Below are 56774 nucleotides of genomic sequence, written 5' to 3' on the forward strand. Positions count from 1 at the left end.
GTCGCGGGCGCGCGCCCAGTCCGCGACGGCCTCGATCAGCGCCCGCGCGACCCCCTTGCCGCGGGCTTCCGGCGCGGTGAACAGATCTTGCAGGTAACAGACGTCGGTGAGCGCGGATGTACTGGGATGCATGAGGAAATGCGTGATCCCGACGAGCTCGCCGCCCAGGTGGGCGCCGAGCGCGTGCATCCGCTCCCCCGCCTGGAATTCGCGCCAGGCTCGGTCGTAGACCTCCTGGGGCGCGACACGTTCGTAGAAGGCGATGTACGCGCGAAACAAGTGTTCCCAGGCTTCGCGGTCTTCGGGCTTCAACGGCTCGATGGTGATCATGTGGCCCTCCCAGTGATCAACCGAGCCTAGGGTTTAGCCGCTGTCTCGCGAGTGGCCAATCACGCGCTAAAGCAGGCTGCCACTCGTCAGCTGACGGCTTGCTTCACCAGGGTGGCGATGCGCCGTTCCACCTCCGGGGTGACGCCGGTCAGCGCGAAGGCCGTCGCCCACATCGCGCCGTCGTCCAGCCGGGCGGCCTCGTTGAAGCCGAGCGTCGCGTACCGCGTCTTGAACTTGGCCGCCGCCTGGAAGAAGCAGACGATCTTGCCGTCCAGCGCGTAGGCGGGCTGGCCATACCAGAGTTTCGGCGCGAGCATCGGGGCGTTCGCCTTCACGACGGTGTGGACCAGCTCGGCCAGCGCCCGGTCCTCTTCGGGCATCTCGGCGATCTTCGCGACCACGTCCTGCTCGGCCGCCGCCGCTTTGTCGGCGGCGGAACCGCGGCGGGCCGCCTTCTTCATGTCCTGGGCGTGTTCCTTCATCGCGGCCTTCTCTTCGGCCGTGAATCCTTCGTACGTGGTGCTCATGGCGGCTTCTCCTTGGTAAGCGGCGAGCGGGGGCATCCGGAAGTGGCACATCAGGACTGGGCGGCGAGAGCCGAGGTCTCCCAGGCGAACCCGTCGAGGTCGGTGAACGGGGCGACGCCGCAGATCGCGATGCGGTGCGAACCGGTGCCCTCCGGGGACACGCCGGCGTCCTTGGCCAGGGCCTTGCGCTTGTACAGCGCCAGCTTCACGGGGCTCGAGCCGGATTCGAACTCGACGTACACGCGGCCGAAGCTCTTGCCCACGGTGAGGCCGTGCTCGACGTAGAACTTCTTGCTCGCGGCCACGTCGGCGACGCCCAGCAGCAACACGATGGCGTCGAATTCACGGGCGGCCGGCGCGGTGTTCTTCTTCGCCGAGGTGGCGATCTTCCAGATCGCGCCGTCCGGAGCCTGGACGGTTCCGCCGTAACCCCACATCGACTTCGCGGCGGGCTTGATCACGGTCGCCCCGGCGGCGACGGCGGCGTCGATGAGCGCGTCGGCGTTGGCGGGCTGGGAAACCGTGAGGGAGAGGGTGTAGCCGCGGAAGCCGGTGGACGGCTCCTGCGAAGCCCGGAAGCGCAGTTCCGAGCCGAGCCCGAAGGCGGTGGTGTAGAAGCGTTCGGCGGCCTCGGTGTCGGCCACTTCGAGGGTGATGGCGTCGATGAAGTTCATGCCGGTAACGCTATTTCCGGGCGGGCTTCCGGCGCTTCTCGATTCCTGATCGGTCACATCGGCGCTGGTCGGAGGCTTGCTCCGGCGCCCCGCAGGCGTCGAACACGGCGGTGGCGTGATCGAAGGGACGACACGCGTGATCAGAGGGACGACACGTGTGATCCAACGGCCGACACGTGTGTCCAGACGGACGTCTCTCGGCGGAACTCGGCCGCGAGCGTGCCGGCCGTCCGATCACACGTGCCGGCCGTTGGATCACGTGTGCCGGCCTGTCTGAACGCGAAACACCGGCCCGCGGGCACGTGTGCCCGCGGGCCGGTGAGCGGCTCGGGTGATGGAGCTCAGTCGAGGGTGGCGTCGTCCAGCATCGCCGACTCGGCGCCGAACTCGCGGAGTTCGTCGCGGATCACGGTGTAGGCCAGCCCCTGGGGATAGCCCTTGCGGGCGAGGAAGCCCAGCAGGCGGCGGATCGCCGTCTGCTCGTCGACGTTGCCCAAGGAGCGCATGCGCTTCCGTACCAGCTCTCGGGCGCGCTGCTCCTCTGCCTCTCGGTCCACCTCTTCGGCGGCCTGGACGGCGATATCCCCATCGATTCCTTTGCGTTTGAGTTCGGCTACGAGGGCGTTCCGTGCCAGGCCCATGTTGGCATGGCGGGAACGCACCCACATCTCGGCGAACTCGGCGTCGTTGATGAGCCCTGCCTTGTCCAGCTTACCGAGCAGGGTCTCCGTCGTCTCCTCGTCGAAGCCCTTGCGCTTGAGGGCCTGACGCAGTTCCTCCGTGGAACGCGGGCGCGCGGCCAGGAGATCGAAGCAGATCTCCTTGGCCTTCTTCCTCCGCTCGTCCGGCGGCAGCTCCGCCGGATCCACTTTGGGCGCACGCATTCAGCTATCACTCCAGTCGAAACGATCGATCGGTGACTTCACCCCTGGCGGGGGTCTGGGGGTTCGCCCCCCAGAAGGCACGGCGAAGGGATCCGGCGAGTGCTCTCCGCGAGCACACTTCACCCGATCCCGCGGCCGCGGAACTCAGAAGTCGACCGGCGCGGGGGCGGCTTCGGCGTCGACGGCGGCACCGATGCCCAGCTTCTCCTTGATGCGCTTCTCGATCTCGTTGGCGATGTCCGGGTTGTCCAGCAGGAACTTGCGGGCGTTCTCCTTGCCCTGGCCCAACTGGTCGCCCTCGTAGGTGTACCAGGCGCCGGACTTGCGCAGGATGCCCTGGTCGACACCCATGTCGATCAACGAACCCTCGCGGGAGACACCCTTGCCGTAAAGGATGTCGAACTCGGCCTGCTTGAAGGGCGGGGCGACCTTGTTCTTCACGACCTTGACGCGGGTGCGGTTGCCGACGGGCTCGCCACCGTCCTTCAGCGTCTCGATGCGGCGGACGTCCAGGCGGACCGAGGCGTAGAACTTCAGCGCCTTACCACCGGTCGTGGTCTCCGGGGAGCCGAACATGACGCCGATCTTCTCGCGCAGCTGGTTGATGAAGATCGCGGTGGTGCCGGAGTTGTTCATCGCACCGGTCATCTTCCGCAGGGCCTGGCTCATCAGCCGGGCCTGGAGGCCGACGTGGTTGTCGCCCATCTCGCCCTCGATCTCGGCGCGCGGCACGAGCGCGGCGACCGAGTCGATGACCAGGATGTCGAGCGCGCCGGAGCGGATCAGCATGTCCGCGATCTCGAGCGCCTGCTCACCGGTGTCCGGCTGGGAGACCAGCAGCGCGTCGGTGTCGACGCCGAGCTTCTTGGCGTACTCCGGGTCCAGCGCGTGCTCCGCGTCGATGAACGCGGCGATGCCGCCGTTCTTCTGCGCGTTGGCGACCGCGTGGAGCGCGACGGTGGTCTTACCGGAGGACTCCGGACCGTAGATCTCGATGACCCGGCCGCGGGGAAGGCCACCGATCCCGAGCGCGACGTCGAGTGCGATGGCGCCGGTGGGGATGACCTCGATCGGCGCGCGGCCCTCTTCGCCGAGGCGCATGACCGAGCCCTTGCCGTACTGCTTGTCGATCTGGGCGAGGGCCAGTTCGAGCGCCTTGTCCTTGTCGGGTGCTGCTGGTGCCATGGAGTCCACCTCGTTGGTTGAGCCGGGTAGGGCTTGTTCAGTTCTGAGCTGTCGGGTCCGACGCTACGGGCGACCACCGACAATTCCAGGCCTCGCGCCCAAGCTGTGGATCGCTGACCCCGTTGTGGACAACACCCTAGACGAACGTGTGTTCGAGGCCGCGACCGACACGCCGTCGCGCTAGGGTTCTTGCCTTTTCGCCGAGGTCAGCGCCGCTCGGGCGGGATCTCGAAGGCTTCGCAGACCGCCCGCCAGACGTCCTTGGCCGAGGTTCCCGCGTCGAGGGCCTGTTCGACGGTCCGGCCCCCGAGTTCGCCGAAGACGTGATCCCTGGAGAGGGTTTCCGCACGTCCGGGACCGAATTCGTCGGCCATCAGCCGCCGGAAGACCGTGATACGCATCGGGAGAAGTCTAGCCCCGCCTCGAGCACGAAACGCGTGAAGGCCCCCTTCCCTCGGCTGAGCCGAGGGAAGGGGGCCTTCACGCGCGAACAGGGGACTATTCGCCCGGCTGGACGCTCTTTTCGAAGTAGTCGGCCAGTTCGCCCGGCGTCGGGTTCTGGCCTTCGGTCGGGACCTGGTAGATGAAGCCGACCAGCGGCCGGTCGGTCACGGTGAACACCAGCACGGCGGCGTTCCGCCCGGCGGCCGAGGAGTACTGGCCCTCCAGGGCGTTGCCTGCCCACTTGGCCTCGGTGCGGTCTCCCCCGGCCGATTTGAGCAGTCCGTCGGTGTAGGCCTTGAGCTTGTCCGCGGAGTCGCTCTGCAGATAGGTCACCTGGGTCCCGGCGCGGCCAGGGGCGGAGCAGGTCGACGTCACGCCGAGATCCTCCGCCGGTTTCGCCGGCCCGTTGCCCATACCGGGTTTGCAGTCGCCGGTGTCGGCGATCTTCCCGGCGAGCTGGCGCAGGCAACCGGTGAGGCCCTTGTCGTCGGCCGCACCGGGCGCCTTGCACTCTTCGGCCGTGTAGGTCGCCACCGAAGAGGACGTCAGGAAGTAGGTGAGCCCGGCGGCGAGCAGCACGACGACGGCCACGATGGCACCGATGACCAGCGGTTTCTTCTTGCTCGCGGGCGCCTTGTCACCGGTGGTCTGCCCGGCCAGCGAGTACGTCGGGAAATTCGTCGGCGCGGGCTGCTGCTGAACCTGCTGCGGACCACTGTTCGGGTAACCCGACTGGGGGAAACCGCCGGACTGACCGGGGCCGTTCCCCTGGTATCCGGGAATCGACGCGACCTGCTGCGGCGGCGGCGCGTACGGGCCCGAAACGCCGGGGTGCGCACCGGTTCCCGCGGCGACCTGCCCTTCGACGCCCTGCGTGCGCGAGCTGATGCCGTCGGAGGCGACGTGCTGGGCGCCGAGCGCGACCGCGGTCTCGGGCTGGTCCAAGCTGCCGGGGACGACGCCGAGCTTCTCCGCGATCAGGCTGCCGACCAGCGGGAGACGGCTCGAACCGCCGACGAGGTAGATGCCGGCGAGCCGGTCCGGGGTCATCCCGGCCGAGCGGACCACTCGCGACATCAGCTCGACACTGCGCAGCATCGAGGGCCGCACCAGCGCTTCGAGTTCCCCTCGCGTGACGAGGACGTCCTCGAACGGCTCCGGCATCGGGACCTCGGTCTGAGGGTGCCGCGAGAGGGCCTCCTTCGCCGCCTTCACGTCCTCCTGCAGCGCGCGCCGCGTACGACGGTCCGGAGTGGACTCCGGCCGCAGGACCCGCTGCCAGCGCTGGGGATCCTTGTGCGAGACCTCGCGGCCGACGTGCACCAGGAGCGCCTGGTCGACGTCGAGACCGCCGAGGTCGGGGAGGCCGTCTTCGGCGACGACGGTGAAGCCGCCGTTCGGGGTCGCGCCGACGATCGCGACGTCGAAGGTGCCGGCGCCGAGGTCGTACACGGCGAGCGCCTGACCGGGCGCGAGCGTCTTGCCGGGGAACGACGCGAAGTGCGCGGCCGCGGCGACCGGCTCGGGCACGAGCACCAGGTTGCCGCCCATCCCGGCGAGCCGGGCGGCGGACAGCAGCACGTTGCGGCGGGTCGGGCCCCACTGCGCGGGGTGGGTGAGCCGGACCTCGTCGGGCAGGTCCCCGCCGAGCTGGCGGGTGGTCTCGTCGAGGACGCGGCGCAGGATCGCGGCCAGCACCTCGCTGACCGGGATGACGTCGGTGCCCAGCAGGAGCGTCTGCTCGTCGATGCGGCGTTTGGGGTTGGGCTCGAAGCGGGTCGGGTCGAGACGGGCGCGGCGTTCGGCGTCGCGGCCGACCATGATCGTGCCGTCCTCGGTGGCGAACACCGCGGACGGCATGTTGGCCGAACCGTCGACTTCGACCACGCGCGGAGGCCTCCCGTGCGCCGAAAGGACGGCCACGGTGTTGGACGTCCCGAGGTCCACCGACAGGATCCGCACAGCTCATACCCCTTCACAGACGAACGGCGACCGCCCCAGCACTGATCCGGTCGCGCTGGCGGTGATGCTCCCATGAGCGAGGTCACCGCACGTGCGGAACCCGCCGAACTCGTCCCCGAGCGGGTGCCTCGTCACAGCCTCGGAGCGAAACTGTCGGTGGTCCGGCGCAGTATGGAGGGCGTGGCACACGTACTCGACCTCTTCTCCCCCGCGACCAGGGACTGGTTCACCGGGGCCTTCGCCGCGCCCACCCGCGCGCAGGAGGGCGCGTGGCGTGCCGCGCACGCGAAGGAACACGCGCTGGTCGTGGCCCCCACGGGCTCCGGTAAGACGCTCTCGGCGTTCCTCTGGGCGCTGGACAGGCTGTCGGTCGAGCCGCCGCCGTCCGAGCCCAGGAAACGCTGCCGTGTCCTCTACGTCTCCCCGCTGAAGGCGCTGGCGGTCGACGTCCAGCGCAACCTGCGGGCACCGCTGGCGGGTATCTCGCAGGCGTCTCGGCGGCTCGGGTTGCCGGTGCCGGACATCGGCGTCGGCATGCGCACGGGCGACACCACCGCGGCCGAGCGGCGCTCGTTCGGCAAGACCCCGCCGGACGTGCTGGTCACCACGCCGGAGTCGCTGTTCCTGATCCTCACCTCCTCCGCCCGCGATTCGCTGCGCGGCGTGGAGACGGTGATCATCGACGAGGTGCACGCGGTCGCGGGCGGCAAACGCGGCGCGCATCTGGCCCTGTCGCTGGAGCGGCTCGACGCGCTTCTCGAAAAGCCCGCCCAGCGGATCGGGCTGTCGGCGACGGTCCGGCCGATCGACGAGGTGGCCTCCTTCCTGGCGGGCGGCAGGCCGGTCACCATCGTCCAGCCGAAGCTCGCGAAGACGATCGAGGTCCGCGTCGAGGTCCCGGTCGAGGACATGTCCGACCTTGACGGTCCGCAGGGGCCGAAGCAGAACGAAGACCTCGACGCGGGCCTCGCACGGCTCCCCGGGTCGCTGGAGGACATCGACGGCGCGCCCCGGCGGCCGTCGATCTGGCCCGCGGTGGAGGAGCGTGTCCTCGAACTGATCCAGGCGCACCGGTCGACGATCGTGTTCGCCAACTCGCGGCGGCTCACCGAGCGGATGACCGCGCGGCTCAACGAACTCGTCGCGGAGCAGGCCGAACTGGAGCCGGATCAGCGGTTTCCGGCCGAGGCGATCGGCCAGTCCGGGCTGACCACCGGGGCGGCGCCGGTGATCGCGCGGGCGCACCACGGCTCGATGTCGCGCGAGCAGCGCACCCATGTGGAGGAGGAGCTCAAGTCCGGGCGGCTGGCGTGTGTCGTGGCGACGTCCTCCTTGGAGCTGGGCATCGACATGGGCGCCGTCGACCTCGTCGTGCAGATCGAGGCGCCGCCGACGGTCGCATCGGGACTGCAGCGGGTCGGCCGGGCCGGACACCAGGTCGGCGCGGTGTCGAGCGGGGTGATGTTCCCGAAGTTCCGGGGTGACCTCGTCTCCTGCGCGGTGGTCGCGGAGCGGATGGCGTCCGGGGCGATCGAGGCGGTGCGGTACCCGCGCAACCCGCTGGACGTGCTGGCGCAGCAGGTCGTGGCGATGGTGGCGCTCGAGTCCTGGACGGTCGACGAGCTGGCCGCCCTCGCCCGCCGGGCGGCGCCATTCGCGTCCCTTCCGGACGACGCGTTGCTCGCCGTGCTCGACATGCTCGCCGGCCGGTACCCCAGCGAGGAGTTCGGCGAGCTGCGCGCCCGGATCACCTGGGACAGGGTCACCGGCGAGCTGCACGGCCGTCCGGGGTCGCAGCGGCTGGCGGTGACCTCCGGCGGCACGATCCCCGACCGCGGCCTGTTCACCGTGATGACGCCGGGTTCCGACGGCAAACCCGGGTCTCGCGTGGGCGAGCTCGACGAGGAGATGGTCTACGAGTCCCGCGTCGGGGACACGATCCTGCTCGGCACCTCCTCCTGGCGGGTCACCGACATCACCCACGACCGCGTGATCGTGGTCCCCGCGCCGGGTGAGCCCGCCCGGATGCCGTTCTGGAAGGGCGACGCCCCCGGCCGCCCGCTGGAACTGGGGCGGGCGCTGGGCGCGTTCGTCCGTGAACTGTCCACTTCGGAGCCGTCGGTGGCCAGGGAACGCGCCGCCGTCGCCGGGCTGGACGAGTACGCCTGCGACAACCTGCTGGCGTACCTGGCGGAGCAGAAGTCGGCCACGCGGCATGTGCCGAACGACAAAACCGTGCTGCTGGAACGGTTTCGCGACGAGCTGGGCGACTGGCGGGTCATCCTGCACTCGCCGTTCGGCGCGCAGGTCAACGCGCCGTGGGCGCTCGCGATCGCCGCGCGGCTGCGGGAGAACCGCGGGGTCGACGCCCAGGTCGCGCATTCCGACGACGGCATCGTGCTGCGGCTGCCCGAGGCGCTCGACATGGACGGCGCCGAGGTCACCATCGGCGTCGAGGACGTGCTGCTCGACCCGGAAGAGGTCGAGCAGCTGATCGTCGCCGAGGTCGGCGGTTCGGCGCTGTTCGCGGCGCGGTTCCGGGAATGCGCGGCGCGGTCGCTGCTGCTCCCCCGCCGGGATCCGCGCCGCCGCACCCCGCTGTGGCAGCAGCGGCAGCGCGCGTCCCAGCTGCTTTCGGTCGCGGCCAAGTACGAGCGGTTCCCCGTGGTGCTGGAAGCGATGCGGGAAGTCCTGCAGGACGTGTACGACGTCGGCGGGCTGCGCGAACTGATGTCCGACGTCCGGTCCCGCAAGGTCAAGCTGGTCGAGGTCGAAACGCCGTCGGCGTCCCCGTTCGCGCGCAGTCTGCTCTTCGGTTACGTCGGGATGTTCCTGTACGAGACGGACGCCCCGCTCGCGGAACGGCGTGCCGCGGCGCTGGCACTGGATTCGACGCTGCTGGCCGAACTGCTCGGCACCGAGGCGATCCGGGAGCTGCTGGACGCCGAAGTCGTCGCCGAAGTCGAGCGCTCCCTTCAACGCCTCGACCCGGACAGGCACGCCCGCAACGCCGAGGACGCCGCGGATCTGTTGCGGTTCCTCGGCGATCTCTCGATCGAGGAGGCCGCGGCGCGCGGCATCCAACGGGAATGGCTGGAGGAACTGGAAGCCGCGCGGCGGGTGATCCGGGTGCGCATCGGCGGTGGAGAACGCTTCATCGCCATCGAGGACGCCGGCCGCGTGCGGGACGCGCTGGGCACCGCGCTGCCGGTCGGTGTGCCGGAGGCGTTCACCGAGCCGGTCGAGGATCCCGTCGGTGACCTGCTGTCGCGCTATTCGCGCAGCCGCGGCCCGTTCAGCGCCCGGCAGGCGGCCGAGCGGTTCGGGCTCGGGACGGCCGTGGTCACCGGCGTCCTGGACAGGCTGACCGCGCAGGGCAGGCTGGTCCGGGGCGAGCTGAGCCCCGTCGGGCATCCGGAGACCCACGGCGTCGGGATGGAGTTCTGCGACGCTTCAGTGCTGCGTAGGCTTCGGCGGGCGTCGCTGGCCCGGCTGCGGGCCGAGGTCGAGCCGGTCGAACCGGCCGCGCTGGGGCGATTCCTGCCGTCGTGGCACGGCATCGGGGCGCGAGTGCGGTCGGCGCCGACGGCGGACGACGTGCTGTCCGTGGTCGAGCAACTGGCCGGTGCCCCGCTCCCGGCGAGCGCGGTCGAGTCGCTGATCCTGCCGAGCAGGCTGCCCGGCTACACCCCGTCGCTGCTGGACGAACTCACCACGGCGGGCGAGGTCACCTGGTGCGGCTGCGGCTCCCTGTCCGGTGGGGACGGCTGGCTGGCGCTCGCGCCCACGGACGTCGCCGATCTGCTGTTGCCGGATCTCGACGACGATCTGCCCTCCGGCCCGCTCCATGAGGCCATTCTGTCCACTTTGGAGGGTGGAGCGCAGTTCTTCCGCCAGCTCGTGGACCGGGCGTCGCCGTTGGTCGAAACCCCGCCCAACGACGGTGAAGTCGTGGCGGCGCTGTGGGATCTCGTATGGGCGGGCCTGGTCACCGGGGACACGCTGGGCCCGCTGCGGGCGCAGGTCTCCGGTTCCGGCGCGGCGCACAAGCCACGCCGTCAGGCTCCTCGCGGCCGGTACGCGCGGCTTCGGGCCGGGCGCCCGGCGATGCCTTCGCGCACCGGGCCGCCGACGGTGGCCGGCCGCTGGGCACTCACCCCGGGGCGGGAAGCGGATCCGACCAGGCGCGCGCTGGCGCGGACGGAGGCCTTCCTGGAACGGCACGGCGTCCTCACCCGTGGCGCCCTCGACACCGAGCGTGTGACCGGTGGCTTTTCGGGGATCTACAAGGTTTTGCGTGGCATGGAGGATTCGGGACAGGTCGTCCGGGGGTACGTGGTCGAGGGGCTCGGCGCGGCGCAGTTCGCGGCGAAGGGCGCCGTCGACAGGCTGCGCGCCCAGTCCGGGAACCAGCGCACCACCACGGAAGGCGCCGTCGTCCTCGCCGCCGCCGACCCGGCCCAGCCCTACGGCGCCGCGTTGCCTTGGCCCGCCGCGACGGGCGACACGAAACACCGTCCGGCAAGGAAAGCGGGTGCGCTGGCGGTGCTCGTGGACGGCGTCCCGGCGATGTACGTCGAACGAGGCGGCCGGTCGCTGCTGAGCTTCACCGAGGATCAGGACAGGTTGCGCGCGGCCGCGCGGGCGCTGTCCACGGCGGTGCGGGAAGGCTGGCTGGGGCAGCTCGCGGTGCAGAAGGCCGACGGCGAGGTGGCGCTCACCTCCGAGCTTTCGGCCGTCCTCCAGGAGGCGGGTTTCCGGGCGACTCCCAAGGGGCTGCGCCTGCGGGCCTAGAATCACCGCTCAGACCTGCGGAGAAGGACGTTCGAACATGGTGATGCGCGACCTGCGCTATTTCGGGGATCCCGTGCTCAAGACCGTATGCGACCCGGTCACGACATTCGACAAGAAGATCGAGTCGCTGGTGACCGATCTGATGGACGGGGTGAAACCGGCCGGGCGCGCGGGTCTCGCGGCGCCGCAGATCGGGGTCGGGCTGCGGGTGTTCAGCTACGACGTCGGCGGCCTGAGCGGGTACGTGATCAACCCCGAGATCGTCGAGCTGTCCGATGAGACACACGAGATCGGCGAGGGCTGCCTCTCGGTGCCCGAGCTGTGGTTCCCGGTCGTACGCGCGAAGCACGCCGTGGTGCGCGGTGTCGACCTGCGCAACGAGCCGGTCGAGGTCGAGGGCGTCGACGTGCTCGCCCAGTGCCTGCAGCATGAGACCGACCACCTCGACGGCAAGCTGTACCTGGAGCGCCTCACCCCCGAACGCAAGAAGCGCGCGCTGGGCGAGGCTCGCGGCAAAGACTGGTTCTGGAACCGCTGACCTCTCCCGCCTTTCGTCCTCTGGATGCGGTGGTCGGTAACCCGAACTACCGCATTCAGAGGACTAAACGCGAGGGCCGGGGAGCCGGAAGCGCAGGGTGCCCGGGTCGCCGGGGGCGCGTTCGGGGCGGAGCCCCACGCGGGTGGCGGTGCGATGGAGGGAGTCGTCGCCGGGCAGGCAGACGGCGGTGAGTTCGCGCTCCCCCTTGGCCAGGGCAAGGGTGGCGAGCCGGGTCAGCAGCGCGGTGCCGATGCCTTGGCGCTGCCAGGAATCCTCGACCAGCAGCGAGACTTCGGCCGCGCCGCCGTCGGCGGACGGGATCAGCTGGCCGAGACCGATCACGTCCCGGCCGCAGACCGCGAGCAGGCTGCTCCCGCGCGGCGGCATCAGGAGCCGGTGCAGCCAGCGACGCGGCACGGCGCGCATTCCGGTGTGGTAGCGGTGGAAGAGCGTCGTCATCGAGCATCTCTGGTGCAGCGCGGACACCGCTTCCGCGTCACCGGGGACGCCCTTGCGCAGGACGATCGCGGCGCCGTCGGCCCGGTCGAGCACGATCGGACCGGTCACGTTGTCGCGGACGGCGGCGATCAGGCCGGTCAGCGCGACGGCGCGGCTCAGTTCCAGCTCGACGAACGGCGACCACCGGCGGCGCGCGACGAACGCGGCGCCGTCCCCCACCGGGAACACCGCGCGGTGCCCGCCTTCCGTGCGGGCCGGGTTCGCTTCGATCGACGGGACCTTGGTGACGACGTCGGCCGCGAGGACGCCGCGGAGCACTTCCGCGAGGCCGCCGGGCTCCTCGACCGCCCGCTTGGCCGCGGTGAGCGCTGCGGTGGCCGGGTCGACCAGTTCGGCCAGATCCGCGTCGATGACGGCGGAGCATTCGCATCCTTCGTCGCGGATCGCGTCGACGAGCAGCTGGCGAGGCAGGCCGGTGGCCGGCCGCAGGACGATCTCGTCGAGCACGCCGCCGGGGACCGGGAGCACCGACAGCCCGAGGATGTTGCATTCGAGGTCGGCGAGCCGGATCGCGATCCTGGCCAGCGTGCCGGGGCGGTCGTCCACGCGGATCCGGACGCGCCAGGCCGACGCGGCGGCGGTCTCTTCGCGGGGATGGACCAGGGTGGGCCGGACTCGATAGGTCTCCATGACTCCACGGTCCCGGCCGGTTGTTGCCTGCCAACGGCGCGGGTGTTTCGCTCACGTCAGCGTTCGACGCCACCGCGCAACCCCGGCGAAACACTCAGCGGGGCGGAAGCACGCTGAACTCGTTGCCCTCCGGATCCACCATGGCTTCGCCACGCTCCCCTGAGGCGCCCAGCTCCCGCAGGCGCCGGATCTCGGCCGCCCGGCTCTTGCCCCGCCGTGGCGCGATTTCGAACCGCAGCCTGTTCCTGTGCCGCTTCTCTTCTCGCGTGGCGAGGAACTCGATCCACGGGCCGCGGCCGTCCGGCGGCCGCAGGCCGACGATCGTCTTCTCCCGGACGCCGACCTCCCAGCCCAGGGCGGCCGCCCAGAACCGCGCGAGCCGCTCTGGATCGAGCGCGTCGGTGACGACCGAGGCGATCGCGCCGGTGCCCTCGTACTGCTCGCGTGGCTCGAGGACGCAGAACTCGTTGCCCTCCGGGTCCGCGAGCACCACCCACGGCACCCGTTTCTCCTCCGGCGGGCCCTGGCCGATGTCGACGTGCCGTGCGCCGAGGGACAGCGCACGGTCCACCAGCTCGGCCTGGTGCCCGGGCGAACGGCTCGCCAGATCCAGGTGCAACCGGTTCTTACCCTGTTTGGGGCCCGGCTCGGAGCGGAACGCCGGTTCGAACGGGGCGTCCCAGCTGAACAGCCCTTCCCAGAAACCCGCCAGATCTCTGGGAAGGGCCGAGTCGAAGACCAGGTTCACCAGCTGTGCCACCACACCGGTGAATCTAGACGGCACCACCGACACTTCTGGGCGTTCCGGGCACATCTTCAAGCTCCGCCGACTGGCGCTGACCGGTTTGGCTTCCCCACCGACCGGTCATCGGGTCGCGAGCCGCAGAAGGGCCCAGAGTTGTCCCGCCATGTCCTGGTCTCCGCTGACCGTCACCGCCGTCGGACCCGCCCGGCCCCAGAGCCAGCGGTAGATCTTGTCCGGCTTGCCGGTGACCAGGTCGTCCGCGCGCTGGGCCTCCTCGGCCGAGCACCGCCAGGCGACCGTTTCCGTGGGCCCCGCCCTGGCGATCCAGGTGTGGCCCGCGGTGCGTACGCCGACCGAACCGGTCTTGGTCCCGGACAGCCCCAGCAACGGCAGCCGCTGGCCGAACCAGAGCACCAGCGCCTCGTCGATCCCGTCGAGTGCCACGTCTTCGGGGATCTCCGACACGTCCCGGCCGGCCGCGCCCTCCGCGTCGATCCGGTGGATCGTCGTCTCGTGCGCCATCCGCCGCCGCCAGAACCCGTAGCTGCGGTCCGCGGGCCACCAGGTCGGCGCCAGTTCGTCCGGGTCGTGCGCGGACAGTTCGGCGACGAGTTCGTCCCGGCCCTCGCGGAAGTACTCCGCCAGGCTCTGTCCCGGCCCCGGTTTGCGCTGCCAGTGCTCGGGACGCCGCCCGTCGGTGATCCAGCGGCGGGTGACCCGGTACACGCTGCCCACGTGCCTGAGCACCTCCCCGAGCGTCCAGCCCGGGCAGGTCGGGACCGGCGCGTCGGCGGACGCGGTATGCGCCACCCGGGCCATCAACTCGGTTTCGGCGCCGATCACCTCCAGGAACCTGCCCTGGTCGATCATGGCCTGCCCGGCCATCGGGCACCCCCTCTCCGTGGCGCGCTCTGTCTCTCGGTGAACCCGCGTCCGCGATCGGCGTCGGCAGGGCGCAACCTGGTCTTTCAAGTCACGAAGGTGGCGAAGGCGCCCTGCCACCGCGGTAGCGGGGCCTTCGGCCAGGCGGATTCACGGGTACCGCCGACCGGCCGCTAAGCCACAGACGCCGAATCACCCATCGGCAGCCCGTGCACCACCCGTCGCACCAGTTCCAGGAACACCGTGGCGGCCCGGGTCAGCTCGTCCGCCAGCTCGACGGTGACCTTGCCGGTGATCCCCGCCTGAGCGGCGGCCCGCGTCGCCGAATTGGCCGCGAAGAACGCCGCCCATTCCTTGAGCTCGGGCGCGACGGAATCGAGCAGCACCCAGCCGCTCGCCGGCCGCGCACGGCCCCGGTGCGGACGGCCCCGGGCCTCCAGCACCGCCGCCGCTCCGCGCAGCGCGGCGAGATACGCCCCGATGAACCGCTCCGCGGGATCGCTTTCCCGCTCTGCTTCGGCGAGCCCCCGCCTCGCCTGTGCGTACAAGGAGACCGCCGCGGGTGGTGCCGGCGGGCGCAACGACATGGGCAGGGCGGGCTGTGCGGCGCCCCCCGGCCTCTCGGCTTCGTCGGGGGACACGACCGAAACGGACATGACGACCCTCCTCCTGTACGTGAGCGCCTGCCGGTGCCCGGCGCCGAGGCGCTTCCCCCGCCCCCGCGCCGGGCACCTACCGGTGCGCGCTCACCGAATGTCGAACGTCTGTTCGAACAAGTCCAATGTAACCCCGAAGTGCCCCATTCCTCAACCCCGTACCGGGGTGATCGCCGCATGTGGTGCGGGACACGGCATCGGCCACGTGATCTCATAGGCGTATGAGCACCATCGACCATCCCTCGGTGGCCAAGGTCGCGGCCGCGCTCGCCGAGGCGGGCCAGCAGGCCGCGGCGGACGGGATCCGGATCCTCCCCGCCGAAGTCCGCACGGCCGCGCAGGCCGCCGAAGCGCTGGGTGTCGAGGTCGGCGCGATCGCGAACAGCCTCGTCTTCCGCAGCCGCTCCGGCGACATGGAAACGGCCCTGCTCGCCCTGACCTCCGGCGCGCACCGCGCCGACACCGGCCTCCTCGCTTCGCTGACCGACGCCGACGAGATCGGCAAGGCGGACGCGGATTTCGTCCGCGCGCACACCGGGCAGCCGATCGGCGGTGTCGCCCCGGTCGGTCACCCGAAGGCGTTGACCACCCTCGTCGACACCGCGTTACGCGCGCACGAGGTGGTCTGGGCCGCCGCCGGGCATCCGAAGTCGGTGTACCCCACGACGTTCGACGACCTCGTCGCGTTGACCGGGGGCACTCCCGCGGACGTCGCGGGCGGCGGGCAGGATGGGCGCCCGTGACCGCGATGTCCTCGGAATGCACCCGTTACGTCCAGCTGTCCGCGGACGAGTTCCGCGCCCGGCTCCCCGAGGCGCTGACCATCTACGTCAACGCCATGCGCTACCCCGAAGGCACGGCGGAGCAACGCGCGCCGATGTGGCTCACGCACGCGCTGCGCGAAGGCTGGCGCTGCATGGCCGCGCTCGACGCGGACGGCGTCCTGCTCGGGCTCGCCTACGGCTACAAGGGCCGCGGCGGCCAGTGGTGGCACGAACAGGTCCGCCACGGCCTGACCCGGCGTGAGGGCCAGGCCGCCGCCGAGCACTGGATGTCCGACTACTTCGAGCTCACCGAGATCCACGTCAGCCCCGAAAGCCAGGGGAAGCGGATCGGCGAGGACCTCCTGCGACGGCTGCTCGACGGCGTGCCCAGCGCCCACGTCCTCCTCTCCACGCCGGAAGGCACCAGCCGGGCCTGGAACCTGTACCGGCGGGTCGGGTTCGTCGACGTGCTGCGGGACTACCACTTCGCCGGGGATCCGCGGCCGTTCGCGATCCTCGGCCGGACGCTGCCGCTCTAGGGCCTCGAATACGCCACGGTGAGCGCGGCGATGAGCACCACCGCGCCGCACCAGCCCACGGCGCCGAGCCGTTCCCCGAGCACGGCCATGGACAGCAGCGCGGCGGTCAACGGTTCGAGCAGGGCGGACAGCGCGGCCAGGACGGGATGCGCGCTTTCGAGGCCGCGGAAGTACGCGGCGTACGCCAGCGCCGTCGGCACGACGCCGAAGTAGACGACGAGCGCGAGCACGTCGGCCTGGAACGGCACCGCCATCCCGAACCACAGCGCCGCGGGGGCGAGCGCGGCACCGCCGATCAGGCAGCCGAAAGCCGTGGTGGGCAAGGGATCGAGGCCTTCGACACGGGTCGCGGTCACCAGTGTCAGCGCGGCGAACCCGGCCGCGGCGAGCAGCGCGAACAGCACTCCGGCGACGTCGACCTCCTGGCCGGGCGTCCACTGCAGCAGCGCGAGCCCGACGAGGGACCCGGCCACCGACACCGCCGTCCACGCTCCGGGAAGGCGGCGGGTCTTGACGGCCGTCGCGACGGCGAGCAGGACGGGCGCGCTGCCGATGGTGGTCATCGTCGCGACGCTCACCGAACTCAGCGAGACCGAGGCGAAGTAGCTGGTCTGGAAGAGGGCGAACAGGCCACCGACGGTCAGGAGACGGCGGCGGACCTGAGCGGTGCGGGGGAAGCCGCGGAGGCCTCCGGTGAGCCAGAGATAGCCGGTGGCGATCACGCCGCCGATGAGCAGCCGGTACGCGGCGACGCTCAGCGGATGCAGCCCCGCGCGGGACGCGAGCAGGGAGCCGGCGAGGCCGCCGGTCCCCCAGAGGACTCCGGCGAGGACGAGCGCGGCCGACGATCGGGCGCGCGTGGGTACGGCAACGGACATGGGGAAACGCTCCTGCGTCTGTGTCGGTCGGAAAGGACGTCGACGACGCGGGGTGCTTCAGTGCAGCACGGATCGGCCGGGCGGCTGGAACGCCGCGCGGCCGGAGACACCCCGCTCAGGAGGCGGGGGGTGGGGTGACGAGAAAGATCCGGTGCACGAGGGGAACGTATCAAGGCGGGCAAGTGAATAAAGCTGAAGGGCGCTTTCCCCGCGTGGCTGCGAGGAAAGCGCCCTTCGGCTCAGTCGAGCGCGGCCAGCATCTCCCGCAGGGTGTCCAGCCCCATCCCGCCGAGCGCCAGCGCCCGCGTGTGGAACTGCTTGATGTCGAACGCGTCGCCCTGCCGCGCGCGGGCCTCCTCGCGGGCGGCCAGCCAGAGCCGTTCGCCGAGCTTGTACGACGGCGCCTGCCCGGGCCAGCCCAGGTAGCGGTCGATCTCGTCGTGCACGTGGGCCGGGTCGGTGACGGTCCGGGTGAGCATGAACTCCAGGCCCAGTTCGGGCGTCCACCGCTCGCCCTCGTGGAAGCCGGTGCCCGCCGGGATCTCCAGTTCCAGGTGCATGCCGATGTCGACGATCACGCGCGCGGCGCGGAACAGCTGCTCGGACAGCATGCCGAGCAGCTCGCCGTCGTCGGCGAGGAAGCCGAGGTCCTCCATCAGCCGCTCGGAGTACAGCGCCCAGCCCTCGGCGTGCCCGGAGGTGAACGCCAGCAGCCGCTGGTACTTGTTGAGCGACTCCGACTGGTCGACCGCGGTCGCGATCTGCAGGTGGTGGCCCGGCGCGCCCTCGTGGTAGACGGTGCTGACCTCGCGCCAGGTGGTGAACTCGTCCCGGCCCTGCGGCAGCGACCACCACATGCGGCCGGGGCGGGAGAAGTCCTCGCTCGGGCCGGTGTAGTACGCGCCGACGGTGCCGCCGGGCGGGGCGATCTTGCACTCCAGCGCCATCACCCGGTCGGAGATGTCGAAGTGCTTGCCGCGCAACGACTTCAGCGCGTTGTCGGACAGATTCTGCATCCAGGCCTGGAATTCTGCCCGGCCGCGGACGGTGTACTTGGGATCGGCGTCGAGGACGGCGGCCGCCTCGGCGAGGGTGGCGCCGGGCTTGATCCGGCCGGCGACCTCGCGCATCTCGGTTTCGAGGCGGGTGAATTCGGCCCAGCCCCAGGCGTAGGCCTCGTCCAGATCCAAGGTGGCGCCGGTGAACACCCGGGACCACAGCTTGTACACCTCGGCGCCGACGGCGTCCTTGACCGGCGCCAGCGGGGCGAGTTCCGCGCGCAGGAAACCGGCGAACTCCGCGTACGCCTCCTGGGCGGCGTGAGCGGCCTGGCCGAGTTCGGCGCGGAGCTTCTCGTCGACGTTCTTCGCGTCCGCGACGAGCGCCTCGAAGAATCCGGTTTCGTCCTTCAGCCCCGCCCAGGTTTCGGCCTGCGTGGCGACCTTGCCGACCTGACGCAACGCCGACACCCGGCCCGCGTCCGCGGCCGTGAGCAGCGAGGTGCGGAGACCGTCGAGCGCTTCGGGCACCCTCGCCATCCGGGCGGCGATCGTCGCCCAGTCCTCCGCGGTCTCGGTCGGCATGTAGTCGAAGACCATGCGCACTTCCTGCACGGGGCTTTCGATCACGTTCAGCACCGCGAGGTCGAGACCCGCCTCGTGGATCTCCAGCTGCAACCCGATCCGCTCGGTGAACACCGCCTTGGCCGCGCGCTCGCCGTCGTCGACGGGTTCGGCCGCTTCGATGTCGGCCAGCGCGCGGGCGGCGATGGCGGCCCGCGCCGCGTGCCCGGCGGGCGAGTAGTCGGTCAGCTGGTCGTCGTATCCGGTGATGCCGAACGTCGTCGCGGCGACGGGGTCGGCCGCGGCGTACTCGTCTACGTACCGGTCACAGATCTGGTGCACACTTCGCGCGGTTGAAGCCATGACCGGCACGCTACCGGGACGGCGGGCGACTTCGGTACGGAGTTACGCGCGGGCCGGGACCAGCCCGAGCCTGCTGACCACCTCGCGCGTGGCCTTGGACCGGTTGAACGTATAGAAGTGCAGGTCGGGGACGCCTTCGGCGATGAGCCGCTCGCCCAGTTCGGTCACCGCGTCGATCCCCGCGGCACGGAAGGCCTTCGGGTCGCCGGCCAGCGGTTCGAGCCGGTCCAGCAGCCGCCGCGGCGCGGGCGCGCCGGACAGCTTGATCGACGTGTGCAGGGTCCGCGGCGTGGTCAGCGGCATGATCCCGGGGATCACCAGCGCCTCGCAGCCCGTGGCCGCCACCCGGTCGCGCAGGCGGAGGAAGTCCTCCGGCTCGAAGAACAGCTGCGCGATCGCGAAATCCGCGCCGGCGCGGAGCTTGCGCACGAGGTACTCGGTGTCGGCTTCGAGGTTCGCCGAGCGCGGGTGGCCGTACGGGAAGGCCGAGACGCCGACGCAGAAGTCGCCGAGCGAACGCACCAGCTCGACGAGTTCCTCGGCGTAGTTGAGCCCCTGCGGATGCGGGACCCAGTCGCCGTAGACGTCGCCCGGCGGGTCCCCCCGCAGCGCGAGGATGTTCCGCACGCCGACGGCGGCGTACCAGCCGATGACGTTGCGCAGTTCCGCGACCGAGTGGTTCACGGCGGTGAGGTGCGCCATCGGCACCAGCGTGGTTTCGGTGGCGACGCGGGCGATGCTGCGGATCGTGCCGTCGCGGCTGGAGCCGCCGGCGCCGTAGGTGATCGACATGTACGCCGGGTCCAGCGGCTCGAGTTCCCGGATCGACTTCCACAGGACGGCCTCGTCGGCCGCGTCGCGGGGAGGGAAGAACTCGATGGAGAACACGGGTCCATCACCCTGCAACCGCTCGACCACCGAAGTCATTCCGTCATTTTAAGGGGGAATGTCCGCTGGCTGGGAGCCCCTCTCAGGCATTGGGCGTGCGACTTCAGCCACGTACGAGCGGTTGCCGAGTAGCGCGGGCCTGGGGAGACTCGATGGCGAGCACAGGGAGCCGCCATGAGCGCCGAAACCGACACCAGCTGGGACGAGGACGTCCGCGTCGCGGTCTACCGCGCGTTCGCCGAGCACGGGAGGCCGCCGACGGCCCCCGAACTGGCCGACGCCGCCCACGGATCACTCGCGGTGGCGAAACAGGCGCTGCACCGGCTCGCGGAGCGGCGGCATCTCGTGCTCGACGAATGCGAGCACGTCGTGCTGGCGCATCCGTTCGCGGCGATCCCGCTGGGGTTCTCCGTGATGGGCGCGCACACGCTGTGGTGGGGCGGCTGCGCGTGGGACGCCTTCGCGATCCCCCATCTGGTCAAGGCCGAACCCGAGGTGCTGGTGTCCACGCGCTGTCGCGGCTGCGGGGAGCCGCACGCCCTGCTGGTGAACGACCGCACCCCGCCGAAGGGTGAACTGGTCGCGCACTTCCTGGTGCCGGTGGCGCGGATGTGGGACGACGTCGTCCACACCTGCGCCAACCAGCGCCTGTTCTGCGGCGAGTCCTGTGTGGACGGATGGCTGACGGAAACGGGGCACGACAAGGGTTACGTCATGGATCTGGCGACGCTGTGGCGGCTCGCGGCAGGCTGGTACGAAGGCAGGCTCGGGCACGGGTACACCCGCCGGGATCCGGCCGCCGCGGCCGCGTACTTCGCGCGGGCCGGGCTGAGCGGGCCGTTCTGGAGCTAGACCAGGAACCGCAGTACCGCCGTGACGACCACCCCGCAGAGGATCGCGGCGAGCGCGGGCACGCGCAGCGCGTAGGTCACCGCGATCGCGGCCAGTCCGGCACAGAGCGTCCAGTCGAGCCCGGACCAGTCCGGACCGATCACGTCCGTGAGCACGAGACCGGCCAGCAACGCGGGCGCGAGCAGCGCGATCACGGCCGCGACCCGCGGCGGCAGCGTCCGGTCGCCGAGCAGGACCGGCCCCGCCGCCTTGAACCCGATGCTGACCAGCGCCACGAGGACGATGGCGAGCCAGAGTGTCATCGCCGCACCCCCAGGCCGACCAGCGCGGCGGCCGCGGCGCCGATCAGGGCGAGCCCGACCGGGACGAACAGCACCAGAATCCCGGCCAGGCAGGCGGCGAGCGCCGCGGTGAGGACCGCCTGGCGCGAACGGCGGAGTTCGTCGATGAGCAGGATCAGGAAGAAGCCGGGGAACACGACGTCGAGCCCGAACCGCGAGACGACGTCCGGTGGTGGCGCGGCCAGGACGCCGAGCACCGTCCCCAGCACCCACGCGGGCAGCTGGACGAGCGTGCAGCCGATGAGCTTTTCGCGATCGAAGCGCCCTTCGCCGAGGTGGGCGGCCACCCACGAACCGTCGACGACGGCCTGGCCTTCCCACGCGCGGCGCAGGCGCCCACCGCGCAGATCCGAGGCGACGGCGGCGCCCATCGGCAGGAACCGGGCGTTGATCAGGGCCGCCGCGCCGACCGCGACGGCGAGGTTCCCGCCGCCCGCGAGCGCGGTGGCCATCGCGAACTGGGCCGAACCGGAGAACACGAGGATCGACGCGACGATCGGGGCCGCGATCCCCCAGCCCAGCGTCTGGCTGTACGCGCCGAAGGTGACACCGAGAACGAAGGTCGCGACACCCAGCCCGAGCCCGACACGGGCGCCGGCCAGATAGTTCCGCCGGAGCGTGGTCATGGGTTCGACCCTAACAAGCTAAACTGAGTTTGACCATTAGGAGAAGTCATGGACGGCCACTGGGACGGGTACGACAGCATCGGCGGGAGCGTGCCGTTGGACCTGGTCAACACCGTTTCCTGGCGGCGCGACCCGGCCCGGCGGGAGGACCGGCTTTCCACCCCGGAACGGCTGTCCGAATGGGTCGTCCTGGTCGGCGCGGGCAGCGAACGGCTGGAGATCTCCGTAGCCGTCCTGGAGGCGGTGAAGGACTTCCGCGAGACGCTGTACCGCGTGCTCGTGTCGGAGCCGCAGGACGTCACGCCGCTGCGGAAGACGCTGCTCGACGCATACCGGCACGCCTCGCTTCCGCCCTCCTTGCCACTGCGATGGGTGGTGCCGCTGGAGAACGGCGACGCACTGCCGCACTTCCTCGCGCTGGCGGCCGAGGACCTGCTCCGGACCGGGGATCTGGAGCGGATCCGGGAGTGCGAAGGCCCGGGCTGCGGCTGGGTCTTCACCGACCACACGCGCAACAGGTCGCGGCGCTGGTGCAGTTCGTCCGACTGCGGGAACCGGGCGCGGGCGAAGCGGCACTACGACAGGACCCGCGGCTGACGTCTCGTTCGCCACATTCGAAGGCACCCGACTGGGTCACGGGGACGTCCTTCCCGGAGGATGTGCTCATGGACACGTCCGCCTACGACGCCGATCTGCCCGCCCACGTCGAGCGGGCGCTGGCCGGGTTCCTCGAGCGCGCCGGTGCCGAGATCCGCCGCACCGAGCCGGTCGTCGGCGTCGGGATCGACGCGCTGGCCGGGTTCGTCCTGGGCGGCGGCAAACGCCTGCGCCCGACGTTCGCCTGGTGGGGCTGGCGCGGCGCGGGCGGCGATCCGGCGGGGCCGGACGTCGAAGGCGTGCTGCAGGCGGTGGCGAGCCTGGAGCTGATCCAGGCGTGCGCGCTGATCCACGACGACCTCATCGACTCCTCCGATTCGCGCCGCGGTTCCCCGACGGTGCACATCGCGGGCGCCAAACTGCACGCCGACAGCGGCTGGCTCGGCTCGCCGAGCACGTTCGGGCTCGCGACCGCCGTCCTGGTCGGCGACCTGGCGCTGGCCTGGGCCGACGACATGTTCGGCGAGGCCCCGCTCCCGCCCGCGGCACTCGCGGCGGCCCGGCCGGCGTGGCGCGCGATGCGCACCGAAGTGCTCGCCGGGCAGTACCTCGACGTCCGCACCCAGGCCACCGGCGACGCCTCCCCCGAGGCGGCGCTGCACATCTGCAAGCTCAAGACGGCCGCGTACACCGTCCAGCGCCCGCTGCACCTCGGTGCCGCGCTCGGTGGCGCCGACGACGCCCTGATCGCGACGTTGCGCGAGTTCGGCGACGAGGTCGGCGTGGCGTTCCAGCTGCGGGACGACCTGCTCGGCGTGTTCGGCGACCCGTCGGTCACCGGCAAGCCCGCGGGCGACGACCTGCGTGAGGGCAAGCGGACGCTGCTGGTCGCGCTGGGTCTCCAGCGCGCGGCCGAGCAGGGCAAGGACGCGGCGGCGAAGGTCATCTCCGACGCCATCGGCGACGCCCACCTGTCCGAAGAGGCCGTCGAGACCGTGCGCGAGGCGCTGCAGGACGTCGGCGCCGTCGACGCGGTGGAACGCCGGATCGACGAGCTCACCGACTCCGCGATGGAGGCGCTGGACCGCGCTCACCTGGCCGAGCCCGCCCCGGCCGCGCTGACCGGACTGGTCGTCAAGGCGACCCAGCGGACGTACTGATGCGCACTGTCACCGGTCCGAGTGACCACGTGGTGGTGATCGGTGGCGGGCTCGCCGGGCTGTCGGCGACGCTGCACCTGCTCGGCGCCGGCCGCCGGGTGACCCTGCTGGAGCAGGACAAGAGCCCGGGAGGCCGGGCCGGACAGGCGGATTTCGGCGGCAACACCGTCGACACCGGCGCCAGTGTGCTGACCATGCCGGAGCTGCTCGACGAGGCCTTTTCCGCGGTCGGTGAATCCCTGGCGGGCAACCTCACGCTGACCCGGCTCGACCCGGCCTACCGCGCGCGGTTCGCCGACGGCAGCACGATCGCCGTGCACACCGAGGCTGCGGCCATGGAGGCAGAGATCCGCGCGGCCGCGGGCCCGGCCGAGGCCGACGGATATCGCAGGCTCCGCCGCTGGCTGACCGAGCTGTACGCGGTCCAGAAGGACCACTTCATCGGCGCGAACTTCGATTCCCCGCTCGATCTCGTGCGCCCGGAGCTGGCGAAATTGGCCGCACTGGGCGGTTTCGGCCGCCTCGGCCCGAAGATCAGCCAGTTCCTGCGTGACGACCGGGTGCGCCGCCTGTTCTCCTTCCAGGCGCTCTACGCGGGCCTCGATCCGGCGCGCGCGATCGGCGCGTACGGCGTCATCTCCTACATGGACACCGTCGGCGGGGTCTACTACCCGTGGGGCGGGATGGGCGAGATCGCGCGGGCCATGGCGAACGCGGCCGAACGCGCCGGCGCGGAACTGCGCTTCGGCACCGAAGCCGCTTGGCTGGAAAGGGTTTCCTCGCGGGTGCGCGCGGTGCGGACCCGCACGGGCGAGCGGATCCCTTGCGACACAGTGGTTCTGGCGACCGAACTCGGCACCGCGTACCGGCTGCTCGGCGCGCGCCCCCGGCGGCCGCTGCCGCTGCGGTACTCGCCGTCGGCCGTCGTACTGCACGGGCACGCGCCGAAAACCTGGCCGGATCTGGGCCACCACACCATCTTCTTCGGTCACGCCTGGGAGAAGACGTTCTCGGAGATCATCCGCGAGGGCAAGCTGATGAGCGACCCCTCGCTGCTGGTGACCCGGCCGACCGCGACCGAACCGGGCCTCTCCCCCGGCGGCGACCAGGTGATCTCGGTGCTCGCCCCGGCGCCGAACCTGCGCCGCGGCGAGATCGACTGGCACCGGGTCGGGCCCGCCTATCGCGCGGAACTGGTGCGCACCCTGGAAAAGCGCGGCCTCGCCGGGTTCGCGGACGACTTCTCGATCGACGAGACGATCACCCCGGAAGGCTGGGCGGAGCGCGGGCTCACCGCGGGCACGCCGTTCTCGCTCGCGCACACCTTCGCCCAGACCGGCCCGTTCCGGCCGGGAAACCTCGTGCGAGCGGCGGAAAACGTCGTACTGGCGGGCTGCGGGACCACGCCCGGCGTCGGCATCCCGCCGGTGGTGATCTCGGGCAGGCTCGCGGCGGGAAGGGTCACCGGCCGATGAACGAGCTCGACGCCGCGGGTGTCACCGAGCCGTCGTTGCGGGCCGCGTACACCGAATGCCGCCGCATCAACGCGCACTACGGGCGCACGTTCTTCCTCGCGACCAGGCTGCTGCCGGCGCGGACGCGCCCGTTCGCGCACGCGCTGTACGGCTTCGCGCGGATGGCGGACGAAGTGGTCGACAACCCCGCGCCCGGCACCGATCCCGCCGTCGCGCTCGACGAGGTCGCCGTCATGGTCGCGCGGGTCTTCGACGGCGGCACGCCCGCCGACCCGGTGCTGGCCGCGCTCGCCGACACCGTGCGGCGCCACGACCTGGACCGCGAGCTGTTCGACGCGTTCCTGCGGTCCATGGCGATGGACCTCAAGATCACCGAGTACGCCACCTACGCCGAGCTGCACGAGTACATCCACGGTTCGGCCGAGGTGATCGGGCTGCAGATGCTGCCCGTCTTCGGCACCGTCGTCCCGGTCGCCGAAGCCGCGCCCGGGGCCGCCGCGCTGGGTGAGGCGTTCCAGCTGACCAACTTCCTGCGTGACGTCGGCGAAGACCTCGACCGGGGAAGGCTGTACCTGCCGACCGAGGAGCTGGCCGCGTTCGGCGTCGACCGCGAACTGCTCGAATGGTCGCGTGCCCGTGGCCTGCCCGACCGGCGGGTGCGGCGCGCGCTCGCCGTCGCGGTCGCGCGCAACCGGGCGGTCTACCGCCGCGCCGAAGCGGGTATCCCGTTGCTGCGCCCGGAATCCCGCGACTGCGTGCGGACGGCGCTCGTGCTCTACGAAGGCATTCTCGACGAAATCGCGGCCCTGGGTTACGACGTGCTGAACACCCGCGCGGTCGTCCCGCGCCGACGGCGGCTGGGTGTCGCACTGCCGAGGTTTTTGGCGAGCGCGTGGAGCAACTCCAGGCTTAGGGTGCGAACATGACCTCTGCTGCGAACAAGAAGATCAGGATCGGCGTCCAGCTGCAGCCCCAGCACGCCGAGTACAAGGCGATCCGCCGGGCGGCTTCGGAGGCCGAAGACCTCGGTGTGGACATCGTCTTCAACTGGGACCACTTCTACCCGCTCTACGGTGAGCCCGAAGGTCTGCACTACGAGTGCTGGACCATGCTGGGCGCCTGGGCGGAGTCCACGTCGCGGGTCGAGATCGGCGCGCTGGTGACGTGCAACAGCTACCGCAACCCCGAACTGCTGGCCGACATGGCCCGCACCGTCGACAACATCTCCGACGGGCGGCTGATCCTCGGCATCGGCTCCGGCTGGTTCGAGAAGGACTACGACGAGTACGGCTACGAGTTCGGCACCGCCGGCGGACGGCTCGACAACCTCGCGGAGGCTCTCCCGCGGATCGAAAGCCGGCTGGGCAAGCTGAACCCGCAGCCGGTCCGGGACATCCCGGTGCTGATCGGTGGCGGCGGCGAGAAGAAGACCCTGCGCCTGGTGGCGAAGCACGCCGACATCTGGCACGGCTTCGGCGACCCGGAGGTCGTGGAGCGCAAGGTCAAGATCCTCGACCAGCACTGCGCCGACGTCGGCCGGGACCCGAAGGAGATCGAGCGTTCGGTCGCCGTCGAGGGCGAGCCCGAGGAACTGGGCCCGAAGCTGCTGGAGCTGGGTGTCTCGCTGTTCACCGTGGCGACCGGCGGACCGGACTACAACCTCGACAAGCTGCGGTCCTGGATCGCTTGGCGGGACAAGCAGCAGTCCTGACCCGCTTGGGCCTCGTGAGTGGTGAGGACGGTTAGAACCGTCCTCACCACTCACGAGACTCGACCCATTCGGTACCGGTGTTTCGGCCGGGTGCTGGGCTTGGCCGGGTGTCGCGAAAGCCACTTTCGAGACGTCTGGTGTCCCGAAAGTGGCTTTCGCGACACCAGCGGCCGGAAGCCAGTAGATACCCAAGACACCTTCGGAAAGTACCGTTCACGAGCGTTGTCGCCGATGAGCCGCGACCCGCTCCCGGGTGGCGCACCGCGTCGAGCAATACCGCCGCGGGCTCCCCCCACCCAGGTGCGCGAACGGCTTCCCACAGCCCGCGGCCGCGCAGAGCCCGCCCGGCGGCGCCTGACGGTCCGCGAGCAGCACGGCCAGCGCGAGCGCGGACGACGTCACCAGCCACGCGCCCCACGGCCCGTCGTCGTCGGCGTCCACGTGGAGATGCCAGCCGAACCCGTCGGCGTGATCGGTCAGCCGCGGCGGATGCGCGTGACGAGCCAGCAGCCGGTTGAGCACTCCGGCCGCCTCCGCGACATCCCGCGCCGCGAACACCTCCCGCAGCTCGAAGGCCGCCTCACGCAACGAAGCCACGTCCGACGGCTTCAAGTCGACAGAGGTCTCGCCATGCGCTTCCAGGACGGAACGGACGTCCAAAGCCGAGGGTTCCGGCGCGAGGAGCACCGTCAGCAGATCCACCGCCCGCTGCGCCGCCGCCCTGGCCGAGCGGCCCGGCAGGAAATCCCGCTGCGCTGAAGTCATATCCCACTGTAACGTCTCACTCATGAGAGGCCGTTACAGGCTCGCCGCCTACCTGACCGGCGCGACGATCGCCAGGACCGGCGACGAGCTGTCCGGACCGGCGTTGCTGCTGCTCGGCCTGAGCGTCGACGGCTCGGCCGCCACGGGATCCGCGCTGCTCGCGGGCCTGACGATCTCCGCGGCGGCGGGCGGGCCGCTGCTCGGCGCCCTGCTCGACCGCAGTCCCCGGCCAGGGCGATTGCTGGCTTGGGCGCTGCTGGCCTACGCGGGCGGGCTCGGCGCCGTGCTGGCACTGGTCGAAATCCCCGCGGCGATCGCGGTGGCCGTCGCGGCCGGGCTGCTCAACCCCGCCTTGGCGGGCGGGTGGACGGCGCAGCTGCCGAACGTCCGCGGCACGACACCGCTGGCGAGGGCGAGCACGCTCGACGCGATGACGTTCACCGCCGCGAGCCTCGCCGGGCCAGGACTCGCAGGCCTCGTGGCCGCGTACGCCGGCGCCCCAGCCGCGGTGGCGCTCGCGATCACGCTGGTCGCGGCCGCTTTCCCGGCCGCGTGGTCGCTTCCGGCCGCCGACGCGAAGCCCATGAGACCGATCCGCCGTCAACTCGCCGACGGGTTCGCGGTGCTCTTCCGCAACCGCGCCCTGCTGCGGGCCACCGCGACGTCCACGGTGTCCTTCGTCGGCATCGGGATGGCCATCGTCTGCTATCCGCTGCTCGGCGCCCAACGGCTGGGGAACCCGGGCTTCGGCGCGCTGCTGCTCACCGTGCTGGCCGCCGCGTCACTGGTCGCGAACGCCGTGCTGGCCCGCAGGCCACCGCCGCCGGACCGCACCGTGCTCGCCAGCACCGTCCTGCTGGGCGCGAGCTTCCTGCTCGCGGCAGCAGGGCACGACATGGCGACCCTGCTGGCCGCCGCCGTGCTCGCCGGATTCGCCGAAGGGCCGCAGCTTTCGTCGCTGTTCGCCATCCGGCATCGCGAAGCGCCCGCGGCGGTACGGGCTCAGGTGTTCACGACGGCGGCGAGCGTGAAGATCACCGGACTCGCGGCGGGCGCCGCGCTCGCGGGACCGCTGAGCGCACTCTCCGTAACCGTCGCGCTGAGCGCCGCGGCGGGCTGCCAGGTCCTGGCGGCCGCGACGTATGTGCTGGTCGGAGCTAGAAGGCCATCGCCTGCGCGCGCCGCTTGACCTCGGTGCCGTGGCTGGTGCGGAGCGCGTTGACCGGGGTCGTCCCCGGCAGGGTGTCGTCCGCGGCGAAGAGCCACCGCAGCATCTCCGTCCGGCTGAAACCGGCGTCCGCGAGCACCGTGATGGTGCCCGCCAGGCCCTTGACCACGCCGTCCTTGACCAGGAACGCGACCGGGACGTACAGCTCGCCCTTGCGCCGCACGGCGATCAGGTGGCCATCGCGCAGCATCTGGCGGACCTTGTTGGCCGAGACGTTCAGCGCTGTCGCGACCTCCGGAAGCGGGAGAACGGCCACATCTGCGTCGAGAACGTCGTCGGCGACGGGAATACCACTCACAGGTGACACTGTGCCACATTCCGTCTCCCGCTCCGTTAGTACGCATGGGTGACGACCCGGACGTGACGATGCGTGCCCGCCCGGTCACGAATACCGCCGATCCGACGAAATGGCGGGAATCGTGATCCCCGGCGTGCCAGGTCCCGTACACCAGAACATGGGTACTTCCGTACGATCCATAGCCGTGACACGCACGGACCCCACGCTGGTGGGCACTCTGCTCGAGGGCCGCTACCGGGTGGACAAGCTGCTCGCACGCGGTGGGATGTCGTCGGTGTACCGCGGCGTCGACACCCGCCTCGACCGCCAGGTCGCCATCAAGATCATGGACCCGCGGTTCGCCGACGACAGGTCGTTCGTCGAGCGTTTCGAGCGGGAGGCCCGGTCGGCGGCCCGGCTGCATCATCCCCACGTGGTGGCGGTGCACGACCAGGGTTTCGACACCCCCGGCGGCGAGGAGTCCGGCCGCGCGTTCCTGGTCATGGAGCTCGTCGACGGCGGGACCCTGCGCGAACTGCTCGCCGAACGCGGTCCGCTGGACATCGCGCTCGCGCTGAGCATCACCGAACCCGTCCTTTCCGCGCTGGCCGCGGCGCACGCCGCCGGCCTGGTGCACCGCGACGTCAAACCGGAGAACGTCCTGATCGGCCGCGGCGGCACGGCGCTTTCGGGCGGCGTGGTCAAGGTGGGCGACTTCGGCCTGGTCCGCGCGGTCGCGAGCGCGGGCACCACGAGTTCGAGCGTCATCCTCGGCACCGTCGCCTACGTCTCGCCCGAGCAGGTCGCGACCGGCGCGACCACCTCGCGCGGCGACGTCTACTCGGCCGGGATCCTGCTGTACGAAATGCTCACCGGACGCCCGCCGTACACCGGCGACACCGCGCTCTCGGTGGCGTACCGGCACGTCAACGACGACGTCCCGCGCCCGAGCGAGCTGCGGCCGGGCATCCCGCCGCAGCTGGACGAGCTGATCCTGCGCGCCACGCGCCGCGACCCCGAGCAGCGTCCGGCCGACGCCGCGGCGTTCCTCGCCGAACTGCACCATCTGCGCACCGTCCTGGGTGTCCCGGCCGTCCCGGTGCCCGTCCCGCTGCCCGCGGACGCCGACCGGGAGACCGACGCCGAACGCACCACCCCCGGCATCCCCGCCGTCCCGGCGGCCGCCACCACAGTGCTGCCGCCGGTCGCCGAAGCGACCCTGCCGGTCACGGGCCCGCGCGGAACGCAGGCACTGCACCGCGAACCGCATATCCCCGCCGCCCAGCCGCCCCGCACGCCTCCGCCTCGGCCCAAACCGGCCGCGGACGGTGAGCAGCCTGAGTCGCGCAAGCGGCTCTACGTCATGATCGCCGCCGCGGTGCTGGTCCTCGGCGGGCTGATCGGCGCGTTCGCCTTCATCCTCAACGACACCGGGCCGAGCTCGTCGTCCGTGCCGAAACTGGCGGGGATGAACCAGGCCGCCGCCGGCGACGCGCTCCGCTCGGCGAAGCTGACCCCGGCCTACACCGAGGAGTACAGCGACACCGCCGCCCAGCACACGGTGATCCGGTCCGATCCGGCCGAGGGCTCGTCGCTCGCACCGGGCTCCACGGTCAACGTCGTGCTGTCGAAGGGCCGCCCGATCGTGCCGGACATCCAGGCCGGGACGAGCCCGCAGGACGCGGAGACGGCGATCAAGGCCGCGCAGCTGACCCCGGTCCAGGGCGAGCAGGAGTACAGCGACGTCGCCAAGAACAAGGTGATCCGCGTCGACCCGAGCCCCGGTTCGCAGCTGAACATCGGCGGGCAGGTCACGATCATCCTGTCGAAGGGCCCCGAACCGCTGCCGCCGGTCCCCGACGTCACCGGGCAGAGCAAGGACGCCGCGTTCCAGATCCTGCAGCAGGCGGGTTTCCAGCCGTTCCAGGCGGGTGAGGAGTTCTCCGACCAGTTCGCCGCCGGTCAGGTGATCCGCACCGACCCGAAGGGCGGCGGCAAGGCGAGCAACCGCCGCATCGGGGTGTTCGTTTCGAACGCCGTCGAAGTACCGAACGTGACGTTCAAGCGGATGGAGGAGGCGTTCCAGATCCTGCGGCAGGCGGGGCTGGAGCCCGACCGTCAGGGTCGCGGAAACGGCAACGGGAACGGCGGCGGAAACGGTGGTTTCGACTTCGTCCTGGAGCAGGATCCGAAGCCGGGCACCAAGGTGCCGAAGGGCACGAAAGTGAAGCTCAAGGGCTTCGGGTGACGCGAAAGGTGCGGTGAAACCGTTCAGTACCGGCGTGGTCATCGGATACCGTGAAGCGCATGGTGGTCGTTGACGGCGTGAGCGGCAGGTCGGACAGGTTCACCCCGCGTTCTGCCGCGCCCGGTCCACGATGAGCTTCTTCACCGACGCTCCGCGCAACCGCCCCCTGTTCCCGGTGCCGGAACAGGAACTGTTCGGCTACAACGGCCGCCCCTGGGTGGAGACGCCGCACGAGTACATCGTCCCGGCGATCCTGCCCTGGTCGATGCCGCTGGGGCGCGCCGAGCGGACCATCGTGGCACTGCGCGGTATCGAGGTGTGGCCGGAGTCCGTGTCGTTCCAGCTGTCGGTGTACTCGCGTGACCTGCTACTGGACGAACCCGGTGAAGGCCTGATCGACCACCGCCGCGTCCCGGACTACAACGCGCTGCTGGTCGGGGTGCTCTTCCCCGACGGCAGGCGCGCCAGTTCGGAGACCATCTCCGTGCCGTCGGCCACCAAACCGGATCAGCCGGTGCTGCGCGCGCAGGGGCTGGGCGGTTCGGCGTTCCACGTCGACCACGAGATCTTCCTGTGGCCGCTGCCGCCCGACGGGCCGCTGGAGCTCATCGTCCAGTGGCTCGACCGCGACATCGAGGAGACACGCACCGCGCTCGACGGCACCGCGATCCGCGACGCCGCCAAGGAGGCGGGCGAGATCTGGCCCGGCCTGCCCGCGCGGGAGGCGCACGGGCTGCCGGTCCGCCGGGTCGGGGCGCAGGCGATGATCACCCCGGCGTGGCCGCGCGAATCGCAGGGCCCGCCGCCCTTGCCCCAACCGCCCTTGCCCCAGCCGAAGCGCGCGCCTTCGCCACCCGCCGAGGCGCCCGCTCAGCCGCGGCGCGGCGCTCCGCTGCCGACCCGCCTCCCGCGCCGGGCCCGCTGAGGGCCGTAACTCGCAACTCGCGTGATCCTGGCCGCAACTCGCGTGATCGAGCGCGTAACTCGTGAGTTACGCCTTGAATCACGCGAGTTACGCCTGCAATCACGCGAGTGACGGGTTCAGCGGAACGCGTCGACGTTCGCCACCGCCCACTCCGCATAGGTGACGCCAGGTCGGCCGGTGAGTTCCTGGACGACGCCCGTCGGCGTGTCGGGGTTTTCGGTGAAGTACGCGAAGCCGTCGAGGAGCCATTCGGCGATCTCCGCCGGGATGCCGGCGGCGGCCCACTGCTTGTTCGCCTCTTCCCGGGTCAGCTCCTCGAAGACCACCTCTTCGCCGAGGGCGGCCGAGATGGCGGCGACCTGTTCGCGCTGGCTGATCGCCGTCGGCCCGCTCAGCGTGTGCTTCTTGCCGACGTGCCCGTCGGTCAGGATGACGTGCGCCGCGACAGCGGCGATGTCCGCGAGGTCGATCGGGGTCATCCGCGCTTCGGGGTAGGCCTCGCGGACCACGCGCTCGGCCTTGATCGTCTCGGCCCAGCCGAGCGTGTTGTTCATGAACGCGCCCGGCCGCAGGAACGTCCAGTCGAAGCCCGCCTCCCGGACGGCCTTCTCGATGATCGCGTAGTCCACGCCGCTCGAGTTCTCCGCCGGGTCGTCGGCGTTGCTGCCCGACAGCGCCACCACCCGGCGCACTCCGGCCTCCTTCGCCAGCTTCACGAAGTCGTCCACCTTGGCCGCGAGCGGCGCCAGGTACACGGTCTCGATGCCTTTCAGGGCTTCCGGCAAGGTCTCCGGCTTGCCCAGGTACCCCTTGGCGACCTCCACCTGCGCGGGCAACGCCGCCTTCGCCGGATTGACGGTCAGCGCCCGCACCGGCGCCCCGGCCTCCACCAGTTCGTCGACGAGCAGCCTGCCGACGCTTCCGGTCGCACCGGTCACCAGGATCGTCACGATTCCCCACTCCTTTTCGTACGCCCTACGGGATTCACTTAACCGTACAGCATACGAGAATGTAGAATCCAGCTTCACGGCCGAGTGGAGTGTGGATGGACTTCGAGCGCAGCCTCGAACTGTTGTGGCGTGACCGCGGCGAAGCCCGGCAGCCGACCAGGGGGCGGAAGCCGAAACTGACCCTCGACCAGGTGATCGCCACCGCCGTCGCGCTCGCCGACGGCGCGGGCGAGGCGACCGTGTCGATGAGCCAGATCGCCAAGAAGCTCGGCGCCGGCACGATGACGCTCTACACCTACGTCCCCGGCAAGACGGAACTGCTCGACCTCATGGTCGACTCGGTGCTCGCCGAACGGGACCTCCCCGGTCCCGGTGATCCGCGGCCGGACGGCTGGCGCGAGCAGGTGCGGCTCTACGCCGAACGCACCCTGGCCGTGTTCCGGGCGCATCCGTGGCTGCGCTCGACGTCGATGGTGCGGCCGGTGCTCGGGCCCGGGCTGATGGCGGGCCAGGAGTACGTGATCGCGGCGGTGTCGGGTCTCGGGCTGGAGCCGCGCAAGGCGGCCGCGGCCGCGAACAGCATCGAGATCTACGTGCAGGCCAACGCGACGCTGTTCGCCGAGACCGCGCAGGTCGAGCAGGAGACCGGGCAGTCGACGGACGCCTGGTGGGGGCAGCGGTCGGTGTTCTGGGAGAAGTACTTCGACGTGGAACGCCATCCGGCGATGACGCGGATCTGGGAAAGCGGCGGCTACGACGCGGACACCTGCGAAGCCGCCGACGAGACCTTCGCGTTCGGCCTGGAACGCCTGCTGGACGGCATCGAAGCCCTCGTCACGCCCTGACCAACCCCGCATTTCTGGATCCGGTAGTCGGCGATATCAACTACCGCATCCAGAGGACGAAACGCGTCAAGAGACGGTGGGCAAATCGGGCGCCGAGACGTCGAAGACCTTGCCCTCGCGGGTGAGCAGAGCGGCCAGGACCTTCGCCTTGCGTTCGGTGTCGGCCGAGGTCCCCCACCGCACGGTCTTCCCGTCGGCCAGCGCGAACTCGACACTTCCGGGGGTCTTCGCCGTCGCGGTGGTGACCTGCTTGAGCAGCTGCTGCGGGATCACCCCGAGGACGCCGGTGACCGCGCGGGTCACCGGATCGTCGGCCGACACCGACGGCAGCTTCAGCTCGGGCAGCCCGGCGGGCCGCTCCTTGACGGTCTTGAACACCACTCCCCCGCCGTCGACGAGGTGCACGCCGTCGCCGCCGGGCCCGCTGTCGAAGAACGCGATCGCGGTCCGTTCGGTCACGGTGATCTCGAGGGTGCCCGGCCAGGACCGCGAGACGTCGACGGTCGCTATCCCGGGCATCTGCGCCACGCGATCGCGGATCTCGTCGGTGTCCAGGCGCAGCATCGGCTTCTGGTCCGGCACCGCCGCCGCGGCGCGGATCTGGTCCGCGGGCACGGAGCTCGCCCCGACGACGTCGACCTGCCGCACGCCCAGCATCGAGCTGAACCACAGCAGGTAGACCAGCGCGACGGCGGTCAGCACCGAGAGCAGCGCGACCCAGCGCCGCCGCAGCTCCTTGTGCCGGTTCGGCCGGGCGGTGCGGCGGCGGTCGTGAACCGACCGCCTGCCGCGCCGTTCCTTCAAACGCTGAGTCCGTTCGGCCCTTGGGGTCCGCTTGACCCGTTCGGAGCGCGGACGCCGACCGGGTTCGGCCGGGCGGCGGCTTTCCCCGGTCTGTGTCATGGCTGGCCGCCGGGCGTTGTCATGGTTACCCCGCCCGCCGGTCCAGTTCGGCCAGGATCTCCGGGCCGAGCTGCGTGACGTCGCCGGCGCCCATGGTCACCAGCAGGTCGCCGGGCTTGACCAGATCCGCCGCGAGCTTCGCCGCGACGTCAAACGCCGGCTGATAGTGCACCGGGACGCCGGAGATCTGGTCGGCGATGAGCGCTCCGCTCACGCCGGGCTCCGGCTTTTCGCGCGCCCCGAAGACGTCCAGCACGACGACCTCGTCGGCCAGCGACAGCGCGGCCGCGAACTCCTTCGAGAACGTCTTCGTGCGCGAATACAGATGCGGCTGGAAGACCACGATGACCCGGCCCGGGCCCGCGGCGGTCCGCACCGCGCGCAGCTGCGCGTCGACCTCGGTCGGGTGGTGCGCGTAGTCGTCGTACACGCGGACGTCGCCCGAGCGGCCCTTGAACTCGAACCGCCGCCGGACACCGCCGAACGCGGCGAGCCCTTCGGCCAGTCCCTCGACCGGCGCGCCGAGCTCGATCCCGGCCAGCAGCGCGGCGACCGCGTTCAGCGCCATGTGCTCGCCCGGTACCGCGACCCGCAGGACGATTTCCTCGCCCTGCAAGGAGATCCGGACGACGCCGCCGTCCGGAGCCGGCGCGAAGTCCAGGACCTTGGCGTCGTCGGCGCCGGTGACCGAGCGCCCGTAGCGACGGACACGGATGCCCTGCGCCGACGCCCGCGCACCCAGCTCCGAGGCGCCCTCGTCGTCACCGCAGACGATGAGCAGCCCGCCCGGCACGATCCGGCCGAGGAAGTCGCCGAACACCGAGACGTACGCCTCGGCCGTGCCGTGGTGGTCCAGGTGGTCCGGCTCGACGTTGGTCACCACGGCGACCGACGGCGAGTACGCCAGGAACGACCCGTCGCTCTCGTCGGCCTCGGCGACGAAGATCCCGCCCTCGCCGTGGTGCGCGTTGGCGCCCGACTCGTTGAGGTCGCCGCCGATGGCGAACGACGGGTCGAGACGGCACTGCTGCAGCGCGACGGTCAGCATCGACGTCGTCGACGTCTTGCCGTGCGTCCCGGCGATGCAGGCGACGCGGTGCCCTTCCATCAGCCCGGCCAGCGCCTCGGCGCGGTGCAGCACGGTGATCCCGCGTTCCCGCGCGGCCACCAGTTCCGGGTTGTCGTCCTTGATCGCGGTCGACACGATCACCGAGGACGGGCCTTCGGGGAACGCGTCGAGGTTCTCGGCGCGCTGGCCGACGGCGATCTCGGCGCCCTGGGCTCGCAGCGAGAGGAACGCGCGCGACTCCTTGGCGTCGGATCCGGACACCTGGGCGCCGCGAGCCAGCAGGATCCGGGCGATACCGCTCATCCCGGCGCCGCCGATCCCGATCAGGTGGGCACGCGTGAGCGTGTCGGGGAGTTGGTCAGGCACCTGCGGCCTCCAGCACGATCTTGGCAAGGGTCTCGTCGGCCTCGCGGTGGCCGAGGCCGACCGCGGCCGCACTCATCTTCGCGACCCGGTCGGCGTCGGACACCAGCGGGATCACCAGCTCCGCGACCTTGGCGGGGGTGAGGTCGGCGTCGTCGACCATCAGCCCGGCACCGGCGTCGACCGCGGGACGGGCGTTGACCGCCTGTTCGCCGTTGCCGTAAGGCAGCGGGACGAACACGGCGGGCAGGCCCACGGCGGACACCTCGGCGACGGTCATCGCGCCGGAGCGGCACAGCACCGCGTCGGCGGCGGCGTACGCCAGATCCATCCGCTCCAGGTACGGCACCGGAACGTACGCGGGCCGTCCGGGGAACTCCTGGACGACCAGCGTGTTCTTCGGCCCGTGGGCGTGCAGGACGCCCACGCCGGCGTCCGCGAACTCCTTGGCGGCGCCCGAAACGGCGCCGTTGATCGACACCGCGCCCTGCGATCCGCCGAAGACCAGCAGGGTCGGGGCGTCGGGGTCGAGCCCGAAGTGCTCGCGGGCTTCGGCGCGCAGCGCGGCCCGGTCGAGCGACGTGATGGAGCGGCGCAGCGGGATGCCGATGACCTCGGCCTTCGCCAGCGGCGTCCCCGGGACCGCGACGGCGACGCGGACGGCGAACCGCGCGCCGACCTTGTTCGCCAGGCCCGGCTTCTCGTTGGCCTCGTGCACCACGATCGGCGTGCGGCCGCGCGCGGCGAGGTACGCCGGGAGCGCGACATAGCCGCCGAAGCCGACGACGACGTCCGCGCCGACCCGGTCCAGGACCTCACGGGTGCGCTTGACCGCGTCGCGGACCTTCAGCGGCATCTTCAGCAGTTCGGGCGTCGGCTTGCGGGGCATCGGCACCGGCGGGATCAGCTCCAGCGGGTAGCCGCGCGCCGGGACGAGCTTGTTCTCCAGCCCGCGCTCGGTCCCGAGCGCGATCACCTTCGCGTCGGGACGCAGGCGCATCACCGCGTCGGCGAGGGCGAGCGCCGGTTCGATATGCCCTGCGGTACCACCGCCGGCGACCACGACCACCGGTGCCTTGCCGGCGACCTCGCCTGCGGCGCCACCTCTGACGGGGTTGTTCACCTATGACCTCTCCGGTTTGCGGTACCCCGTTTCGCGGTACCGCGGTTCGCCGCCGTTCGCGCGGCCGTCCTCCTGCCGGGTTCCCGTACCGAACGGCGCCGCTCCTGTGCGGGCGAAGGCCTCGCCGTCCTCGGCGCGGGCCTCGCCGCCTTGGCGGCGCCTCCCCTGGCCGCGGTGCCCTTCCGCTTGGCGGGCGGGCGGTACGGCTCGGGCGCGGGAAGCCTCAGCAGGCGTCCGAATTTACCCGGCCCCTGCGAACGCAGTGCGGCCACCGCCTCCGGTTCGTGCCGGGCGGCATTGGCGAGGATCCCCATGATAAGCATGGTGATCACCAGCGACGTCCCGCCGTAGGAGATCAGCGGCAGCGTGACCCCGGTGACCGGCAGCAGGCCGACCACGTAGCCGATGTTGATCCCCGCCTGCGCGACCAGGAAGACGGTCAGCGTGCCGGACACGATGCGGATCCACGGGTCGAGGTTGCGGGTGGCGATCCGCAGGCCGACGACGGCGACCCCGGCGAACAACCCGAGCACCACCACGCAGCCGATGAAGCCCAGTTCCTCGCCGATCAGGGCGAAGATGAAGTCGTTCTGCACGTTCGGCAGGTAGCCCCAGTTGGACTGGCCCTGGCCGAGGCCCTTGCCGAACATCCCGCCGTCGGCGAGCGCGAGTTTCGCCTGGTTGGCCTGGAAACCGTCCGCGCTGGTGTCCGGGTCGCCGGAGACGAACGACATGACCCGCGCGAGCCGGTACGGGGCGATGATCGCGAGCACCAGGACCCCGGCCAGGCCACCGGCGAGGATCACGCCGAACAGTCGTTTCGGCGCGCCCGCGAACCACAACAGGGCCATCAGCACCACCGCGAGGGTGATCGTGCCGCCGAGGTCGGGCTGCATCATGACCAGCGCGAACATCAGCAGCGCGATCGGCACGACCGGGACGAGCAGATGGCGCCACTGGTTGATGATGTTGTACTTGATCACCAGGATGTGCGCGCCCCAGAAGGCCAGCGCGACCTTCGCCGCCTCGACCGGCTGGAAGGCGAATCCACCGAGCCGGAACCAGCCCTGCGAGCCGTTGACCTCGGAGCCGAGCGGGGTCAGCACCAGCACAAGCAGCCCGAGGCAGACCACGGTCGCCGTCGCCGACAACCGCCGGACGCGTTCCAGCGGCACCCGCAGCCCGACCCAGAACACCACCGCGCCGATCGCGACGAACATGAGGTGCTTGCTGAACTGGGCGTACACACCGGTGCCGGTCTTGGGGTTGTACGAGGCGACCGACGACGCGGACAGCACCATCACGATGCCGATCACGGTCAGCACACCGGTGAGCGCCAGGACCAGGTGGAACGAGGCGAGCGGCCGCGAAAGCCAGGCCGTCAGCGCGGTACGGAAGGCGACGAACGGGCTTTCCTTGCGTTCACGCCGCTTGCGGGGCGCGGTTTCGCGCTTTCTCTCCTCAACCGCCGTCACTGGTCTCCCCCGCACCGTCGCGCAGGACACGGACCGCGCTCGCGAACGCGTCGCCGCGTGCGCCGTAGCTCGAGTACATGTCCAACGACGCCGCGGCGGGGGCCAGCAGCACCACATCTCCAGGGCGCGCCAGGGCTCGGGCCGCCTTCACCGCCGCAGTCATGGTGTCATCGTCACCCGAAGGGAGGCTGTTCACCGGGACATCCGGCGCGTGTCGCGCGACAGCGGCGGCGATCACGGGTGAATCGACGCCGAACAGCACGACGCCGCGCAGCCGCCCGGCGATCGAACCGACGAGTTCGTCCACGGAAGCGCCCTTGAGCTGGCCACCGGCGATCCAGACGACGTTCAGATGGGCGCGCAGCGAGCCGCTCGCCGCGTGCGGGTTGGTCGCCTTGGAGTCGTTGATGTACCGGACGCCGTCGATCTCGCCGATCTCCTCGGCCCGGTGCGGGGCGGGCCGGTACTCGCGCAGGCCCTTGGCGACGTCCTCGCCGCTGACGCCGTACGCGCGGGCCAGCGCGGCCGCGGCGAGCGCGTTCGAGACGTTGTGCGGGCCGGCGGGACGCACGTCGGCCAGCGTGCCGAGTTCGTCGGCGCTGGTCGCCGGGTCGGCCACGAAGGCGCGGTCGACCAGCAGGTCTTCCACGATCCCGAGTTCGCCGGGGCGCGGGGTGTCCATACCGAAGGCGATACGGCGGGCGTCGGCGGGCGCGTGCTCGTCGGCGAGCCGGATGGACCACTCCTCGTGGAGGTTGTGCACGACGGTGCGGGAGTGGGTGTGGACCCGGCCCTTCGCGGCCGCGTACTCCTCCATCGAGCCGTGCCAGTCGAGGTGGTCCTCGGCCAGGTTCAGCACCACCGACGCGAGCGGGGCCAGCGTCGACGACCAGTGCAGCTGGAAGCTCGACAACTCCACGGCGAGCACCTCGTGCCCGGCCCGCACCGCGTCGAGCACCGCGAAACCGACGTTCCCGCAGGCCACGGCGTCGACCCCGGCGGATCGCAGAATCGACTCCAGCATCCCGACCGTGGTGGTCTTGCCGTTGGTACCGGTGATCGCGAGCCATACCGGCGGCTTGTCGCGCAGCTGCCCGACGCGCCACGCCAGCTCGACGTCGCCGATCACCTCGATCCCCGCCTGGGCCGCCGCCACCAGCAACGGCGACGTCGGCTTCCAGCCGGGGCTGGTCACGACCAGCTCGACGTCTTCGGGTGGCTCGGTCAGGCCCGGCACCAGTTCGGCGCCGAGCCCTTCGAGTTCCGCCAGCCGTTCGGCGTTGCCGTCGGTGACGGTGATCCGCGCGCCCAGGTCCGCCAGGACGGGGACGATGGACTTGCCGGTGACCCCGGCTCCGGCGACGAGGACGTGACGCCCGGCGAGCTCCACTTGCTAACCCCCGAGGCCGAGCTGCTCGCTGTAGAACAGGCCGAGACCGAACATGCAGCAGATGGCCGAAAGCAGCCAGAACCGGATGATGACGGTGGTTTCGGCCCAGCCCGCGAGCTCGAAGTGGTGATGGAACGGCGCCATCCGGAACAGCCGGCGCCTGGTCGTGCGGAACACGGCGATCTGCGCGACCACCGAGATCATCTCGACCATGAACAGACCGCCGATGACGATGGCGAGCAGTTCGGTGCGGGTGGTCATCGACAGACCGGCGACGAGGCCACCGAGGGCCAGCGAACCGGTGTCCCCCATGAAGATCTTCGCCGGTGCCGCGTTCCACCACAGGAAGCCGACACAGGCTCCCGTCGCCGCGGCGGCCACCACGGCCAGGTCCAGCGGGTCACGGACGTCGTAGCAGGCGGCTTGCGGGGTGACCGCGCACGAGAGGCGGGTCTGCCAGAAGGCGATGACGACGTAAGTCGCCAGCACCATCGCCGCGGTGCCGCCGGCGAGACCGTCGAGGCCGTCGGTGAAGTTCACCGCGTTCGACCAGCCGGAGATCACGATGTAGCAGAAGATCACGAAGAACACCGACGGGAAGGTGATCAGCGCGAGGTCCCGCACGTAGGACAGGCTCTCCGACGCCGGGGTGAGCCCGCGTTCGTCGGCGAACTGCAGCGCCAGGATCGCGAAGGCGATCGTGACCACGAGCTGGCCGACCAGTTTCGCGGTCTTGTTCAGGCCGAGGTTGCGCTGCTTGCGGATCTTGATGAAGTCGTCGAGGAAGCCGACGAGCCCGAGGCCGACGGCCAGCAGGAGGACCAGCAGCCCCGAGGCGGACGGGCCGCCGGTGCCGTTGCCGCCGCTGAGCGCGCTGATCAGATGCGCCACGAAATACCCGACGACCATCGCGACGATGATCGCGACACCACCCATCGTCGGGGTACCGCGTTTGGATTTGTGTCCCTGCGGTCCTTCCTCCCGGATCTCCTGGCCGAAGCCCTGCCGGGAGAACACCCGGATCAGATAGGGAGTGAGGAGGATGGAGACCAGCAGGCCCGCCGCGGCCGCGATCAGGATGCTGATCACGCGTCACCACCGTTCGAGCGTTCGTGAGAGGGGGAAAGGGATTCAGCGTCGGTCACGGGAGCGGCGAGCACGGCGTCGGCGACTCGCCACAGGGCGGCGGCCTTGGACGCCTTCACCAGCACCACGTCTCCCGCGCGGAGCTGATCATGCAGCAGGGCGATGGCGGCCTCGACGTCGGGTACCAGTACCGACTCCTCGCCCCAGGAACCCTCCTGCTGCGCGCCCTGATGGGTCGCCGCGGCCGCCTGGCCGATGACGACGAGCTTGTCGATGTTGAGCCGGACGACGAGCCTGCCGATGCCGTCGTGGGCCTCGACCGAGTTCTCGCCGAGGTCGCCCATCACGCCGAGTACCGCCCAGGAGCGGCGGTTCGCGCTCATCGACGCGAGCGCCTTGAGCGCGGCCCGCATCGACTCGGGGCTGGCGTTGAAGGAGTCGTTGAGGACCGTGACGCCGTCGGCGCGGGTGGTGACCTCCATGCGGCGTTCGGAGCGCCGTTCGAGACTGGACAGGCGGGCCGCGACCTCCTCGACCGTCGAGCCCATCTCCAGTGCCACGGCGGCCGCGCTGAGCGCGTTCGCGACGTGGTGTTCGCCGTAGAGCGGCAGCTTGACCGGCGCTTCGCCGTTCGGGGTGACCAGCCGGAACGACGCGCGCGCTTCGCCGTCGAGAGTGATGTCGGCCGCGCGGACCTGCGCGGACTCGCTCTCGCCGACGAACACGACCCGGGCCTTCGTCCGGCTCGCCATGGCCGCGACGTACGGGTCGTCGAGGTTCAGGACCGCGACACCGCCGTCTTCGGCGCTCGGCAGCGCTTCGACGAGTTCACCCTTGCCCTTGGCGATGCCCTCGCGGGAGCCGAACTCGCCGACGTGGGCGGTGCCGACGTTGAGCACGACCCCGATCCGCGGCGGCGCGATGGCCGCCAGTTCGGCGATGTGGCCGGGCCCGCGGGCGGAGAGCTCCAGTACGAGCTGCCGGGTCGAGTCGTCGGCCCGCAGCGCCGTCCAGGGGTGGCCCAGTTCGTTGTTGAACGATCCCGGCGGCGCCACCGTCGGGCCGAGCGGCTCCAGCAGCTGGGCGATGATGTCCTTGGTCGAGGTCTTGCCCGCCGAACCGGTGACCCCGACGACGGTCAGGTGGTCGCCGGCGAGCTTCTGGATCACGTGCCGGGCGATCTTGGCGAGCGCGGCCAGCACCGCGGCACCTGCCCCGTCCTTGTCCGAGACCAGCGCGAAGGCGCGCTCGTGCCCCTCGCCGGCCTCCAGCGGCGGGACGATCACGGCCGGGGCGTCGACCTCGCGGGCGGCGAGCACCGCGACGGCGCCCGCCTCGACGGCCCGCGCGGCGAAGTCGTGGCCGTCGACCTTCGCCCCGGGCAGCGCGATGAACAGCCCCCCGGGAGTGACCTCACGGGTGTCGAATTCGACGCTTCCGGTGACCTCGGCGGTCCCGTCGGTCCGATGCAGCCTGCCGCCGACGATGGCGGCGATCTCGGCCAGGCTGAGCACGATCACTCTGACTCCAGACGTCTGCGGATGGCGGAGGCCAGCTCTTCCCGGTCGGAGAACGGGTGCACCACACCCTGGACCTCCTGGCCGGTCTCGTGGCCCTTGCCCGCGATGAACACGATGTCGCCGGGCCGGGCCAGCTCGACCGCGTGGATGATGGCTTCCCGGCGGTCGGCGATCTCGACGATCTCGCCGCCGAGGGCGGGGCCGGCATTGCGGGCGCCGGCCAGCATCGCCGCCCGGATCGCGGCCGGGTCCTCCGAGCGCGGGTTGTCGTCGGTCACGATCAGGACCTCGCTGCGCCGGACCGCCGCCTCGCCCATCACCGGGCGTTTGGCGGTGTCGCGGTCCCCGCCGCAGCCGAGGACGGTGATGATCCGGCCCTCGGTGCGGGCACGCAGCGCGTCGAGCCCCTGCGCGACGGCGGCGGGCTTGTGCGCGTAATCGACGACGGCGGTGAACGACTGGCCGAGGTAGACCCGCTCCATCCGGCCCGGCACCTCGACCGCGGCGAGCCCGGCGACGATGGCGTCGAGCGGGACACCGGCGGTGTTCAGGATCGCGGCCGCGAGCACGGCGTTCGCCACGTTGAACTCACCCGGCAGCGGGATCTTCGCCGAAGCGGTGAGGCCGTCGGGTCCGTGGAGGGTGAAGGTCTGCTCCCCCGCCGGGGTGGGGGTCAGCTCGGTGGCGCGCCACAGCGCGTCCGTCCCCGGCTCGGTGGACACGGTGACCGTGTGCGGGGTGAGGAGTGCCTGGCCCCAGGCGCTGTCGACGACGACCACCTCGGCGGTGGAACGGCCGTCGAACAGTAGCGACTTGGCGGCGAAGTACTCCTCCATGTCCTTGTGGAAGTCCAGGTGGTCCTGGGAGAGATTGGTGAAGGCGCCGACCGCGAAGCGCGTGCCGTTGACCCGGCCGAGCGACAGCGCGTGGCTGGAGACCTCCATCGGCACGTGCGTGACGCCTCGCTCGACCATCACCGCGAGGAGGGCCTGCAGATCCGGTGCCTCGGGGGTGGTGAACCCGCTGGCCAGCCGCTCGCCCGCGATCCGCGTCTCGACCGTGCCGATCAGCCCGGTGGTGAGCCCGGCCGCCTTGAGCCCGGCGTCGACTAGGTACGACGTCGTGGTCTTGCCCGACGTCCCGGTGATCCCGAGGACGGACAGCTCCAGCGACGGCTCGCCGTAGATCCAGGCGGCGATCTCGCCGAGGGCGGCCCGCGGGTCCGGGTGCACCAGGATCGGCACGCCGGCGTCGCGGAGCACCGGGCGCTCGGCGCCGGCCTCGTCGGTGAGCACGGCGGCGGCGCCGGCCGCGATCGCCTGGTCGCTGAAGTCCGCGCCGTGGGCGCGGGCACCGGGCAGCGCGGCGAAGAGGTCACCGGGGAGGACGTGCTGCGCGCGCAGCGTGCTGCCCGTGACCGTCAGCTCGGCCGCGGCCGGGTAGTCGTCGCCGCCCACCACCAGCCGCGCGCCCGCCCTGGCGAGCAGCGTGCCCAGCGGCATCGGCTCGATCCTGGCCGGGCGAGGGGGTGCGGCGACGGCCTTGACCGGGCTGTCCGGGACCTGGGCAGCCGACGCGCCGGACCCGCTTTCGACGGCGGGACCGCTGCGGGGATCTGAAGTAGGCACCGACACAGCAAAGGAGGTTACCGGCGCGGCATTCGGGTGACTGAAGCGGTGCGGGGTGTGAGCGCGGCGATCATGCTCGTGGTATTGGGTTTCGCGGGCTCTCCTTGGCACGCAAGGGCTTCCGACTGTCGCTTGAGGACTTCGCCCTTCTCCGGCCGACGTTCCCGCACGGTGCTCAGCGCGGAGACCCGTTCACGCACAGCGACGATCACTTCTCGGTGCCGGGCCGCTCAGCCGTGGTACCCGAAGCCGCAACTCGCGTGTCCGGGGCGGTAACTCGCGTGTTTGAAGGCGTAACTCGCGTGTCTCCGGGCGTATGACCGAGTTACGCCTTCAATCACGCGAGTTGCGCCTCCAAGCACGCGACTTACGCCTTACATCACGAGAGGACCAGCGGAACCTGGGGCGACGGGCCGTCCGAAAGCGGGATCTGGAACCGCTGCGCCAGGTACGCGGCCACCGAGTGGAACAGCGGCGCGGCCGAGAGCCCTTGCTGCAGGGTGGCGTCCGGGGCGTCGAGCCGGATGCCGACCACGAAGCGCGGGTTGTCGGCGGGCAGGATCCCGGCGAAGGTGATGTTGTACAGGTGGTTGCTGTACGTCTTCGTCTGCGGGTCGACCTGCTGGCCGGTGCCCGTCTTCCCCGAGATCTGGTAGCCCTCCAGCGCCGCCTTCGGCCCGGTGCCGCTCTGCTGCCCGCGGCCCTTCTGCGTGACGGCGCGCATCATGTCGCGCACGGTCTTCGCCGCCTGCGGGCTGATGACCTGGACGGTCTTCGGCGCCGGTTCGGGGACGACGGTCCCGTCCGGGTTGACCTTCGCCTTGACCACCCGCGGTTCCACGCGCAGCCCGTCGTTCGCGATGGCCTGGTACATCGCGGCCATCTGCACGACGGTCATCGAAAGCCCCTGCCCGATCGGCAGGTTTCCGAAGGTGGTGGCCGACCACTGGTTGCGCGGCGGGACGACACCCGGGCTCTCGCCGGGGAGGCCGAGACCCGTGCGCTGGCCGAGCCCGAACTTCTTAAGCAGGTCCGCGTACCGGTCCTCGCCGAGTTTCTGCGCCAGCAACAGGGTGCCGACGTTCGACGACTTCGCGAAGATCCCGGTGGTGGTGAACTGCTGCGTGCCGTGATGCCAGGCGTCCTTGACGATCTTGTCCGCCACCTGCAGCGAGCCCGGCACCGGCAGGGACGCCTCCGGCGTGGTGATCCCCGCGTCGATCGCGCCGGCGGCGGTGACGATCTTGTTCACCGAACCGGGTTCGAACGGCGTGGTCACCGCGCGGTTGTTCAGGTTCTCCGTCTCGCTGCGCGAAGCCGGGTCGTTGAGGTTGACCGTCTTGTCGTTGGCCAGCGCGTAGACCTCGCCGGTCTTGGAGTCCAGGATGACCGCCTGGCCGCCCTTGGCCTTCGACTTGACGACGTAGTCGCTCAGCTGCCGCTGCAGTTCGTACTGCAGGTCGGTGTCGATCGTGAGCTGCAGGTCCGAACCGGGGACGGCGTTCTGGATGTCCCGTTCGGTGCCGGGGATGACGAGGTTGTCGTTGCCGTTCCGGGTGTTGACGATCTTGCGGCCCGGTGTTCCGGCGAGATCGTTGTCCCGCGAGGCTTCGAGGCCGTAGCCACCGTGCAGGTTGTGCTTGGAGACGTCCTTGTCGTCGGTGCGCCAGTTCGCGTAGCCGACGATGTTGGCGCCGATCGAGTCACCGGGGTATTCCCGCTTCGAGCGCTTCTCGACGCTGATCCACGGGTATTCCTTGACGATCGCCTCGGCGACCGAAGGTTCGATGTCGTGGACCAGGTAGGTGAACCCGTCCGGCTTGTGGAACTTGTCCAGCAGTTCCTTCTCGGTGATCACGCCGGGCAGCTTGGCCGCGATCAGCTTCGCCGCGCCCGCCACCTCGGACTCGAAGTTCTTGCCCTTGGTGGGGTTCTTCGCGGCGAAGTCGTCCATCGTCTTGCGGACCCAGTTCAGGCTCACGGCGAGCGTGCGCACCTCGACGCTGAACGCGATCTTCGTGCCGTTGCGGTCCAGGATGGACCCGCGCTGCGCGGGACTTTCGATCACCGACGTCCGCTGCCGTTCCGCGGCCTCGGAGAGCGCGCCGGCCTCGAACCACTGCACCTGCACCAGTTTGAGGCCGGCGAGCACCATCACGACGATCAACAGGATCCGAACGCCGGTGAACCGGCTCCGGTTCCCGCCGTTGCCCCGGCGGGCGGTGGCACGACGGGTCCCAGCGGCGTAGGTCCGCCGAGCGCTCCCCGCCGACCGGGCCCTGGACTGCGCCGGGCGGCCGGGCGACATCACTGACCTCCCTGCGCCGGGGCCGCGTTCTCCTGCGGTACCGCGGGCTGGTCGCCCTCGTACGGCGTGCCCTGCTGCGTTCCCTCGGCGGGCGGCGGCGCCGTGGACTCGGCCGACGCGGCGGGCGCTTCGGCTTCGGCCTTCTTCGGCTCACCGACCACAGTGGACTTCCCGTCCGGGCCGACCACGATATGCGCGGGGTCGCCGCCGGGCACCATGCCCAGTTCCCTGGCCTTGGGCGCCAGCGAAGCGGGCGACTCGGCCTTCGCGACCTCGCGCTGCAGCCGTTCCTTCGCCTCGGCGAGCCCGGCGTTGGTCGTGCGGAGTTGTTCGAGCCGGTACGAATCGGCGATGGCCTGCGTGGTCAGCCACAGCGTGCACGCCACGCCGACGGCCAGCATGCCCATCATCATCAGCACGAACGACGCCCGCGAACGCGGCCAGCGCAGGGAAAGCTTCTTCTTCGGCTCGTCCTTGCCCGCCCCGCCTTCCGCGTCGGGACGGTTCCGCTGCTGGTCTCGCTGCAGCAGGTCGGCGCGCTGGGCGCGACGGGCGTAGGCGCGTTCGGCCGCCGAAGTGCGGCCGCGGGAGGCACGGGTGGACTTCGTGGTCTCGGTGGTTTCGGGCGTCTGCTCGACCGTGCTGGTCGCGCGGGCACGCCGTCCGGGCGCCGGTGTCCGGCGGCCGCGGGACTTCGCGGGAGCGGTCATCGTGCTCGGTCTCCGATCCGTTCGGCGGCGCGCAGCCGCACGGAGGCGGCCCGCGTGTTCAGTTCGGTTTCCGCCTCGCCGGCCTTCTCGGCCCCTCTGGTGAGCAGTTTCAGTTCCGGGCCGTGGCCCGGCAGTTCCACCGGAAGCCCTTCCGGCGTCCGGGATTTCGCCAGTTCCGCGAAGGCCTGCTTGACCAGCCTGTCTTCGAGGGACTGATAGGACTCCACGACGATGCGGCCGCCGACGGCGAGACAGGACAGCGCCCTCGGCATCGCGCGCCGCAGCACTTCCAGCTCGCCGTTGACCTCGATCCGCAACGCCTGGAACGTGCGCTTCGCCGGATGCCCGCCGGTGCGCCTGCTCGCCGCGGGGACCGCGTCGTACAGCAACTCCACCAGACGCCCGCTGCGCGTGAAGGGTTCCTTCTCCCGTTCCGCCACAACGGCTTTGACGATCCGCTGGGCGAACCGTTCCTCGCCGTAGTCGCGCAGGATCCGGATCAGCTCGCCGGGGGCGTAGGTGTTGAGCACGTCGGCCGCGGTGAACCCGGTGGTCGGATCCATCCGCATGTCGAGCGGGGAATCCTTGGAGTAGGCGAAACCGCGCTCGGCACGGTCGAGCTGCATCGAGGAGACCCCGAGGTCGAAGAGGATCCCGTCCACTCTGGACAGTCCGAGACCCTGCAGCGCGGACGGCATCTCGTCGTAGACGGCGTGCACGAAGTCGACCCGGTCACCGTGGCGCGCGAGCCGTTTCGCGGAGAGTTCCAGCGCGTTGGGGTCACGATCGAGGGCGACCAGGCGCAGCAGAGGGAACGCGGTGAGCAGCGCGTCGGAATGACCGCCGAGTCCGACGGTCGCGTCGACCAGCACGGCCTCGCGGTCGGAGAAGACCGGCGCGAACAGCTCGACGATGCGGTCCAGCAGCACCGGTACGTGCTCGTGTTCGTCTGCCATGTCTTCCCCCCTTTCCTGTAGTGCCGGGGAAGATGCCGGATGCCGTCAGGTCCCTGTCCGCCCGCCTGCTGACCTGGTACCGGGGAAGGTGTACCAGGGCCACTGAGCGGACAGAGGCCTCACGGCATCCGTGTGGACGGTTTCCGGAGTGTCCGAAGCGTGAACCCGCGCCCCCCGACGGCGTGGGTGCTTCCTCGGCCACGTCTAGAAGACGCCCGGCAGAACTTCCTCTCGAGCCTTCGCGTAGCTGTCCTCGTGTTCGTCCAGGTAGCCCTGCCACGCTTGGGCGTCCCAGATCTCGAGCCTGGTGATCGCCCCGATCACCACGCACTCCTTGTTCAGCCCGGCGTAGCGTCGGAGCTCGGACGCGATCGCGATACGTCCTTGCCCGTCCGGGCGTTGTTCGTCCGTCCCGGCGAAGAGATAACGCTGGTAGGCCCGGACCGCCTCGTTGGTGAACGGGGCGTCGGCGACCTTCCTCGCCATCTGCTCGAACTCGGCCCGGGGAAAGACGAAGAGACAGTGATCCTGTCCCTTGGTGACCATCAGCCCACCGGCGAGCGCGTCGCGGAACTTCGCGGGCAGCGTGAGCCGCCCTTTGTCGTCCAGTTTCGGGGTGTGGGTGCCGAGGAACACCGGCTCCACCTCCCTACCGATCCCGGCTGCGAACAACCAGACTCGGCCACGGGGCTCCCTTCTGCCCCACTGCGCACCACCGTACCCCACTTTTCACCACAGTCAACGCGGCAAAAGCCGCGACCACTCCGTCGTGTCAGACGTTTTCGCTGGTCAGCCAGGTGGGGCCAGGTGGGGGCTCGGTGGGGGACGGTGGCCAAGATCCCCCTGGGCGGGTATCGAAGCAACCTCATCCATGCCTGAGACGTCCGGATATCGGCAGCCGGAACCCTGCTGTGGGGCGAAGTGGGGGTAAAAGTGGGGAATCCGGTGGGGCGCGGTGGAGACGCCCGGGGACACTGTGGAGGGTGACGTGGGGTCATCCCACGATCCGTGTCGACAAAGGACAGCGGTCCCGTCCTCGTGAGTGGTAAGGACGGTTCTAACCGTCCTTACCACTCACGAGACTCAGCACCGGCGATGTCACGGGACCGACCGGACGACATGCGTGATCCGGCGGACGACACGCGTGACTGGATGGACGACACGGGCGTGGCCGAGTTTCGGCGAGAGCCGTCCGCCCGATCACGCGTGTCGTCCGCCTGATCACGCGTGTCGTCCATCTGATCACGCGTGTCGTCCATCCAGTCACTCGAAACCGTCACCCGCGCACCGGCGGAACGTAGGTCAACGGCCGCGCTTGCGGCGGCGGCACAACCTAGCGGTCCTCGTCCAGCAGCGAAGCCAGCCGCGCGGCCAGCCGGGGACCGTCCACAGGGGACACGTTCACCCACGCCTGCCCGCCGCGCCCCTCGGTCCGCGCCGCGCAGTACGCGCCGACGTCGGTGTCGAACCAGGTCAGCCCGCCGGCCCGGTGCGCCCGGCCGTCTCGGCCGCGGGTGCGCACGGTGAACTGGCCCGCGCTGTAGACGGGCCGCGCCTGGATCGCGAGCACCTCGCGCAGCTGACTGTCCGAAGCCGACGATCGCCCGCCGTCGCCGAACACCGGGTCCTCCAGGTCGTCGCCGAACCGCGCAGCGGGGAGGCTGACCCCGTAGCCGGGGCCGGGCCGCAGTTCGGGCAGGACGTCGACGATCGCGGCGAACACCTCGCCGTCGGTGATCCCGGACAGCGCGATGGTCTGTTCCGGCTGCGTGGCCAGCACACCGTGCCGTCCGCGCGCGGCCGCGACCGCCCGGAACGGCTCCTGAGCGGTCATGTCGGCCAGCGCTTCGCATTCGACATAGACCTCGGCGCGCGCGAGCAGGTTCAAGCGCGCTTCGAGGGCGGCGTCGAGGCGGTCCCCGTCATAAAGGCCCCGTTCGGCGAGGTTTTCGTAGACCGCGCCGCGGATCTCGGCGCGTTCCGCTTCCGTGACACCGACACTGCGGACGGACAGCGGCCAGGGTGGGGCCGCGTGTCCCAGGTCGGACCAGAGGACGTCGAACGCCGACGCGGAAACGCGGATCAAGACCGCCCCAGCTCGGGCGGCTTCCCGAAGGAGACCTGCGGGGTCAGCGAACGCAGGGAGGCATCCCGGGTGTTCATGACGTCGACGGCCTTGCGCCGCGCCTCCTCGGCCTCCGCGTGCTTGGCCTCCATCTCGTCGGCGAGCGCGGCGAGGAGCGCGAGATTCCCTCCGGCCGCGGCGCCGCGGATCATCGCGCCGGGGTCGTAGTCCACCGGTGGCGGCATGTCGGCACGGGCCCGCGCCGCCACTTCGGCCTGCCCGGCGACGGCCTGCCCGAGCGCGGCGGAGATGTCCGCGGACCAGGTCAGCCAGCCGGACGCGGTGGCCAGCACACCCCGGAGCGCGTCGCCCGCTTCGCCGCGCCAGTTCTCTTCACTGCTGCCGACCAGCCCGGCCAGTTCGGACGTCGCGTCGTGCATGCGCCGCGCGAGCGCGTCCCAGGCGGCGCCGATCCCTCCGGCCGCCTCGGGATCGTTGCCCGCTTCGACCTCGGCGGCCAGCGCTTCGTGGCTGTAGGCCTCGTACCGCGTGGCCGCGACCGGGACCTCGCGCCCCGGCGTCTCTCCTTCAGGCACGGCAGTTCTCCTAAGGCAGTTTGGGTTCGGCCAGTCCCGCCACCTTCACCGCACGCTCGCAGGCGAGCGGGGTGTCGGTGAAGTTCGTGTTGCTCACGTCGATCTGCACGCTCCCCTTCTCCCCCATGCCCAGCAGGATCGCGCAGGTCCCGTCGGCGGCCTTCTTGTCGGCGACCTTGAGCGCTTCCCGGCCGCCGACCTTGGTCTTGGTGGCGGTCTTGCGCGCGACCTCGAGATCCCTCAGTCCGTTGCGCTCGTCCACGGTGATGGTGACGCCGAAGGTCGCGGGCACCGTCCAGTCGCAGGCGCGGGCGCCGTTGATCTCCTTCGCGACGCCGAGCACGTTCAACCCGGCCGTCGACCGGTCCTGCGGGCCGAGCAGCGCGCACGGATCCAGCGCGGCAGGCGGGACGACGACCCGGGACGAACCGCCGGTCACCACCACCTTGGTGGACGGAACCGGCGCCTGCCCCGCGGCCCCTTGCCCGCAGGCGGACACGGTCAGCAGGACGAGGACACCGAGCGCGGCAAGGCGGGGGTTCATGGGGTCAGCCGCCGACACAGTCCACGTCCGCCGCTGCTTGTTCATCCTGTCGGGTGTACTTCGCCAGGGCCTTCTCGATCCGGTTCTTGAGCGCCTCGAGTTCCTTGCCGAACGCGGTGAGCGCCTCGACCGCGGAGCCTTCGGCCCCGATCCCGTACTGCGCCATGAACCTGCCGACCTCGTCCGCGTATCCCCCGCCGAGGGGAACCGTGCGGCCGAGCACCTTGGCCTCGCGGACCATCTGGCCGACCACGTCTTGCAGGGCGGAGATCTTCGCGTGGGCGTCGGCGGCCAGCTCCGGCGCGACCGCGAACCCGCTCAGGTCGAACCGGGGCTTGGCGGTACTCACCTCGCTCATATGCGATTACGCCTCTCCGTAGTCGAGCGACCTCGCACCGGAGCATACGACAAAACAAGGCGTCAGCGGGAGCACCTGAAAACGCGCTCACCTCACCCGATCGAGGTAAGGTCTCCGGTTGCACAGAGTCATCGACTGGGGTTGGCGGGGTTCCCCCCACGAGTTCGCCCGAGTTTGACACACTTCGTGGGAGGCTGACCGCTGCCCGGGGGACTGAAACGGTCCGGCAGAGGACCCAGCGGAAATCCAGCCACGCGGCATCAGGAGGTCGAGTGACGTCGAGAATCCAGTCTGCGACGCCCGGCGAACACCAGGGCGAGCAGGCAACCGGGCAAGCCCCGTACCCCACGGGCGCCGCCTCGGTCAGCGGCCGGCAGAACGGCCGTGAAGCCCCAGCGTCGCTGGACGAACTGCACGAGACCGCGCGGCGGATCGCCGCCAACGTGGAGCGGGTGCTCGTCGGCAAACCCGACGTCATCCGGATCGCGCTCGTGACCCTGCTCGCCGAAGGCCACCTCCTGGTCGAAGACGTCCCCGGGGTCGGCAAGACCTCGCTGGCGAAGGCGCTGGCCCGCTCGATCGACTGCACCGTCAGCCGGATCCAGTTCACCCCCGACCTGTTGCCCAGCGACGTCACCGGGGTGTCCATCTACAACCGGCAGAGCGGCGAGTTCGAGTTCCGTCCCGGCCCGGTGTTCGCGAACATCGTCGTCGGCGACGAGATCAACCGCGCCTCGCCGAAGACACAGTCGGCCCTGCTCGAATGCATGGAAGAGCACCAGGTCACCGTCGACACCTCGACATACCACCTCGAAGAGCCGTTCATGGTGATCGCCACCCAGAACCCCATCGAGATGGAGGGCACCTACGCGCTGCCCGAGGCCCAGCGGGACCGGTTCACCGCGCGGGTGTCCATCGGCTACCCCGACCAGCAGGCCGAGCTGGCCATGGTCGACGAGCACGCCGGGCACAACCCGCTGGCCGACCTCGAGCCCGTCTCCGACCGCCAGTCGGTGCAGCGGCTGATCGAGACGGTGCGGTCGGTGCACATGTCGCCGGAGATCCGCCGGTACGCCGTCGACCTGGTGGCCGCGACCCGTCAGGTGCCGGAGATCCGTCTCGGCGCCTCGCCGCGGGCGACCCTGCAGCTGGTCCGCGCGGCCCGCGCGCAGGCCGCGCTTTCGGGCCGCGAGTTCGTCGTCCCGGACGACCTGCACACGGTCGCGGTGCCGGTGCTGGCGCACCGCATGGTGCTCACCACGGAGGCGCACGCCGCCCGCCGATCGGCCACCGACGTGGTCCGCGCGATCCTGCACCGCGTCCCCGTTCCGCAGGGCTCGAACCACCGCTGAGTAAGGAAAAGGGCGCATGCTGCGTGCTCTGTCCGGCCTGACCACACGCGGCCGCTGCCTCCTCGCCGCCGGCGTGGCCGCGGCGGTGTGCTCGTTCGTGCTCAACGAACGGGATCTGCTGCGCGTCGCGGTGTTCGTCATCGCCCTGCCGCTGCTGGTCGCCTTCTTCATCTCGGCGACCCGGCTGCGGCTGGGCGCGGCCCGCTCGCTGCGCCCGGAGCGGGTCGCGGTCGGTTCGCCGGGCGAGGTCCAGCTCGAACTCTGGCGTGACGGCAGGCTCCCGGCGGGCGAGGTGCTGCTCGAAGACGGCGTGCCCTACGCGCTGGGTTCGCGGCCGAGGTTCGTCGTCGAACGCCTCCCCCACGACCGCCGGGTCGCGCTGCGCTACCCCCTGCAGCCGGTGCTGCGCGGGGTCCAGCAGGTCGGCCCGCTGCGGGCGACGATCACCGACCCGTTCGGGCTGTGCGAGTTCGAACGTGAGCTGATCGGGCATTCCCGCCTGGTCGTCGTGCCGAAGGTGGTCGGCCTGTGGGGGCTGCCCAGCGGCGCCGGGATCGGTGCCGGCGACGACGGCAGCATCCGCCTGCACGCCGGACAGGGCGAATCGGACGTGATCGTCCGGCAGTACCGGCAGGGTGACGACCTGCGGAAGGTCCACTGGCGCTCGACCGCCCGCCGCGACGAGATCATGGTCCGCGTCGAGGAACGGCCGTGGCGCGGCGGCACCACGGTGCTGCTGGACCACCGCGCGGCGGCGCACCACGGCACCGGCCCCGCGGCGAGCCTCGAATGGGCCGTCTCGTTCGCCGCTTCGGTGTCCCTGCACCTGCGCCGTTCCGGTCACCGCGTCCGGCTGATCACCGAGCACGGCCAGACCCTGGCCGACACCCCCGGCGAGGGTGGCGAGCACTACGACAACGTCGTGCTCGACGTCCTCGCCGCGCTCCAGCCCGCGCACCAGCGCGACATCACCCTCGGCCACGACCCGGCCGAGGGGCAGGAACTCATCGCGGTGCTCGGCACCGTCAGCAACGAATCCGTGCACGAGCTGTCCCGGTACCGCCCGCGCGGGATCCGGAGCCTCGCCGTGCTGCTCGACACCCCCGGCTGGTCGTCCGGCGTCAACCGGCCCGAGAACCGGGCCGCCGCCACCGAGGAATCGGTGGCGCTGCTGCGAGCCGCGGGCTGGGGCGTCGTCGTCGCCGGTCCCGGATCGCCCATGCCGCAGGTCTGGGCCGAGCTCTGCCAGACGGCCACCCGCCGGGGCACGCTGATCGGAGGCGGCCTGTGACCGCGACCGCGCCACCCCGGCCGCACACCCCCCAACCGCGACCGGCCGCCCCGCCCCCGGTCTGGACGAGCAGTGTGCTCGCGCCGGTCGCCGCCGGGCTCGCCACGCTGTTCGCCTCGACCTCGCTCACCGGCGTCGTCTCCGGCTGGGCGTGGTTCGGCTACCTGCTGGTCGCCGTCGTGCTGATCGCCTCGACCGGGCTCGCCCTGCGTTCGCTGCGCGCGCCGACCATCGTCGTCGGCTTGGCGCAGCTGCTGGTGCTGCTGTTGCTGATCACCGGGGCGTTCACCACCAGCGGCGTCCTGCGGATCTTCCCCGGCCCGGACGCGTTCGGGGAACTGGGCGGCGTCCTCGCCGCGGCGGCCGAGCAGATCCGCGTCGGTCTGCCGCCGGTCGAGGGCACCCCGCCGATCCTCTGCCTGATCACCATCGCGATCGGCCTGGTCGCGGTCCTGGTGGACACGCTGGCCGTGGCCGCCGCCGCGCCCGCCGCGACCGGCCTGGTCCTGCTGTGCGTGTACGCCGTTCCGGCCGCGCTGGCCGAGGACATGCTGCCGTGGTGGACGTTCCTGCTCGGCGCGGCCGCGTTCGCCGCCCTGCTCGCCGTCGACGGCAACCACCGGCATCGCCGCTGGCGCAACCGGGACGCGCCCGGACTGGGCAACTCGGCGAGCACGTTGTCGGCCCCCGTCGGCGTGGTCGCCGCCGCGATCGCGATGGGGCTGGTGATCGGCACGGCCGTGACCGGGGTCGGCACGGTCGGCAGCCTGCCCGGCGGGACCGGCTCGGGCCGCGGTGGCGCGGGCGGATTCGGCGTCGAGCCGTTCACTCAGCTGCGCGGCCTGCTCGACCAGGGCGAGAACGTGGAGCTGTTCAAGGTCTACGGGATGGGCGCGGACAAGCGGCTGTTGCGCGCCTTCACCCTCGACACGTACACGCCGAACAAGGGCTGGGGGCTCGCGCAGAACGGCCGCGCCCAGCAGGGTGTGCAGGCCAATAAGGGGCTCCCGCCCGCTCCGGGCGACGACGGCTCCGGTCCCGCGCGGGAGATCCGGATCGAGCCGACGAACTGGGTCGACAACTGGCTCCCCGTCTACGGCGCGCCGAGGGCGATCACCGGACTGGCCGACAACTGGCTGTACGACCCGGTCGGCGGCGCCGTGTTCACCACGACCAAGCAGAACGCGCCCGCCTACACCGAGACCGCGTCCATCGAGAACCCGTCGAAGGATCAGCTCCGGCTCGACGACGCCCGGCTGGCCGAGGTGCCACCGCAGTTCACCCAGGTCGACCGGGTCGATCCCCGCGTGGTCGCGAAGGCCAAGCAGCTGACGGAAAACGAGACCAACAACTTCGACAAGGCGCAGGCGCTCTGGTCGTTCTTCACCGCGCAGAACGGTTTCGTCTACGACACCAAGACCGCGGACGCCACCGACTCCGACGCGCTGGCCGACTTCATCCTCAACGGCAAACGCGGGTTCTGCGAGCAGTACGCGTCCGCGATGGCCGTGATGCTGCGGGCGGTCGGCATCCCGTCGCGGGTCGCCATCGGGTTCACCTCCGGCACCTCGAAGGGCGACTACCTGTCGATCACCTCCGAGGACGCGCACGCGTGGGTCGAGGTCTACTTCCAGACGAAGGGCTGGGTCAGCTTCGACCCGACCCCGCTGCTCGACGGACGCGCGGTCGTCCCGCCGTACCTGCAGAACGACGCCGGCAGCTCCACGACGAACGACACCCAGGAAGTGCCGAGCGCGCCCGCGTCGAGCGCGCCCGCCACCGGCACGCCCCGTGACCCCGGCGCCGACCTCGGCGCGGACGGCGGCACGGGCCAGCCGGAGGAAGAGCCGATGTGGCCCGCGATCCTCGCCGGGATCCTCGGTGGGCTGGCGGCCGCGCTGACCGTGGTCGCGATCGCGCGGTCGCGGTTGAGGTACCGGGCGCTGATGCGGCCGTCCTCTTCCCCGGACTCGCCCGCGCCGGAACACGGGTTCCTGGACAACCAGAACGTGACGAACTGGCTGCCGCTGATCGCGATCGGGCTGTGGGTCGCGGCGTTCGCGTTCCTGGCGGCGTGGGTGTCGTGGTGGTTCGCGCTGGTGCTGGTCGTCGTCCTCGGCGGGCTCGGCACGCCGACGGCGATCCGGGAGATCAAGCGACGGCTGCGGCTGCAGAAGATCGCGTCCCGCTCCCCCGCCGCGGCCGACGCGGCGTGGCGCGAGCTGATGGACGAATGCGCGGACCGCGGCCTGCCGCTCTCCGACGGCGACACG

General features: G+C 71.0%; 52 protein-coding genes (2 of these 52 only partly in view). 17 read left to right on the forward strand and 35 right to left on the reverse strand.

Annotated elements, in window-relative coordinates; all coding sequences use genetic code 11:
* The 7 genes from H4W30_RS28180 to H4W30_RS28210 form a co-directional block, all read right to left on the reverse strand.
* Positions 1–330 carry the 5' portion of a GNAT family N-acetyltransferase gene (locus H4W30_RS28180; RefSeq protein WP_192745577.1) on the reverse strand. It extends 108 nt beyond the left edge of the window, so 330 of the gene's 438 nt are visible here — the first part of the coding sequence; it begins with the start codon at positions 328–330; its stop codon lies off the left edge, out of view.
* Positions 331–416: 86 nt separating this feature from the next.
* Positions 417–857 (reverse strand): iron chaperone, encoded by a 441-nt coding sequence (locus H4W30_RS28185; RefSeq protein WP_192745578.1) that lies wholly within the window; start codon positions 855–857, stop codon positions 417–419.
* A 50-nt stretch (positions 858–907) separates the two neighbouring features.
* Positions 908–1531, reverse strand: a complete 624-nt coding sequence (locus H4W30_RS28190; protein ID WP_192745579.1) for a VOC family protein — start codon at positions 1529–1531, stop codon at positions 908–910.
* A gap of 341 nt (positions 1532–1872) precedes the next feature.
* Positions 1873–2400: a regulatory protein RecX gene (locus H4W30_RS28195; RefSeq protein WP_185927234.1), complete on the reverse strand. Its 528-nt coding sequence runs from the start codon at positions 2398–2400 to the stop codon at positions 1873–1875.
* Positions 2401–2559: 159 nt separating this feature from the next.
* The gene (recA, locus tag H4W30_RS28200) at positions 2560–3600 is read right to left on the reverse strand and encodes a recombinase RecA (protein WP_005164741.1); all 1041 of its coding nucleotides are present in this window, start codon (positions 3598–3600) and stop codon (positions 2560–2562) included.
* 206 nt (positions 3601–3806) lie between these two features.
* A complete protein-coding gene (locus H4W30_RS28205; protein WP_192745580.1) occupies positions 3807–4001 on the reverse strand; it encodes a DUF3046 domain-containing protein in 195 nt (64 codons plus the stop codon).
* A 97-nt stretch (positions 4002–4098) separates the two neighbouring features.
* Entirely contained in the window at positions 4099–6006 is a 1908-nt protein-coding gene (locus tag H4W30_RS28210; RefSeq protein ID WP_192745581.1) for an Hsp70 family protein, read from the reverse strand.
* A gap of 171 nt (positions 6007–6177) precedes the next feature.
* On the opposite strand from H4W30_RS28210, the gene H4W30_RS28215 reads away from it, so the two are divergent.
* Positions 6178–10800, forward strand: a complete 4623-nt coding sequence (locus H4W30_RS28215) for an ATP-dependent helicase (RefSeq protein ID WP_192746845.1) — start codon at positions 6178–6180, stop codon at positions 10798–10800.
* Positions 10801–10837: 37 nt separating this feature from the next.
* A complete protein-coding gene (gene def / locus H4W30_RS28220) occupies positions 10838–11338 on the forward strand; it encodes a peptide deformylase (RefSeq protein ID WP_192745582.1) in 501 nt (166 codons plus the stop codon).
* 63 nt (positions 11339–11401) lie between these two features.
* Here the strand turns inward: def and H4W30_RS28225 are convergent, their stop codons facing one another.
* The 4 genes from H4W30_RS28225 to H4W30_RS28240 all read right to left on the reverse strand — a co-directional run bounded on the left by H4W30_RS28225 (position 11402) and on the right by H4W30_RS28240 (position 14770).
* The gene (locus tag H4W30_RS28225; protein ID WP_192745583.1) at positions 11402–12487 is read right to left on the reverse strand and encodes a GNAT family N-acetyltransferase; all 1086 of its coding nucleotides are present in this window, start codon (positions 12485–12487) and stop codon (positions 11402–11404) included.
* Between the two features lie 94 nt (positions 12488–12581).
* On the reverse strand, positions 12582–13250 hold the full coding sequence (locus H4W30_RS28230) for a VOC family protein (protein WP_192745584.1): 669 nt from the start codon (positions 13248–13250) through the stop codon (positions 12582–12584).
* Positions 13251–13352: 102 nt separating this feature from the next.
* Positions 13353–14117 (reverse strand): maleylpyruvate isomerase family mycothiol-dependent enzyme, encoded by a 765-nt coding sequence (locus H4W30_RS28235; RefSeq protein ID WP_192745585.1) that lies wholly within the window; start codon positions 14115–14117, stop codon positions 13353–13355.
* Between the two features lie 170 nt (positions 14118–14287).
* Complete coding sequence (locus H4W30_RS28240; protein ID WP_192745586.1) at positions 14288–14770, reverse strand: SAV_6107 family HEPN domain-containing protein; 483 nt, start codon at positions 14768–14770, stop codon at positions 14288–14290.
* 221 nt (positions 14771–14991) lie between these two features.
* On the opposite strand from H4W30_RS28240, the gene H4W30_RS28245 reads away from it, so the two are divergent.
* Positions 14992–15513, forward strand: coding sequence for a YbaK/EbsC family protein (locus H4W30_RS28245; RefSeq protein WP_192745587.1), 522 nt, complete (start codon positions 14992–14994; stop codon positions 15511–15513).
* A complete protein-coding gene (locus H4W30_RS28250) occupies positions 15510–16073 on the forward strand; it encodes a GNAT family N-acetyltransferase (RefSeq protein ID WP_016332697.1) in 564 nt (187 codons plus the stop codon). Before H4W30_RS28245 ends, H4W30_RS28250 begins: the two co-directional genes overlap by 4 nt.
* Here the strand turns inward: H4W30_RS28250 and H4W30_RS28255 are convergent.
* From H4W30_RS28255 to H4W30_RS28265, 3 genes are all read right to left on the reverse strand, one after another.
* Positions 16070–16951 (reverse strand): DMT family transporter, encoded by an 882-nt coding sequence (locus tag H4W30_RS28255; RefSeq protein ID WP_192745588.1) that lies wholly within the window; start codon positions 16949–16951, stop codon positions 16070–16072. The genes H4W30_RS28250 and H4W30_RS28255 overlap by 4 nt on opposite strands.
* 239 nt (positions 16952–17190) lie before the next feature.
* Positions 17191–18876, reverse strand: coding sequence for a DUF885 domain-containing protein (locus tag H4W30_RS28260; protein WP_192745589.1), 1686 nt, complete (start codon positions 18874–18876; stop codon positions 17191–17193).
* A 42-nt stretch (positions 18877–18918) separates the two neighbouring features.
* Positions 18919–19803 carry a methylenetetrahydrofolate reductase gene (locus tag H4W30_RS28265; protein WP_126734949.1) on the reverse strand — a complete coding sequence of 295 codons (885 nt, stop codon included), beginning with the start codon at positions 19801–19803 and terminating at the stop codon, positions 18919–18921.
* A 135-nt stretch (positions 19804–19938) separates the two neighbouring features.
* Between H4W30_RS28265 and merB the strand changes: the two genes are divergently transcribed.
* The gene (merB, locus tag H4W30_RS28270; RefSeq protein WP_192745590.1) at positions 19939–20616 is read left to right on the forward strand and encodes an organomercurial lyase; all 678 of its coding nucleotides are present in this window, start codon (positions 19939–19941) and stop codon (positions 20614–20616) included.
* On the opposite strand, the gene H4W30_RS28275 is transcribed toward merB, so the two are convergent.
* Together H4W30_RS28275 and H4W30_RS28280 are read right to left on the reverse strand one after the other, a co-directional pair.
* Positions 20613–20918, reverse strand: a complete 306-nt coding sequence (locus tag H4W30_RS28275) for an AzlD domain-containing protein (protein ID WP_192745591.1) — start codon at positions 20916–20918, stop codon at positions 20613–20615. The genes merB and H4W30_RS28275 overlap by 4 nt on opposite strands.
* Positions 20915–21583, reverse strand: a complete 669-nt coding sequence (locus tag H4W30_RS28280) for an AzlC family ABC transporter permease (RefSeq protein WP_192745592.1) — start codon at positions 21581–21583, stop codon at positions 20915–20917. The genes H4W30_RS28275 and H4W30_RS28280 overlap by 4 nt, the downstream gene beginning before the upstream one ends.
* Before the next feature lie 48 nt (positions 21584–21631).
* Between H4W30_RS28280 and H4W30_RS28285 the strand changes: the two genes are divergently transcribed.
* The 5 genes from H4W30_RS28285 to H4W30_RS28305 all read left to right on the forward strand — a co-directional run bounded on the left by H4W30_RS28285 (position 21632) and on the right by H4W30_RS28305 (position 26526).
* Entirely contained in the window at positions 21632–22180 is a 549-nt protein-coding gene (locus H4W30_RS28285) for a CGNR zinc finger domain-containing protein (protein ID WP_192745593.1), read from the forward strand.
* A gap of 68 nt (positions 22181–22248) precedes the next feature.
* Positions 22249–23340, forward strand: coding sequence for a polyprenyl synthetase family protein (locus tag H4W30_RS28290; RefSeq protein ID WP_192745594.1), 1092 nt, complete (start codon positions 22249–22251; stop codon positions 23338–23340).
* Positions 23340–24815, forward strand: a complete 1476-nt coding sequence (gene crtI, locus H4W30_RS28295; protein WP_192745595.1) for a phytoene desaturase family protein — start codon at positions 23340–23342, stop codon at positions 24813–24815. Before H4W30_RS28290 ends, crtI begins: the two co-directional genes overlap by 1 nt.
* The gene (locus H4W30_RS28300) at positions 24812–25741 is read left to right on the forward strand and encodes a phytoene/squalene synthase family protein (protein ID WP_192745596.1); all 930 of its coding nucleotides are present in this window, start codon (positions 24812–24814) and stop codon (positions 25739–25741) included. The genes crtI and H4W30_RS28300 overlap by 4 nt, the downstream gene beginning before the upstream one ends.
* A complete protein-coding gene (locus tag H4W30_RS28305; protein WP_125675761.1) occupies positions 25738–26526 on the forward strand; it encodes an LLM class F420-dependent oxidoreductase in 789 nt (262 codons plus the stop codon). Before H4W30_RS28300 ends, H4W30_RS28305 begins: the two co-directional genes overlap by 4 nt.
* Before the next feature lie 213 nt (positions 26527–26739).
* Here the strand turns inward: H4W30_RS28305 and H4W30_RS28310 are convergent, their stop codons facing one another.
* Positions 26740–27291: a CGNR zinc finger domain-containing protein gene (locus H4W30_RS28310; protein ID WP_192745597.1), complete on the reverse strand. Its 552-nt coding sequence runs from the start codon at positions 27289–27291 to the stop codon at positions 26740–26742.
* Positions 27292–27313: 22 nt separating this feature from the next.
* Between H4W30_RS28310 and H4W30_RS28315 the strand changes: the two genes are divergently transcribed.
* Complete coding sequence (locus H4W30_RS28315) at positions 27314–28480, forward strand: MFS transporter (protein WP_192745598.1); 1167 nt, start codon at positions 27314–27316, stop codon at positions 28478–28480.
* Here the strand turns inward: H4W30_RS28315 and H4W30_RS28320 are convergent.
* Positions 28449–28817, reverse strand: a complete 369-nt coding sequence (locus tag H4W30_RS28320; protein ID WP_192745599.1) for an Rv2175c family DNA-binding protein — start codon at positions 28815–28817, stop codon at positions 28449–28451. The genes H4W30_RS28315 and H4W30_RS28320 overlap by 32 nt on opposite strands.
* Positions 28818–29001: 184 nt before the next feature.
* Between H4W30_RS28320 and pknB the strand changes: the two genes are divergently transcribed.
* Both pknB and H4W30_RS28330 read left to right on the forward strand, forming a co-directional pair.
* Positions 29002–31044, forward strand: a complete 2043-nt coding sequence (pknB, locus tag H4W30_RS28325) for a Stk1 family PASTA domain-containing Ser/Thr kinase (protein WP_192745600.1) — start codon at positions 29002–29004, stop codon at positions 31042–31044.
* A gap of 130 nt (positions 31045–31174) precedes the next feature.
* Positions 31175–31969: a hypothetical protein gene (locus tag H4W30_RS28330; protein ID WP_192745601.1), complete on the forward strand. Its 795-nt coding sequence runs from the start codon at positions 31175–31177 to the stop codon at positions 31967–31969.
* A gap of 116 nt (positions 31970–32085) precedes the next feature.
* On the opposite strand, the gene H4W30_RS28335 is transcribed toward H4W30_RS28330, so the two are convergent.
* Complete coding sequence (locus tag H4W30_RS28335) at positions 32086–32919, reverse strand: NAD(P)H-binding protein (protein WP_192745602.1); 834 nt, start codon at positions 32917–32919, stop codon at positions 32086–32088.
* Between the two features lie 95 nt (positions 32920–33014).
* Here H4W30_RS28335 and H4W30_RS28340 point away from each other — a divergent pair, with 95 nt between their 5' ends.
* Positions 33015–33764, forward strand: a complete 750-nt coding sequence (locus tag H4W30_RS28340) for a TetR/AcrR family transcriptional regulator (protein ID WP_192745603.1) — start codon at positions 33015–33017, stop codon at positions 33762–33764.
* 66 nt (positions 33765–33830) lie between these two features.
* On the opposite strand, the gene H4W30_RS28345 is transcribed toward H4W30_RS28340, so the two are convergent.
* The 16 genes from H4W30_RS28345 to H4W30_RS28420 form a co-directional block, all read right to left on the reverse strand.
* On the reverse strand, positions 33831–34667 hold the full coding sequence (locus H4W30_RS28345) for a cell division protein FtsQ/DivIB (protein WP_192745604.1): 837 nt from the start codon (positions 34665–34667) through the stop codon (positions 33831–33833).
* A 25-nt stretch (positions 34668–34692) separates the two neighbouring features.
* Entirely contained in the window at positions 34693–36102 is a 1410-nt protein-coding gene (murC, locus tag H4W30_RS28350) for a UDP-N-acetylmuramate--L-alanine ligase (RefSeq protein WP_192745605.1), read from the reverse strand.
* The gene (murG, locus tag H4W30_RS28355; RefSeq protein ID WP_192745606.1) at positions 36095–37222 is read right to left on the reverse strand and encodes an undecaprenyldiphospho-muramoylpentapeptide beta-N-acetylglucosaminyltransferase; all 1128 of its coding nucleotides are present in this window, start codon (positions 37220–37222) and stop codon (positions 36095–36097) included. Before murG ends, murC begins: the two co-directional genes overlap by 8 nt.
* Positions 37219–38697, reverse strand: coding sequence for a putative lipid II flippase FtsW (gene ftsW / locus H4W30_RS28360; protein ID WP_192745607.1), 1479 nt, complete (start codon positions 38695–38697; stop codon positions 37219–37221). The genes murG and ftsW overlap by 4 nt, the downstream gene beginning before the upstream one ends.
* Positions 38684–40087 (reverse strand): UDP-N-acetylmuramoyl-L-alanine--D-glutamate ligase, encoded by a 1404-nt coding sequence (gene murD / locus H4W30_RS28365; RefSeq protein WP_192745608.1) that lies wholly within the window; start codon positions 40085–40087, stop codon positions 38684–38686. The genes ftsW and murD overlap by 14 nt, the downstream gene beginning before the upstream one ends.
* 3 nt (positions 40088–40090) lie before the next feature.
* The gene (gene mraY, locus H4W30_RS28370; RefSeq protein WP_016332673.1) at positions 40091–41176 is read right to left on the reverse strand and encodes a phospho-N-acetylmuramoyl-pentapeptide-transferase; all 1086 of its coding nucleotides are present in this window, start codon (positions 41174–41176) and stop codon (positions 40091–40093) included.
* The gene (locus H4W30_RS28375) at positions 41173–42693 is read right to left on the reverse strand and encodes a UDP-N-acetylmuramoyl-tripeptide--D-alanyl-D-alanine ligase (protein ID WP_192745609.1); all 1521 of its coding nucleotides are present in this window, start codon (positions 42691–42693) and stop codon (positions 41173–41175) included. Before H4W30_RS28375 ends, mraY begins: the two co-directional genes overlap by 4 nt.
* Positions 42690–44195: a UDP-N-acetylmuramoyl-L-alanyl-D-glutamate--2,6-diaminopimelate ligase gene (locus H4W30_RS28380; RefSeq protein WP_192746846.1), complete on the reverse strand. Its 1506-nt coding sequence runs from the start codon at positions 44193–44195 to the stop codon at positions 42690–42692. The genes H4W30_RS28375 and H4W30_RS28380 overlap by 4 nt, the downstream gene beginning before the upstream one ends.
* 505 nt (positions 44196–44700) lie before the next feature.
* Positions 44701–46629 (reverse strand): peptidoglycan D,D-transpeptidase FtsI family protein, encoded by a 1929-nt coding sequence (locus H4W30_RS28385; RefSeq protein WP_192745610.1) that lies wholly within the window; start codon positions 46627–46629, stop codon positions 44701–44703.
* Complete coding sequence (locus tag H4W30_RS28390; RefSeq protein WP_192745611.1) at positions 46629–47339, reverse strand: hypothetical protein; 711 nt, start codon at positions 47337–47339, stop codon at positions 46629–46631. Before H4W30_RS28390 ends, H4W30_RS28385 begins: the two co-directional genes overlap by 1 nt.
* A complete protein-coding gene (gene rsmH / locus H4W30_RS28395; RefSeq protein ID WP_192745612.1) occupies positions 47336–48295 on the reverse strand; it encodes a 16S rRNA (cytosine(1402)-N(4))-methyltransferase RsmH in 960 nt (319 codons plus the stop codon). The genes H4W30_RS28390 and rsmH overlap by 4 nt, the downstream gene beginning before the upstream one ends.
* A 204-nt stretch (positions 48296–48499) precedes the next feature.
* Positions 48500–48931 carry a division/cell wall cluster transcriptional repressor MraZ gene (gene mraZ, locus H4W30_RS28400; RefSeq protein ID WP_005156436.1) on the reverse strand — a complete coding sequence of 144 codons (432 nt, stop codon included), beginning with the start codon at positions 48929–48931 and terminating at the stop codon, positions 48500–48502.
* A 697-nt stretch (positions 48932–49628) separates the two neighbouring features.
* Positions 49629–50381 (reverse strand): ESX secretion-associated protein EspG, encoded by a 753-nt coding sequence (locus H4W30_RS28405; protein WP_192745613.1) that lies wholly within the window; start codon positions 50379–50381, stop codon positions 49629–49631.
* A complete protein-coding gene (locus H4W30_RS28410; protein WP_192745614.1) occupies positions 50378–50956 on the reverse strand; it encodes a PPE domain-containing protein in 579 nt (192 codons plus the stop codon). The genes H4W30_RS28405 and H4W30_RS28410 overlap by 4 nt, the downstream gene beginning before the upstream one ends.
* A gap of 10 nt (positions 50957–50966) precedes the next feature.
* On the reverse strand, positions 50967–51500 hold the full coding sequence (locus H4W30_RS28415; protein WP_225949898.1) for a DUF3558 domain-containing protein: 534 nt from the start codon (positions 51498–51500) through the stop codon (positions 50967–50969).
* Positions 51501–51504: 4 nt separating this feature from the next.
* Positions 51505–51858, reverse strand: coding sequence for a hypothetical protein (locus H4W30_RS28420; RefSeq protein ID WP_126734978.1), 354 nt, complete (start codon positions 51856–51858; stop codon positions 51505–51507).
* A 272-nt stretch (positions 51859–52130) separates the two neighbouring features.
* Here H4W30_RS28420 and H4W30_RS28425 point away from each other — a divergent pair, with 272 nt between their 5' ends.
* The 3 genes in view from H4W30_RS28425 to H4W30_RS28435 are tightly spaced (at most 16 nt apart) and all read left to right on the forward strand, a layout consistent with a single transcriptional unit that may run on beyond the window.
* The gene (locus H4W30_RS28425; RefSeq protein ID WP_192745615.1) at positions 52131–53210 is read left to right on the forward strand and encodes an AAA family ATPase; all 1080 of its coding nucleotides are present in this window, start codon (positions 52131–52133) and stop codon (positions 53208–53210) included.
* A 16-nt stretch (positions 53211–53226) separates the two neighbouring features.
* On the forward strand, positions 53227–54501 hold the full coding sequence (locus H4W30_RS28430; protein ID WP_192745616.1) for a DUF58 domain-containing protein: 1275 nt from the start codon (positions 53227–53229) through the stop codon (positions 54499–54501).
* On the forward strand, positions 54498–56774 hold the 5' portion of the coding sequence (locus tag H4W30_RS28435) for a transglutaminase TgpA family protein (protein WP_192745617.1). 231 nt of this gene lie beyond the right edge of the window; 2277 of the gene's 2508 nt are visible here — the first part of the coding sequence; the start codon lies at positions 54498–54500; the stop codon falls past the right edge of the window. The genes H4W30_RS28430 and H4W30_RS28435 overlap by 4 nt, the downstream gene beginning before the upstream one ends.

The sequence above is a fragment of the Amycolatopsis roodepoortensis genome (assembly GCF_014873915.1).
In the GTDB taxonomy this organism is placed as follows: Bacteria; Actinomycetota; Actinomycetes; order Mycobacteriales; family Pseudonocardiaceae; genus Amycolatopsis; species Amycolatopsis roodepoortensis.

Excerpts from the sequence above, each read along its gene's own strand:
- H4W30_RS28285 (WP_192745593.1), top strand. The coding sequence starts at position 21,632 with ATGGACGGCCACTGGGACGGGTACGACAGCATCGGCGGGAGCGTGCCG.
- H4W30_RS28305 (WP_125675761.1), top strand. The coding sequence starts at position 25,738 with ATGACCTCTGCTGCGAACAAGAAGATCAGGATCGGCGTCCAGCTGCAG.
- recA (WP_005164741.1), bottom strand. The coding sequence starts at position 3,600 with ATGGCACCAGCAGCACCCGACAAGGACAAGGCGCTCGAACTGGCCCTC.
- H4W30_RS28240 (WP_192745586.1), bottom strand. The coding sequence starts at position 14,770 with ATGTCCGTTTCGGTCGTGTCCCCCGACGAAGCCGAGAGGCCGGGGGGC.
- H4W30_RS28235 (WP_192745585.1), bottom strand. The coding sequence starts at position 14,117 with ATGGCCGGGCAGGCCATGATCGACCAGGGCAGGTTCCTGGAGGTGATC.
- H4W30_RS28265 (WP_126734949.1), bottom strand. The coding sequence starts at position 19,803 with ATGACTTCGGTGGTCGAGCGGTTGCAGGGTGATGGACCCGTGTTCTCC.
- H4W30_RS28215 (WP_192746845.1), top strand. The coding sequence starts at position 6,178 with ATGGAGGGCGTGGCACACGTACTCGACCTCTTCTCCCCCGCGACCAGG.
- def (WP_192745582.1), top strand. The coding sequence starts at position 10,838 with ATGGTGATGCGCGACCTGCGCTATTTCGGGGATCCCGTGCTCAAGACC.
- H4W30_RS28190 (WP_192745579.1), bottom strand. The coding sequence starts at position 1,531 with ATGAACTTCATCGACGCCATCACCCTCGAAGTGGCCGACACCGAGGCC.
- H4W30_RS28430 (WP_192745616.1), top strand. The coding sequence starts at position 53,227 with ATGCTGCGTGCTCTGTCCGGCCTGACCACACGCGGCCGCTGCCTCCTC.
- H4W30_RS28380 (WP_192746846.1), bottom strand. The coding sequence starts at position 44,195 with ATGCCGCTGGGCACGCTGCTCGCCAGGGCGGGCGCGCGGCTGGTGGTG.
- H4W30_RS28415 (WP_225949898.1), bottom strand. The coding sequence starts at position 51,500 with ATGAACCCCCGCCTTGCCGCGCTCGGTGTCCTCGTCCTGCTGACCGTG.
- H4W30_RS28315 (WP_192745598.1), top strand. The coding sequence starts at position 27,314 with ATGAGAGGCCGTTACAGGCTCGCCGCCTACCTGACCGGCGCGACGATC.
- H4W30_RS28245 (WP_192745587.1), top strand. The coding sequence starts at position 14,992 with ATGAGCACCATCGACCATCCCTCGGTGGCCAAGGTCGCGGCCGCGCTC.
- H4W30_RS28385 (WP_192745610.1), bottom strand. The coding sequence starts at position 46,629 with ATGTCGCCCGGCCGCCCGGCGCAGTCCAGGGCCCGGTCGGCGGGGAGC.
- H4W30_RS28390 (WP_192745611.1), bottom strand. The coding sequence starts at position 47,339 with ATGACCGCTCCCGCGAAGTCCCGCGGCCGCCGGACACCGGCGCCCGGA.
- H4W30_RS28255 (WP_192745588.1), bottom strand. The coding sequence starts at position 16,951 with ATGTCCGTTGCCGTACCCACGCGCGCCCGATCGTCGGCCGCGCTCGTC.
- H4W30_RS28340 (WP_192745603.1), top strand. The coding sequence starts at position 33,015 with ATGGACTTCGAGCGCAGCCTCGAACTGTTGTGGCGTGACCGCGGCGAA.
- H4W30_RS28185 (WP_192745578.1), bottom strand. The coding sequence starts at position 857 with ATGAGCACCACGTACGAAGGATTCACGGCCGAAGAGAAGGCCGCGATG.
- H4W30_RS28345 (WP_192745604.1), bottom strand. The coding sequence starts at position 34,667 with ATGACACAGACCGGGGAAAGCCGCCGCCCGGCCGAACCCGGTCGGCGT.
- merB (WP_192745590.1), top strand. The coding sequence starts at position 19,939 with ATGAGCGCCGAAACCGACACCAGCTGGGACGAGGACGTCCGCGTCGCG.
- H4W30_RS28275 (WP_192745591.1), bottom strand. The coding sequence starts at position 20,918 with ATGACACTCTGGCTCGCCATCGTCCTCGTGGCGCTGGTCAGCATCGGG.
- H4W30_RS28290 (WP_192745594.1), top strand. The coding sequence starts at position 22,249 with ATGGACACGTCCGCCTACGACGCCGATCTGCCCGCCCACGTCGAGCGG.
- H4W30_RS28280 (WP_192745592.1), bottom strand. The coding sequence starts at position 21,583 with ATGACCACGCTCCGGCGGAACTATCTGGCCGGCGCCCGTGTCGGGCTC.
- H4W30_RS28260 (WP_192745589.1), bottom strand. The coding sequence starts at position 18,876 with ATGGCTTCAACCGCGCGAAGTGTGCACCAGATCTGTGACCGGTACGTA.
- H4W30_RS28330 (WP_192745601.1), top strand. The coding sequence starts at position 31,175 with ATGAGCTTCTTCACCGACGCTCCGCGCAACCGCCCCCTGTTCCCGGTG.
- H4W30_RS28300 (WP_192745596.1), top strand. The coding sequence starts at position 24,812 with ATGAACGAGCTCGACGCCGCGGGTGTCACCGAGCCGTCGTTGCGGGCC.
- crtI (WP_192745595.1), top strand. The coding sequence starts at position 23,340 with ATGCGCACTGTCACCGGTCCGAGTGACCACGTGGTGGTGATCGGTGGC.
- H4W30_RS28420 (WP_126734978.1), bottom strand. The coding sequence starts at position 51,858 with ATGAGCGAGGTGAGTACCGCCAAGCCCCGGTTCGACCTGAGCGGGTTC.
- H4W30_RS28310 (WP_192745597.1), bottom strand. The coding sequence starts at position 27,291 with ATGACTTCAGCGCAGCGGGATTTCCTGCCGGGCCGCTCGGCCAGGGCG.
- H4W30_RS28205 (WP_192745580.1), bottom strand. The coding sequence starts at position 4,001 with ATGCGTATCACGGTCTTCCGGCGGCTGATGGCCGACGAATTCGGTCCC.
- H4W30_RS28225 (WP_192745583.1), bottom strand. The coding sequence starts at position 12,487 with ATGGAGACCTATCGAGTCCGGCCCACCCTGGTCCATCCCCGCGAAGAG.
- rsmH (WP_192745612.1), bottom strand. The coding sequence starts at position 48,295 with ATGGCAGACGAACACGAGCACGTACCGGTGCTGCTGGACCGCATCGTC.